This window comes from Mesorhizobium sp. WSM4823 (assembly GCF_055811195.1).
Genome location: NZ_JBVVQL010000020.1, coordinates 17,369 through 69,075 on the forward strand (window position 1 = coordinate 17,369; position 51,707 = coordinate 69,075).

Genomic DNA, 51,707 nt, shown 5'->3' on the forward strand with positions numbered 1-51,707 from the left:
CGGGGGGGGGGGGGGGGGGGGGGGGGGGCGGGGGGGCTTTAATAACAACCCCCCGCCCCCCACCCGACACCACCCCCCCGGGGGCCCCGCGCGCCCCCCCTTTTTGTTTGTCATGCACCACAATCGCCGTGCCAGCCTCGATCGGCAGGCGGGACCTCCTGTATCCCTGTACGCTTTGGCAATAGTAACGGCATGGATTGCAGGGCTGGAACCATCTCTGTTCAGCCTTTCGGCCCCTCGACAGGACTCCGCGCCGTCCTCAAAAGCGATGAGGCGTGAAGCGTCAACGCGCTGTGACAGCGACCTTTTTGGCAGGCAATGCACTTTCCACCAGCGCGGCGACCTCATCGGCCACCGCCAGCACCGGGGCACGGTCGCGGGTGGCGCGCGCGATCACCATCAGCCCTTCCAGCGATGATTCGACAAGCAACGCCAGAGCGTGGGCGCGGCGCTCAGGCACCCCTGCCCTGACGAAGGCCGCTTGCAGCAAGCCTACCCATTGCTGGAAAGCCGACCGGCATAATTCGGCCAACTCCGGCATGTTGGCCGGCGAGTCCAGCACCACGGGCGCGATCGGACAGCCAAGCGTGAACTGGTTGTCCTCCAGCATGCGTGCCACCGCCTGGTAGATATGGTGGACGGCCACCGCCGGGTCCTGCTCGGCGGCGAGCGCCTCATCCATCCATTGCGTGACCTTTTCGACGCTGTCGCGCGTCACCTCGATAACCAATTGGTCCTTACCGCCCGGAAAATGGAAATAGAGCGATCCTCTCGGCGCACCGGAGGCGCTCAAAATATCGTTGAGCGAGGTGCCGTGATAGCCGCGCTGCCTCAGCAGCAGCGCCGTCGCTTCGATCATGCGGGTGCGTGTGTCTTTCGCCATGTCAGCCTCTGTCAAGAGACAGCATTATAGGCCTTGTCAGGAATATGACAACCGGTCTATATAATATGTAGATCAGTCTACATACAACAGGGAGAGCTCCAATGACAGTCCGTGAAGCTTCGGCCGAATGGCAAGGCACGCTGAAAGAAGGTTCAGGCCGCTTGCGGCTTGGCAGCGGCGTCTTCGAAGGCGCCTATTCGTTTCCGTCGCGTTTCGAGAATGGCCCCGGCACCAACCCGGAAGAGCTGATCGCCGCCGCACATGCCGGCTGCTTTTCGATGGCGCTGACCGCTATCCTCGGCCGCGACGGCCACGTCGCCCAAAACATCCGCACCATCGCCAGAGTGCATCTCGGCGCAACCGAGGCGGGGCCGACGATCACGCGCATCGAGCTCGAAACCGAGGCGGCGATCGCGGATCTGGCAGACGACGAATTCGAGCGCCTTGCGCAGTCCGCCAAGGCAGGCTGCCTCGTCTCGCGCGCGCTTGCCGGCGTGCCCCGCATCATGCTCAAGGCCACGCTCGTCAAGGGTAAATGAAACCAGGAGAGTGACGATGACACAGGAGCTTATCATGGACAGGGCTGCGAACGAGCTGTCTGGGCAGACGGCCGAGATCATGCGGCGCTTCAACAACGTGTTCGAGCGCCATGACCCGTCGGCGCTCGCCGAGCTGGTGGCTGAGGATTGCGTGATCGAGAACACCGTACCGGCGCCGGATGGCGCCCGCTACCCAGGCCGCGAAGCCTGCGTCGGGCTGTGGTCGGCGATCGCCACCCAGGCCGGCACGCGCTTTGACGTGGAAGAAACCTTCATTGCCGGCGAGCGGGCGACGATCCGCTGGCGCTATTTCATGGCCGACGGCAACTCTATCCGCGGCGTCAACCTGATGCGCGTCGAGAGCGGGCGGATCGTCGAGGCGATGGGCTACGTCAAGGGATAGGGCTTCGCCCGGAAGCCCGCCAGCAGGACGTAGATTCCGGGCGAGTTGCCATCCGTCTTCCTACGCCGCGGATGGTCCAAACCAGCGCGTCAGCGCTTCGCGAAGGCCCGTCAAAGCCGTGCCGCCAACCCAGGCGACATAACCATCGGGCCGAATCAGCACGGCGCTGGGCGCGCTGACCTCACCGATCACCGGAAGCTGCCACGCTCCATCATAGCGAGCGTCGACAGGGCGGACCCGGTCGGCCCATGGGCTGAGGTCGAAAGCAAGGGGATCGCCAAAATTGAGCAGCACCGGTCGGGCCTCGTGCAGCAGCGCGAAAACCCGCTGCGGACCGGCGTCGGTGGCTAAATCGAGGTCGGGCATGCGACGGCCAAGCAATAGATGCCCCTCGCCAAAGTCGTAGGCGATATCGAGACCGGACATCATGCCGGCAAAGCGCCGGCGTGGCTCCTCCATGGCAAGAAATTCCGTCATCGTGTCGCGCAGCGCATTAGTGCGCTCGTCTCCGCGGCGCAGCGCAACCGATGCCATCGTGGTGCGCAAAACCCGCGCGGCAACCGGATGACGCTCGGCATGGTAAGTGTCGAGCAGGCTGTCGGGGGAAATCCCTTTCACCACCTGGGCCAGCTTCCAGCCCAGATTTACTGCGTCCTGCACGCCGGTCTGGAGACCTTGGCCACCATCCGGCGAGTGGATGTGCGCGGCGTCGCCAGCAAGCAGCACCCGTCCCTTGCGGTAGGACGCCGCTTGCCGGGTCATGTCGGTAAAGCGACCAAGTGATCTCAGATTGTGGACACCATAGTCCGTGCCGTAAACATCGATCAACGCCTGGCTGAGATCGGCGAGCGTGGGTTCGCCCGCGGCACCTGTTTGCCGCTCGGTCACCAATATGCGCACCACCGGACCGTCCATCCTGCTGAGGCCATGAATGCCGATGGCGTCGCGGCGGATGCCCCATTCCGGTTCGCTTGAAATCTCTGCCTCAGCGATCAAATTGCTGGTCGTCGGGTCCCAACCGGGAAAATCAATACCGGCCGTTTTGCGCACGAGACTCCGTCCGCCATCGCAGCCGACGAGATAATCCGCATGCAGAAACGTGCCGTTGGACAATTCGATGTCGATGCCCGCATCTCTCTCCACGAAGCCCAGCGCCTCGAGGCCGCGATAGATCGTGACGCCGAGTTCAGCGACCCATTCAGCCAGTATCTGCTCGATCTGCCTCTGCCACAAAGCGAGCCCGTAATTGTGCCGAGTGGGAAAGTCGCTGATGTCCATGGTGACGTCTGCGAACCGGGCCACCTGGGCAGTTTGCCCCTGCGACAAAAACCGGTCGGCAATGCCACGCTGATCGAAAACCTCAATCGTGCGGGCGTGCAGGCCTCCGGCGCGGGAACCGGCAAGGTCCTGGTTGGCGCGACGCTCGACGATGGCGGTATCGATGCCCGCCAGGGCGAGTTCGCCCGCCAGCATCAACCCTGTCGGACCGCCTCCGACAATCAGTATCTGATGGGAAATCGCCATGCGATCGGCACTACTGCTCGCCAAGCGCTCGGCGTCGCGAGCGCCTATTTCGAATTGCTGCATGATTTTGAGCCCTCTTTCAGTCAGGGCTCCGCAATCTAAGCATAAAAAGCCGAATGCCAATTCTTGATCTTAATTGGTTCGGCCCCATGTATTAAAGCAAGAGGCGCGACAGCCGTCGCCCCCACGAAATTCCTTAGCAAATGCGATGATCAACCGCCCACCCGGCAGCTTGGCTTACCTCTCGGTCAGCGCCAGTTTGGCGCCAAGCATGACGAAGGCGCCGGCGAAGGTTCGGCGCATCCAGATCAGCACCATCGGCCGCGACACAACATGGCTGCGGATCGAGGCGGCGAAGATGCCGTAGCCGACAAAGACGACGAAGGTCAAAAGCATGAAGACGGCGCTGAGCTCCAGCATCTTCGACAGCGCATGCGGTTCGGTGGTGAAGATCGACAGCTTCGGGTTGAGGATGTTGATCAGCATGCCGGAGGTGATCACCTTGCCGGCCGAGCGCGGCGCGAGATCCCTGTCCATGACCGCCAACGAAAGTTCGCTCGCCCTCGATTGGACTTTGGTTTTTGGGAGTTGATTTGCTGCAATACAGTAAGAATGCTACGATATTTAGCCGCTAATATTTTTTGCTGATTTAGCGACCAGCCTGCCAAAACGTAGGGTGCGTTCGTCCGCTGCGAAGTCCATCTCGGACTAGCGGGCGCGAGTTCGCGTTACCGGATATGCGCACATCCAGAAGAGCATCACGAGGTTCGGCGGCATAGGTGCGGCCCCGTTCCTTAAATCCCGCTTGCATGCATGAACAGCCACCGCGAGCACCGGCCAGAGCGCGTGGCGTTGAAGATAACGCAACGCAACCCAAACCCAGGGAGATCGTCATGAATGATATTCAGGAGCGCGGCGAAGCCACAATCGCAATCCCTTCAGCGCGAAGGGTCGACATCAAGCTCGAAGTCGTCGTCATCCCCGTTTCGGACATCGATCGAGCCAAGCGATTTTACGGCGGCTTGGGTTGGAGGCTCGACGCCGACATCACAGGCGACGAATTTCGTGTCATCCAGTTTACGCCTCCGGGCTCCCCGTGTTCGATAGTCTTCGGCTCAGGGGTCACCCCAGGGCCCTATGCCCGGGTCGAGCTCGATGTCCTCGAAAGCGTTGGCGAGCTCGTGGTGTCAGACATCGAGGCAGCGCGCGCCGAACTCGCCGATCGCGGTGTCGACGTGAGCGAGGTGTACCACTATGCCGGCCATGAAGGCCGTGTCAGCGGTCCGGACCCTGAGCGGCGCAGCTACTCCTCGTGGGCCTCCTTCAGCGATCCGTCCGGAAATGTCTGGCTGTTGCAGGAGGTCACTGCGCGAGCGCCCGGCCGCGTCGACGCTGACGACGCCACATTTGTCTCGTCGGCCGAGCTCGCGGCCGCGTTCCGGCGTGCGTCTGCGGCCCATGGCGAGCACGAGAAGCGGACAGGCGGCCAGCGTGATGAGAACTGGCCGGACTGGTATGCCGAGTACATGGTGGCCGAGCAGGCTGGCAAGCCGCTGCCGTTGTAAGGATTGGATCACGACGTCATTTTGAAACGGCAGCATCGACGCAGCCACGCTTACACGCGACCGTGCTCTATCCTCGGGCGCAGAGCGGCCTCCAGCTCGCGCTATTTCATGGCCGACGGCATTCGTTGCGCGGCGTCAACCTGATGCGCGTCGAGAACGGGCGGATCGTCGAGGCGATGGGCTACGTCAAGGGCTAGGGCCGGCACTACCTCTCGGTCAGCGCCAGTTTGGCGCCAAGCATGACGAAGGCGCCGGCGAAGGTTCGGCGCATCCAGATCAACACCATCGGCCGCGACACAACATGGCTGCGGATCGAGGCGGCGAAGATGCCGTAGCCGACAAAGACGACGAAGGTCAAAAGCATGAAGACGGTGCTGAGCTCCAGCATCTTCGACAGCGCGTGCGGTTCGGTGGTGCTGACGAACTGCGGCAGGAAGGCGAAGAAGAAGATCGACAGCTTCGGGTTGAGGATATTGATGAGGATGCCCGAGGTGATCACCTTGCCGGCCGAGCGCGGCGCGACATCCCGCCCGACGTTCAAGCCGCCGCTTTCCTTCAGCGTATTCCAGGCCATATAGAGCAGGTAGGCGACGCCCAGATATTTGATCGTCTCGAAGGCGAGTGCGCTGGTGTGCAGCAGCGCCGCCAGTCCGGTGATGGCCGCCGCCATATGCGGGATGATGCCGAGCGTGCAGCCGAAAGCAGCGATAATGCTGGCGCGCGCGCCACGCGAAAGCCCGGCGCTCAGCGTATAGAGAACGCCGGTGCCGGGCGAAGCCACGACAATCAGCGACGTCAACAAGAATTCGATGCTCACGATTGATCCTCCGCTGTCCTGCCCAGCGGAAAGGGTATCCAGTCAGGGCTCGCCGCACAAGCTGTGGTGGAGGGAGGCGATCGGCAGCTCCACCGGCAATCCATGCGCCCTGCGCGCCATCAGGCAATCGTCGCCACCGGGCATGCAGGCACGGCAGACGTCCGGGCGCACCTCGTAAATGCCGCAGGCGGTCGACTTGCCGACCTCGCCGGAAAGTGCCGAACAGCGCACGCCGTCGCAGCGCATGCCCGCTTCGTCGGCAGCCACATAGTCTTGCGGGATGCAGTCGAGCTGCGCGTCATCTTCGGTCGAAAAGCGCGGCCAACCGGCCGAATAGGAACAGCAGGCGCCGCAGCTCTGGCAGTCGAAGTGAGGGACGTCGCCTTCCTCCAGAGACGAAAAGTCTCCACTCGCCAGGGCAAGCAGCCCTGACGCAACCGGATCCAGATCGGCTTTTCGCGGCAAGGAGGCTATTTCTTCTTCCTGGTCTTGCGCGACGCCACTTCCGCCGGCGACTTGAACAGATCGGTCGCGGCCTCGGCGGTAACGTCGGCTTTCGGCGCAGCGACCGGCTTGGCCAGCTTTGCGGTGGCAGTGGATGCCACCGGCTGGTCCTTGGCGGAGAATTTTATAGCCATATCAATCCTCGTCGGAGAAACGCGATGATGGCGCATTCGGGTTGCGAAGGCGGCCGATCAGCGCCGAGACCGCCGTGATGTTCATTTCCTCGGGCGACCAGTTCTTGGCCTCCTCGATGTGCCGGGGCGCCAGTTCGCGATGCGTGCTGCCGCTATAGGCGGCGTCCTGATGGGTGACCCGCTCATGGGTCTTGGCATTTTCGCGGACATACTCGATCAGGTAGTTCGGGCATTCGGAGCGGCCACGCACGCCGAGGCGGACCTGGGCATCGCCATGGGCGCGCTTGCAGCGCTCGAGCTTTTCGAGCACGCGCCGGACATATTCGACCGGCTTGTCGAGCTCTCCTACGACATCGGCGATGGTCGAATCGGCGGCGATCGCCTTTTGCGGGACGCGCTTGGTAGCCATCAGCGCTTGCCCACGCGCTTCGGCGAGGCGGCGAGCGCGGCGGCGGCAGCCATATCGTCGGCTTCCTTTTCCAGGCGCAGTTCGCGCAGTCGCGCGGTCTTGGCTTCCCGGGCCTGGCTGGCGGCATCCTGTTCGGAAATGATGCGGTTGAGCGACATGGACTGGGTCTGGGTCTTGCTGAAGATGGATTCGGCCTGGTCGCGGGATTTCTTTGAAGTGGCGGTCAAGGTCTTTCTCCCGGTTCGGAGCGTAATGCCGCAAATGGCGAGACCGGTCTTTCGACCAGGACCACGCACAAAGCAATACGGCAGTCGGATTCAAATTGCTGAAGCACCCTTAACACGTTCAAGCGAACGCGCGGTGCTCTTTTCGAACTTTTGAAGCGCCCCAAATGCAAAAGGCCAGGCATTGCCTGACCTTCCGCTGGAGCGCCGCGCATCCACATGAACGCGCTGGCACTTTCTCATTCTGCGCATGATCCTTCCGGAAACTGATGTTTCCGAGACCATGCGCGAAATTTGCATTCACCAGTGCCAGTACATCCGTGGTCACCGGCGAGGCTGAATTCCGTTTTAGGCCGCCTTCAACTGATCGGCAGACATCTTGCCCGACTTGTTGTCGCGGACCATCTCGTAGCCGAGCTTCTGGCCCTCGACGATGTCGCGCATTCCGGCGCGCTCTACGGCCGAGATGTGGACAAAAACGTCGGCCGAGCCGTCGTCAGGCTGAATAAAACCAAAACCTTTGGTGGCGTTGAACCATTTAACTGTGCCTGTGCTCATAACGAACCCTTTCCGTGGCAAATATTCGTTCGCCGTCATGCGAATGCACAACAGCGTTTGTCTCGATTTTGATGGGGGAAGTTCGTCAAAGGCGCGCCTAGGCACGCGGATAACAAAAGTCAGTCAAACAAATATCGACGAATTTCTTATAGATTTCTTTTAGCGCCGTGTCAATTTTTGCTTTCGCCACCGGACGGACCGGTCACCGTAAGCCTGGCTGAGGCAGGAGATTCAATGGCGGATTCGGCGCCTAAACCGGTCGAGCGCAGCTGTTGAAAAACGCGCTATGCCGGGAACCATTTTGGCACCCGTGCATTTTGGGTATCGTCAGCAGTTCACGAGAGCAATCTCAGGAAGGCTGACATAAAGGACGCCTCCCGTGCAATAAAACGCGCGAGGGGCGTTCTTTTATGGTGAGCGGCGATCGCCGCTTGGCCGCCGGCGGGCAGGACCGGGCTCCGGCCCTGTACCCCCCTCGCCACCTCCGCGGACCCGGAACCGAAAACCCAGCCGCCCGTTTCTCAAATTAATCCCAGGAGATGCGGCCCATGGTAAACAAGGATCAGGTTGCGGGCATGGCCAAGCAGGTCAAAGGTTCGGTGAAGAAAGCCGCCGGCAAGGCCACAGGCAACCGGCGCATCCAGGCTGAAGGCTCGGCCGACAAGATCGCCGGCAAATTGCAGAAGGCCTATGGCGACGTGAAGGACAGGGTCAGGAAGGCGCTCTGATCCGTGCGCGGCCGTTTCGACAGCGATGAGGAAGGCGGCTTGCCCTGTTTGCCTTAATTGATGTCGTTAGAAGCTCAGGCTCTTCGAGAAAGCGTTGGTGAAGGCGACCTCGCCACGGTCGCCAACATCTTCGCCAAGCACCACGTCCATGCCGTCGCTGGTCACCCGCGCCAGCGCGAAGCCGCCCATATAGGCGGCCTTCGGCTTAAACAAATCGAGCCCGTCGCTGCGGTAGATCATCGGTGTCTCATGCTGGTGGCCATGGAAAATGCCGATGACATTGTAACCCTTCAGTGCTGCCAGCAGCGCCTGCCGGTCCGCCGCGCTCCACCAATGCGGCGCTCCAGTGCCGTCATCGTCGAAGGTACTTTTGGCGGCATCCCACCGTTCGATCGAAAAAACATCCCAACCGTAGTGCTGGAACAGGATGACCGGGCGGCCGTCCGCCGCGTGGGCCGCCAGATCCTGCTTCAGCCATGGCAGGCCGGATGCCGCGCCGTGGCCGGTGTCGCCGGCAAAACGGTGTGTCTGCACGAGATGCAGGCCGCCCCAGTCCCATGAATAGCAGTCGGTGTCGACATCGTAGTCGGTCACCGGCACCGGCGGCTTGAAGAACACGCCGGAGCGGTGATTGACCTCGACGTAGTCACGCATTTCGCGGCGGTACCAGTCGACGTGCTGCGGCGGACCGTTCTGGTCGAGATCGTGGTTGCCGAGCCCGACATAGACCGGCACATGCACGCGATCGGGGCCGACACCCTCCTGGTAACGCTGGCTGAACTGAAGGAGCTGCGTGCCTTCGCTGGGCTGGGTGACCTGGCCGCCGCCGTCGTCGGTCATATCGCCGCCGACGACGAGGCCGAGCGGCGTGCCGATGCGGCTGCCGGCCGAGCGCAGGCCGGTGGCGATGCCGTTGATTTCGGCCGGCCACTCCTTTTCGCCAAGGCCGTTCAACGCGGCAACACTGCGCAGCAGGGCGGCGTCGGTTTTGCCTTCCTGCTGGCAATTGGGACTCAGCCCGCTGGCCATGCGGCAGGCATGGACATCGGCGACGAACAGGAAGGTGGCGTCGACAGGCTGCCGGGTCTGACCAAGCGCTGGTCGCGCAAGGGCGCCGGCCGCGGCAAGCCCCGCCGCTTGCGCCAGGAAGCTGCGCCGGGAGAGTGATCCTGCCGAGATGGAATTCATGGCGCGAAGTTCAGCACAGCCAGCGCCTCTTCGTCCAGTTGCCCCGAACGGAATGTCGACACGGTGCCGCAGGTCTGGCATTTCTTTCGGTGTCTGAACTCAACTTTCACGGGCAGAGGAGGACGCTATGAAGACTATATCCATCGGCACGACACTCACCATCCTGGCGAGCGCCGCTCATGGTGCGGAGTGCATCGACGCCAAGGCAGCCAAAGCCGGCTTTATTCTCGAAAGGCCCGGCATCCACAGCGAGTTTCGGCCGGCGGCGGGTGGAATGGTGTCGGTTGCCAACAGATACGAGTCTCAATCGCCGCAGACGCAGTTTCTGTTCGGCGGTCTGATCGAGGTGTTTCGCGACAGCGAGACCGGTCAGCTTGCCGTGATCCCGTTTTCCGATCTCAGAAAGCTGTTTCCGCTCAAGGCCGGGGCGAAAAGCAAGACCGTGTTCGTCCGTCTCGCACCCAACAAACAACCGAAGGGCACCGAGACGCTCGAGATCGACGTCAAAGGCAAGGAGACGTTCAGCCTGGGCGATTGCAAATACAACGTGCTCACTGTCAGGCAGACGATCAAGAATGAGGCCGGCAAGACACAGGATGAATTCACCGCGCTCTACGCCCCCGACCTGCAGGCCGTTCTGGCCAGGCGCTATGACGAGGGCACCAGCGGCGAAAGCGTGGTCGGCTACGAGACGATCAAGCCATTGGCGGAGTAGCCCCGTCAGCCTTCCCACCCCCTCCGTCCGGCAGGCCAGAGGGGGTGTTGTCCCCCGACATCAAAGGGTTCCGGAGCGCAGCAGCACCCGGCGACGTCGCTTCGCTCTTGCCGGGACAGCACCCGGCTCCAGCGCCATCAGGCAATCGCGCAGCACAGCAGAATCCTGCGTCGTCTTGGCCATCGACATGGCGCCGGAATAGGTGGCGACCGCTAGTGCTGCCAAGCGCTGCGGGTCGATGCCCTGCTCCCTGCCCGCTTGCTGATCTGCCCTGATCTTATCGGCAATCGCCTCGCGCCATGCCGAAAAGATGCCGGCAAGGGCAGTGCGAAAATCCGGATCGGCGAGCGACAGTTCATGCGCCAGATTGTTGAGCGGGCAGCCGCGCACGAAACCCTGCTGTTCCAGTTCCGCCGCCACGGTGTCGAACACCTTGCGTATCCCCTCGCGCGCCGAGCCTGCCGCCTGCACAGGCGCGATCCATGTTTCTTCCACGGCCGCCGCCACCCGCTCCTCGATCACCGCCAGCGCCAGCGCCTTCTTGGTCGGGAAATGATGGTGCAGCGCGCCGCCGGTGACATCAGCCGCCGCCATCAGGTCGCCGATGCTGGAAGCGTGGTAGCCGCGCGCCTGAAAGGAGGCTTCGGCGACATCGAGCACGCGTTTGCGCAGGCCTTCCGGGTCGTTGGTGCGTTTCCCGGGCAACGCCTTTGGGCGAGTGATCATCTCTGCTGACATGTCCTAGAGATAGCAGATTGACAAAACAGGACAACCAGTCTGTTTATAAAACAGGATGATTACCCTGTTTTGGAGATTGCATGATGAGCCTGCCCCTGAATGCCCCGTCGAAGTCCGGCCTCAACGCCTCGCCGGTCGTCGAGCTCAGGCAATACACGCTGAAACCCGGCCAGCGCGATGCGCTGATCGGCATCTTCGATAATCACCTGATCGAGGGTCAGGAAGCGGCAGGGATGACCATCATCGGCCAGTTCCGCGATCTCGACCGGCCTGACATGTTCGTCTGGCTGCGCGGCTTCGACGGCATGGAAGCGAGGAAAAATGCACTGGCTGCGTTCTATGAGGGGCCCGTGTGGGCTGCCTGGCGCGATGCCGCCAACGCCACCATGATTGACTCCGACGACGTGCTGTTGCTGAAACCCGCATGGCCGGGCGCGGGCTTCGACCTAACGGGCTCGCAACGAGCGGCTTTTCAGGATCACGAAAAGCCGAGCAGAAACAATCGTTTGTCGGGTATCGTTGTCATCAAGATTCATCATCTGCGGCCTGATGCCGAAGCCGACTTCGCCAGCCGCTTCGAAACCGACGCCATTCCTGTCTTGGCGGCACTTGGCGCGCGGCCGCTTGCTGCTTTCGTCACCGAGCATGCCGAAAACAGCTTTCCCCGCCTGCCGGTGCGCTTAGGTGAAAACGTTTTTATCAGTGCCGCGGGCTTCGACAGTACGGACGCTCATGCAAACCTTGAAGCGGCGCTTGCCGATTCTCCGGAGTGGCAGGCATTGCAGCAGAAGGTCCAGACATGTCTGGCGGGATCGACCGAGACCTTGCGCCTATCTCCGACCTCACGATCGTTGCTTGTTGGGTAAGAGGCGCTCTTCAAACCGATTTGCATTCTTATCGCCCGCAATCTTCGCTTGAAGGCTTTTGTGCAACGCGATAGGCCGTTTGCAAAATTGCAAGCCGGAGAGACCAAGTGAGCGCGCCAGAGACCAGAACCGAAACCGACACGTTCGGTCCCATCGAGGTCGCCGCCGACCGCTACTGGGGCGCGCAGGCGCAGCGTTCGCTGGGCAATTTCAAAATCGGCTGGGAAAAGCAGCCGACGTCGATCGTTCGCGCGCTCGGTATCGTCAAGCGCGCGGCGGCCGAAGCCAATATGGAGCTGAAGCGGCTCGACCCGGCTATCGGCAAGGCGATCATCGACGCCTCCCAGGAAGTCATCGACGGCAAGCTCAACGATCATTTCCCGCTGGTCGTCTGGCAGACTGGCTCGGGCACACAGTCCAATATGAACGCCAACGAGGTGATCTCCAATCGGGCGATCGAGCTGCTGGGCGGCGTGCTGGGGTCGAAGAAGCCAGTACACCCCAACGACCACGTCAATATGAGCCAGTCGTCGAACGATACCTATCCAACGGCCATGCACATCGCCTGCGCGGAGCGCATCGTGCACGACCTGCTGCCGGCGCTGAAACATTTGCATGCGGCGCTCGAGGCCAAGACCAAAGCTTTCGCCCACATCATCAAGATCGGCCGCACGCATACGCAAGACGCGACGCCCCTCACCCTTGGCCAGGAATTCTCAGGCTATGCAGCGCAGGTCGCCTCGTCGATCAAGCGCATCGAGATGACGCTGCCCGGCCTGCAGGAACTGGCACAGGGCGGCACCGCCGTCGGCACCGGCCTCAATGCGCCGGTCGGCTTTGCCGAAAAGGTGGCGGCGCGCATCGCTGACATCACCGGCATCGGCTTCATCACCGCGCCGAACAAGTTCGAGGCGCTGGCGGCCCATGATTCCATGGTGTTCTCGCACGGCGCCATCAATGCCTGCGCCGGCGCCCTGTTCAAGATTGCCAACGACATTCGTCTGCTCGGCTCCGGTCCGCGCTCCGGCCTTGGTGAACTGTCGCTGCCGGAAAACGAACCCGGTTCGTCGATCATGCCGGGCAAGGTCAACCCCACCCAATGCGAGGCGTTGACGCAGGTCTGCATCCAGGTGTTCGGCAACAATGCGGCTGTGACCTTCGCCGGCAGTCAGGGCCATTTCGAGCTCAACGTCTACAACCCGCTGATGGCCTATAATTTCCTGCAGTCGGTGCAGCTGCTCGCCGACGCCTCCATCTCCTTCACCGACAATTGCGTCGTCGGCATCGAGGCGCGGGAAGACAACATCAAGGCTGCCCTCGAGCGTTCGCTGATGCTGGTGACGGCATTGGCGCCGACCATCGGCTACGACAACGCCGCCAAGATCGCCAAAACCGCGCACAAGAAGGGTACGACCTTGCGCGAGGAAGCGCTGGCCACCGGGCTGGTTACCGAAGCCGACTACGATCGCTTGGTGCGGCCGGAGGACATGACACATCCCGGGTGACGCCACGTCATCCCGGATGATTTTTGCGTTGATCGCAAAAACGTTACTACTGTGAACGATCTGTAACCAAATCTGCATCTTTGGTGAACAGTCGACCTGCTCTATCTCAACGGCACTACAACCCCTTCCGGAGAGAGTCACCATGTCCACCAACACATCCGTTGCCGGTTCCGGCACCGTTTCCAACGCCTCGGCCACCATCCTGCTTGGCCGCGTCCTGCTTTCAGTCATCTTCGTGCTTTCCGGTTTCGGCAAGCTTACTGCGATCGCCGGCACCGCCGGCTACTTCGGCAGCATGGGCCTGCCGATGCCGACCGTAACGGCTGTTGTCGTCGGCTTGCTCGAGCTGCTCGGCGGCCTTGCTATACTGATCGGTTTCCAAACCCGGGTCGTTGCCTGGGTGCTGGCGGTCTTCACAGTCGCTACCGGGCTGGTCGCCCACACCGGCTGGGCCGATCAGATGCAGATGATCAGTTTCATGAAGAACCTGGCGATTGCCGGCGGCTTCCTCGTGCTGGCTTCCTCGGGAGCCGGCGCCTATTCGGTCGACGCCAAGCGCGGCTGACGCAAGCTAAATAGCTGTTGCAGCAAGGGGCGCGGAATTTTCCGTGCCCCTTTTTCGTTGTAGGTTTATGCCCGTCGATCTGCTGGCCGGAACTTTGCTAGCATCGGCCCTCGGCAAAGGCCAATCGGTCGCCAAGATCGGAGCTGACGATGCCCCGCAATGCGCTGCTTCTGCTTTCCCGTCTTCTGCTCGCCGCCCTGTTCGTTCCGTCCGGCCTCCACGCGCTTAGCGACATTGGCGGCACATCAGGCTATTTTGCCGGCCTTGGCCTGCCGCTGCCGACACTCGTAGCCTGGGCGACGGGCCTATTCGAGCTGATCGCCGGACTGCTCATTCTCGTCGGCCTCAAGACGCCAATCGTGGCACTCCTGCTTGCCGCCTTCTGCATCGCGGCAGGCGTCATCGGCCATTATGGCCAGGGCGGCGACGATCCGACGCTGACCTTCATGCATTCACAGATGCTGATGAAGGACATCGCCCTATCAGGCGGTTTTCTGGCGCTGGCGATGGCAGGTGCCGGCGCTCATTCGATCGACGGGCGGGCGTTTGGGACCGGTGCCGACGCAACTTGACGAACCAGGCTACTAGACTGAGCCAGATTACTTGGCTGGCGCGCTTGACCCGCCCTCGACTGCCAGCACCAGCCGGCGATTGGTGACCCTCGCCAGTTGCGCCAGGCGCCCGGCCGGCCGCTCACCGTAAAGATCGGACAAAGAGGCCGGCAACACCAGCGCCAGCACACCATTGCCACGGCTCTCCCATTTCAGCCGCGGCATGACGCCCGGCATCGCCGCCGTCAGCACGTAGACGACGCGCATCACCGCGGCCAGTGCGCGGGCGCGCTCGAGGTAGCGCGGCGTCGCCAAACCCCGGATTTCCGGAGCGGCTTCGTTGAACAAGCCTTCGTGACGAAACAGATTGACAAGCGCCAGGAAGGCTCGCCCGGGGTGGTCGACGCCGATGAAGGAGGCATGAGCGATGATGTTGAGCGACTGCTTGCCGCGATATTCGGGATGCGCGCGCCAGCCGATGTCGGCAAGCAGACAGGCGGCCTGGCGATAGCGCCTCTCATCGTCGGTTTCGTCGATACCAAAGGCGGCAAAGGCCTTGCCCGTCCACTCGACAAGCTCATGCGCGTGGGCGACCGAGCGCGAGCGCAGCCGGGCGAGTTCCTCCGAGGCCGAGATCAGCGGATCCGCCTTCTGCTCGGCTTCGTCGAGCAGCGAATAGAGAAAGCCCTCGCGCACGCCCAGCGCCGAGACGATGATCTTGGACGGCTGCATCGCCGCCATGATCTCCTGAAGCACGATGGCGCCATAAGGCAGCAGCGAGCGGCGATTCTTCGACACGCCCTCGATACCCTTCACCTTCTCGATCTCACCCTTGGCCACCTGCTTAAGGAAGTTGGCAGCGCTGTCGATGCCGATCTCGTAGTGGTGCATGACTGCCAGCGGATAGTTGGTCATTTCCATGTGCAGCCGGGCGAGGTTTCGCCAGGTGCCGCCGACCGCGTAGAATGGCCTGCCCCGCCCGCCGCTCAGGAGCTTTGCTTTCGCGAGTTCGTCGCGCGCTATCTTTCCCGCCTGAGCCAGAGAGCTCTTCGCCATGTCCTGCAGGCGCAGGCCCCCCAGCGGCAGCGTGATGCCGTCGCCGATCGTCTCGCCGTCGACGTCGACCAGTTCGAGGCTGCCGCCGCCGAGGTCGCCGGCGATGCCGTAGGCCGGATGGAAGCCGGAAATGACGCCAAGCGCGGAATAATGAGCTTCCTGGCGTCCGCTCAGCACCTGGACCTCGGTCTTGAGCACATCTTCGGCGCGGTGGATGAAATCGGGGCCGTTGATCGCCTCGCGGGCGGCGGCGGTCGCCAGCACATACATATGCTCGGCGCCGGCCTGCTCGGACAGCGCGCGGAAACGGCGAAACTCGTCCATCGAGCGGGTCACCGCCTCGGGGTCGAGCTTTCCGGTCGAAACGATGCCGCGGCCCAGGCCAGCCAGCATCTTTTCGTTGAACAGCGTGGTCGGCGAGCGCGACAGCCCCTCATAGACGACAAGACGGATCGAGTTCGACCCGATGTCGATGATGGACAGCGGTCGGCGGTCCTGAAGCCGGCCCTGGGACGCTGAAATCATCAGCCGGACGCTGCGCCGTTTTTCTTGCGGCGCTTGAACTGCGCGATGCGCTTGGGCGCATGCGATTTCAGCGCATCGCCCCGTCCGGAAAGGCTCGGATTGGTCATGAAGTATTCCTGCGCGTTGAACGGTTCCTCGCCCTCCTCAAGCACGGCGCGCCGGGAGGTTCCGTCAGCCAATACGTCGAAACTTTGCTGGTTGTCCATGATGTTGCCCAGCATGATCTGGCCGAGAACCTGTTCATGCACAGTTGGATTGGTGATCGGCACCATGGTCTCGACGCGGCGATCGAGATTGCGCGGCATCAAATCGGCCGACGAGATGTAGACGACAGCCCCGTCTGACGGCAGTCCATGGCCGTTGCCGAAACAGTAGATGCGGCTGTGTTCGAGGAAGCGGCCGACGATCGACTTGACCCTTATGTTTTCCGACAGGCCCGGCACCTGAGGCCTCAGGCAGCAGATGCCGCGCACGACGAGATCGATCTCGACGCCGGCGCGGCTGGCGTCATAGAGCGCGTCGATGATGGTCGGGTCGACCAGCGAATTCATCTTCATCCAGATGCGGGCCGGCCTGCCCTCCAGCGCATGGGCAATCTCGTTCGAAATGTGCTTGAGGATGCGTTTGCGCAGCGTGAAGGGCGAGATGGCCAGCCGCATCTCCTCGGTCGGCTCGGCATAGCCGGTGATGAAGTTGAACAGCTGGGCGACATCGCGGGCAATCGTCGGATCGGTGGTGAAGAACGACAGGTCGGTGTAGATGCGCGCGGTGACCGGGTGGTAGTTGCCGGTGCCAAGATGGACATAGTTGCGCAGCTTGCCGTCCTCGCGCCGCACCACCAGCGACATTTTCGCATGGGTCTTCAGTTCGAGGAAGCCGAAGACGACCTGAACGCCGGCGCGCTCGAGGTCGCGGGCCCAGCGGATGTTGGCTTCCTCGTCGAAACGCGCCTTGAGCTCGACCAGGGCCGTAACCGATTTGCCAGCCTCTGCGGCGTCGACCAAAGCGCGCACGATCGGGCTGTCGTTCGAGGTGCGATAGAGCGTCTGCTTGATCGCCACCACTTCCGGATCGGCCATCGCCTGGCGCAGGAACTGCACCACCACGTCGAAAGATTCGTAGGGGTGATGGACGATAATGTCCTTCTCGCGAATGGCGGCGAAACAGTCACCGCCGTGCTCGCGGATGCGTTCGGGAAAGCGCGGATTATAGGGCCTGAATTTGAGATCGTCGCGGGCGATGGCGACGATCTCTGAAATCTGACTGAGCGCCAGCGGACCGGTAAGCACGCTGATGCGGCTCGAAGAAACGCCAAGTTCGCCGGCGACGAAGTCGCGCAGTTCGGCCGGCATCAGCTTGTCGAATTCGATGCGGATGACCGAGCCACGGCGGCGGCGCTTCAGCGCCGTCTCGAACAGGCGCACGAGATCCTCGGACTCCTCCTCGACCTCGATGTCACTGTCGCGGATGATGCGGAACGTGCCGGAGCCCTTGACTTCATAACCGGGGAAAAGCTTGCCGATATAGAGGCCGACCGCCTCTTCCAGCGGAATGAAGCGGATATGGTGCTTGCGGTCGGGCAAGCGGATGAAGCGCTTCAGCGCCACCGGCAGACGCAACAGCGCACTCATCTCCTCGCCATTTCTGCGATGGCGCAGCTGCAGGGCCATCGAGAAGCCGAGATTGGGAATGAACGGAAACGGATGTGCCGGATCGATCGATAGCGGCGTCAGCACCGGAAACACCTGCTCCTGGAAATGATCCTCGAGCCAGGTCTTCTCATCCTTGGTCAGCGCATCGCGGCTGATGCTCTCGATGCCTTCCTTGTCGAGCAGCAGCATCAGCGCGGAAAGGCTGTTCTGCTGATCTTCCTGCAGACGCTCGACCTCGCGCAGCAACTGTTCCAGCTGCTGTTCGGGGGTGCGGCCGTCCGGGCTCTTCAGCGTGATGCCTTCGCGGACCTGGCCGGCGAGGCCGGCGACGCGGACCATGAAGAACTCGTCGAGATTGGCGGCCGAAATCGACAGGAAGCGGACACGCTCGAGCAGCGGATGATTGGCGTTCAGCGATTCCTCGAGGACGCGGCGGTTGAATTGCAGCCAGGAAAACTCACGGTTGACAAAGCGGTCCGGGTTGCCGCCCTCTGGGCTCGCCACCTCCACAGTGGTGAATTCGCTCTGCACCGGCTTTAGTTCGTTCATGGTTCCTGCTCGTTTCGCACCCGCTGGCCACAGCGTCGCGCGTCATTCCGGGTACGCAAAGGACGCTCTACCACTTTTAAGCTACGCATGATCCCCGACGAAACCGAATTCGATTTTCGCGGCCATGCCTTAACCGGCTTAGCTTATCCTGTGACAGGCTTTTACGACAGTTTGATTTCATCGATCTTGCAAAGAGACGGGTTATGATCCAGATGCAATCCAGGTACAGCGCAGCGCGTCCCTTGGACGCGCAAAGGAAGCGGTAGAATTTTGATCTTGCGCGTGATCCGGGTCATGCGGCAGATGTAGGAGACGACGATGGCAGGCGGTTCCATTCCCCATTTCCAGAACGATGCGGGCTATGCGGCGATCGACATCGGCGTCAAGGAATTCATGTGCACCGGCGCCAACCCGCCTTTCGACCATCCGCATGTGTTTCTCGACATGGGCGACGACAATGAAAAGGTCTGCCCCTATTGCTCGACGCTTTTTCGCTATTCGCCAAAGCTGAAGGCGACGGAAACGCAGCCTGCGGGATGTCTCTATATCGACCAGGCCGCCTGAAGCGCACGCCATCCCTATGGACGACACCCGGTCTCGGCAGGTCGTCATCGCCGGAGCCGGCGTCGCCGGACTGACTGCGGCGCTGGCATTTTCCGAGCGCGGCTATCTGGTGCGGCTGTTCGAACAGGCGCCGCGCCTGGAAGCGGCCGGCGCCGGCATCCAGCTCTCGCCCAACGCGACGCGCATCCTTCGCCAGTTCGGTGTGCTCGAGCGGCTGCGGCCGGCGACGGTGCGGCCGGAGGCGGTCGTGCTCAAGGACGCCGCCACGCTGCGCGAGCTGGCGCGAGTGCCGCTTGGCGAAGCAGCCGAAAGGCGCTGGCAGGCGCCTTATCTCGTCGCTCATCGGGCTGATCTGCAAGACGCGCTGATGGCGCGCCTTGCCGAACAGCCTGATATCAGTCTTGTCACCGGCGCGCGCGTCGGCGGCATTGCCGCGGGACCGCGCCATACCACGGCAACAGTCGAGATTGCCGGCAAGACAGTCGAAGCCGACGGCTTTCTGCTGATCGGCGCCGATGGCGTCTGGTCGGAGGTCCGCGCTTTTGGCGGGGTTGCGGCCAGAAGCCGGTTTTCGGGCGAGCTTGCCTGGCGCGCTACGATCAGCGCAGACAGTGTCGCGGGCGAAGCTTTTACGGCGATCGGCGCCGCCGATTGCGTGACCACCTTCCTGCATCCCGGCTTCCACCTCGTCGCCTATCCGGTCAGCAACGGTGCGGCGTTCAACCTGGCTGCCTTCACCAGGGGCGAGATCATCACCGAGGGCTGGTCGGGTCGCGCCGATCCCGAAATCCTCGCCGGCGCCATGCGTGGCACGGCGGCAGCACTGGCCCGGCTTGTCGAGGATGCCGGCCCGTGGACCGCATGGCCGATCCATACGGTCGACCAGGCACAGCCATGGACGACGCCCGCCGGCATCGCGCTGATCGGCGATGCGGCGCATGCGATGACGCCGTTTGCAGCGCAGGGTGCGGCGATGGCAATCGAGGATGCCGCGACCCTTGCCGGCTTTGTCGCCGCCTCGCCAGCCGATCCCTGGGGCGCGCTTGCTGCCTGGGAAAAGGTGCGGCGTCCACGCATCGCCAAGGTCGCCCGTCGCGGTGCGCTCAACCGTCTCGCCTGGCATGCCTCCGGGCCGGTGGCCGTCGCGCGCAACCTGTTCCTGAAGCTGCGCTCGCCGGAAAAGCTCGCGGCCGATCTTGACTGGCTCTATGGCTGGCAGCCGCCGGAAGTCGGCGGCCAATAGCGCCAAGCATCAATTATAAATCTGCATCGACAGGTCCAGCGAGGCCGGCAGCGGGTTCCACCAGCCTGTCCGCAGGCCGGCGGTGCGCAAGGCAGCCGCGGTCCAGGTGTTGCAGCCGACCAGCGCATTGAAATGGCCGTTGGCTTCGTAGAAGCGGTCGAACCTGGAATAGGCAGCATTCTCGATCGGCATTGGGCCCTTCGGCCCTTGCTGGAAACTCGCGGCGATGAAGTCGAGCAGTGCTGCAAAACGCTCCTCGCCGATGTCGAAGCCAGCGATGTCAGGATGCGGCTCGACAATGTCGCCGGCGACATCGACATGCATGACCGAAGCGTCAAGGGTCAGCGCCTTCATCACCGGCCCCGCCTTGAGTTCCGACCAGGTCGGCGTCTCCAGATAAAAAGCGCGGCCTCCCCAGCCAAATACGATGTAGCGGACTTCAGCCATGTCGGCCGGGATGCCGCCATCGACCAGGAAATTGAAGCGCCGGCGCACATCGTCATCGACTGGAATGGCAATATCGGTGTGGATCGGATTTTTCAGCACCAGGATGCGACGGGTGGCGACGGGATCGGCGGCGGCTGCCGGCAAGAGCGGCCGTGGAATGAAAGTGCCCAGCATCACGGCGAGCACGATTGCCACCACCAGAATGGCGAGGAAACGGCCAAACCTTTTCATCAGGGACGGCTTTTTCATGAGCGACGGTCTTGCAGCCGGGACGCGACCGCCGACTGACAACTCGGACGCAAAAGAGCCCGGCCGGGTTTCGGCCGGGCTCTTCTGATTTGCATGAGAGCGATCAGTGCAGGATCTGCGACAGGAACAGTTTCGTGCGCTCGTGGCGCGGATGGTCGAAGAACTCGGCCGGCGTGTTCTGCTCGACGATCTGGCCCTGGTCCATGAAGATCACTCGGTTGGCGACCTTGCGCGCAAAACCCATCTCGTGGGTGACGCAGAGCATGGTCATGCCCTCTTCGGCAAGGCCGACCATCGTCTCCAGCACTTCCTTGATCATCTCCGGATCGAGCGCCGAGGTCGGCTCATCGAACAGCATGATACGCGGGTTCATGCACAGCGAGCGGGCGATGGCCACGCGCTGCTGCTGGCCGCCGGAAAGCTGGCCGGGATATTTGTTGGCCTGTTCCGGGATTTTGACGCGCGTCAGGAAGTGCATGGCGATTTCCTCGGCCTGCTTCTTCGGAGTCTTGCGTACCCAGATCGGCGCCAGCGTGCAGTTTTCCAGGATGGTCAAATGCGGGAACAGGTTGAAGTGCTGGAACACCATGCCGACCTCGCGGCGCACTTCGTCGATCTTCTTCAGATCGTTGGTCAATTCCTTGCCGTCGACGATAATCTTGCCCTTCTGGTGCTCTTCCAGGCGGTTGATGCAGCGGATCATCGTCGATTTTCCGGAGCCCGACGGGCCGCAGATGACGATGCGCTCGCCGCGCATCACCTTCAGGTTGATGTCCTTCAGCACATGGAATTCGCCGTACCATTTATGCATGGCGATGATGTCGATGGCGACATCGGTGGTGGAAACCTGCATCTTGGCGGCATTGACCTTGATCTCTTCCGCGCTGACCGCATTTTCTGTGGACATGGAGGGTTCCCTTTTTTGTTCTTAGCGTTTGTAGCTGGTGTCGAGCCGACGTTCCGTGAACATCGAATAGCGTGACATGCCGAAACAGAACAGCCAAAAGACGAAGGCGGCGAACACCAGGCCGGACCTGGCCGTCTGCGCCGTCGCCCAATTGGCGTCGGAGAAATTCTGTTTGACGATGCCGAGCAGGTCGAACATCGAGATGATGATGACCAGGCTGGTATCCTTGAACATGCCGATGAAAGTGTTGACGATGCCCGGAATGACCAGCTTCAGCGCCTGCGGCAGCACGATCAGGCCCATCTTCTGCCAGTAGCCGAGGCCGAGCGAATCGGCGCCTTCGTACTGACCTTTGGGGATCGCCTGCAGACCGCCGCGTATCACTTCTGCCATGTAGGCGGCCGCAAACAGCGATACGCCGATCAGTGCCCTGAGGAATTTGTCGAAGCTGACACCGGCCGGCAGGAACAGCGGCAGCATGACGCTTGCAAAGAACAGCACGGTGATCAGCGGGATGCCGCGCACCGTCTCGATGAAGACCACGCACAGCGTCTTGATGATCGGCATCTTCGAGCGCCGGCCGAGCGCCAGCACGATGCCGACCGGCAGCGACACGGCAATGCCGACGAAGGACAGGCTGAGCGTCACCAGCAGTCCGCCCCACAGCGAGGTTTCGACATGCGGCAGGCCGAACATGCCCCCGACCAGCAGGATGAAGGCAACGACCGGCAGCGCGCCAAAGAGAAGAATGGCGTTCAGTCCCTTGCGCGGCACCTTCGGGATGAGCAGCGGCACCAGAAGCGCCACAAACAGGATGGCGACCAGGATCGGCCGCCAGCGCTCCTCCAAGGGATAACGGCCGAGCATGAACTGGCCGAACTTGGCGTTGACGAAAGCCCAGCAGGCGCCGGACCAGCCGTCCGGCTGGATGCCGCCTTGCGCGACCGTGGCGCAGACCGTGCGGTTCGGTCCCGTCCACTGGGCGTTGATGAAGGCCCAGTTGATCACTTGCGGCAGGAGCATCGCCACCAGCACGATGCCGATGATGGTCAGGATGGTGTCGCCGGTCGACGCGATCAGGTTCTTGCGGATCCAGGCGCCCAGACCACGCTCGCTTGGCGGCGCCGGCTGCGCCAGCACCATTTCGGCGCGGACGAAGGAAAGGTCGTGTTCCTGCATGGCCCTACCTCTCCACCAGCGCCATCCTGGCATTGACCACGTTCATGACCGCCGAGGTCAGCAAGCTGAGCGCCAGATAGACGGCCATCATGATCACCACGCCCTCGACCGCCTGGCCGGTCTGGTTCAGCACCGTTCCGGCGATCGCGGTCAGGTCCGGATAGCCGATGGCGATGGCCAGCGAGGAGTTCTTGGTCAGGTTGAGATATTGGCTGGTCAGCGGCGGAATGACGATGCGCATGGCTTGCGGAATGACGACAAGCCGCAGGATCGATCCCGGCCGCAGCCCGAGCGCACCGGCCGCCTCGGTCTGGCCTTTGCTGACACCCCTGATGCCGGCGCGCACGATCTCGGCGATGAAAGCGGCCGTATAGCAGGACAGCGCCAGATAAAGCGACAGGAACTCCGGCCTGACCTGAAAGCCGCCGGTCAGATTGAACGTCGATTGCTTTGGATAATCGAAGCTCAACGGGAAGCCGCTCAGCGCATAGGCCAGCAACGGCAGGCCGATGATCAGCGCCATGGATGTCCAGAACACCGGGAATTGCTGGCCGGTCGCCATCTGCCGTTGTCGTGCCTTGCGGGCGACGAACCACGCCATGGCGATGCCGAGAAGCAAAGCAACCAGGATCAGCCAGGAGCCATCGCCCCACATGGCGCGCGGAAAATAGAAGCCGCGTTGATTGAGAAAGGAGCCGAACGGCAAATGGATGCTCTCGCGCGGCGCCGGCAGCACGGCAAGCACGCCGGAATACCAGAAGAAGATGACCAGCAGCGGCGGGATGTTGCGGAAGACCTCGACATAGACCGTGCAGATCTTCCTGATCAGCCAGTTGTTCGAAAGCCTGCCGATGCCGATGATGAAGCCGATAATGGTCGCGGTGATGATGCCGACGACGGCAACGATCACCGTGTTGATGAAGCCGACCAAAATGGCGCGGCCATAGGTCGAATCCGACGAGTAAGCGATCGCGCTCTCGCTGATGTCGAAGCCGGCGCGGCCACTGAGGAAGCCGAAGCCGGATGCGATGCGCAGGCGCGTCAGATTGGCAACGACGTTGTGGGCGATCCACCAGACCAACGCCGCCAGCACGATGATAACCAGCGCCTGGAAGACGATGCCGCGGACCTTCGGATCGTTAATGAAGGAACCGCGGCTTGGCTCCTCGCGAAGAATTTCCTGCGATGCCATTTCGACCATCCCTGGAAAGAGAAACCGGAAGGCAGGAAGCTGCCTTCCGGATCACATCTCGATCAGCGGATCGGCGGAGCGTATTGCAGGCCGCCCTTGGTCCACAGCGCATTGATGCCGCGGGCGATCTTGAGCGGGCTGCCCGAACCGACATTGCGCTCGAACATTTCGCCGTAATTGCCGACGGCCTTGACGATGTTGACGACCCAGTCGTTGGAGACGCCGAGATCGGTGCCGATCTTGGTATCGGCCTCCTCGCCGAGCACGCGCTTGATTTCGGGATTGTCCGAGTTCTTCATCTCGTCGACATTGGCCTTGGTGATGCCGAGTTCCTCGGCCTGCAGCAGTGCGAAGTAGGTCCACTTGACGATGTGGTACCATTGGTCATCGCCCTGACGCACGGCCGGTCCAAGCGGTTCCTTGGAGATGATCTCGGGCAGCACGACGTGGTCGGCCGGCGCACCCAGCGTCAGCCGGATGCCGTAGAGGCCCGACTGGTCGGTGGTGTAGACGTCACAGCGGCCGGCGTCATAGGCGGCGTTGACCTCTTCCAGCTTTTCGAAGACGACCGGGTTGTACTCCATCTTGTTCGACTTGAAATAGTCGGCAAGGTTGAGCTCGGTCGTGGTGCCGCTCTGCACGCAGACCGCCGCGCCCGAAAGCTGCAGCGCGGAATTCACGCCCGGCAGCTTCTTGGCATTGATCATGAAGCCCTGGCCATCATAGTAGGTGACGCCAATGAAATTCAGGCCAAGTGCCGTGTCGCGGTTGATGGTCCAGGTGGTGTTGCGCGACAGGATGTCGATCTCGCCGGACTGGAGCGCGGTAAACCGCTCCTTGGCGCTGAGTGGCGTGAACTTGACTTTGCTGCCGTCACCGAAGACGGCCGCCGCGACAGCGCGGCAGAAATCCGCATCGATGCCTTGCCAGTCACCCTTATCGTCCGGTGCCGAGAAGCCGGCCAGACCAGTCGAGACGCCGCATTGGATGAAGCCCTTCGCCTTGACGTCGTCGAGCGTGGCCGCCGACGCGGCCGAAGCCGCCAATCCAAGCACGGCGGCGCCGAGAACGCCGATTGCAATGTGTTTCATAACCCACAGACCCTTTTCTGTTTTTTCAGGCGAACCTGACTTTTTTTCCCGTGTGAACGCAGCTTCCGGTTCCGGCCCATTCCCGGAACCCCGCATCGCAACCGACGCGCTGCCTCCCATTCACGAACCGCATCGAAGGCGATTATTCCTGTGAGGTCAAGGAAAATGACCGAAACCGAAAGAGTTCGAAAACCAATTGCCGGAAATGCTCGAATTGCAGACGAACACGCCTGGAAATTAGTCAATGGTGCGAACGAAGCCGGCAGGTCCGGTCGGTGCAAAATCGGGGTTGGCCTTCGAAACCGCCTTCGGGAGGCTGCGTTTTGCCGAGTTGTCATGGGGTCAATTGGCACACCCAAAGTCCGCCGGCTGGCGGATGGCGAACGGTTGCGCCGCCAATGCTGCCGCACTATGGCTAGCGCTTCACCAGAGGCGAAGCGCAATGACAAAAGACCGCAACGAATTGGGCATCAACACGCGGCTTGCCCACTCGGGCAACAATCCGCGCGACTATTTCGGCTTCGTCAATCCGCCGGTCGTGCATGCCTCGACCGTGCTCTATCCCAACGCGGCGACGATGGCCGGCCGCGGCCAGAAATACACCTACGGCACGCGCGGCACGCCGACCACCGACGCCCTTGCAAGCGCCATCGATGGGCTGGAAGGCTCGGCCGGCACGATCATAGTGCCATCCGGGCTGGCGGCGGTGATGGTGCCGCTGCTGGCTTTCCTTTCGGCGGGCGACCATGTTCTGATCGTCGATTCCGTCTATCATCCGACCCGCAATTTCGCCGACACGATGCTGAAGCGCCTGGGCATCGACGTCGAGTATTACGATCCGCATGCCGGTGCCGGTATAGCGGCGCTGATCAAGTCCAACACCAGGGTCGTGTTCACCGAATCGCCGGCCTCCAACACCTTCGAAGTTCAGGACATACCGGCCATCGCCAGCGCGGCACACGCAGCCGGCGCGATCGTCATGATGGACAACACCTGGGCGACGCCGCTCTACTTCCGTCCGCTCGACCACAGCGTCGATATCTCGATCCATGCGGCGACGAAATATCCGGCGGGCCATTCCGACGTGCTGCTTGGCACCGTCTCCGCCAATACAGCCTGCTGGAAACAGCTTTGCGAGACCTTCTACACGATGGGCTGCTGCGCCGGACCGGACGATGTCTACCAGGTGCTGCGCGGCCTGCGCACGATGGGCGTGCGCCTCGACCAGCATCAGCGCAGCGCACTTGGCATCGCCGGCTGGCTGGAGGGCCAACCGGGCGTGGCGCGCGTGCTGCATCCCGCCCTCCCCAGCCATCCCGACCATGATCTCTGGAAGCGCGACTTTTGCGGCTCGAGCGGCATTTTCTCGATCGTGCTCAAGGGCGGCGGCCAAAAACAGCAGCATGCCTTCCTCGACGCGCTTGAGATTTTCGGCCTCGGCTATTCCTGGGGCGGCTATGAGAGCCTTGCGGTGCCGGTCTTCCTCGGCGACCGCGTCGTCGCCAAGGGCCCTTACGAAGGTCCGCTTGTCCGCCTGCAGATCGGGCTTGAGGATATCGATGACCTCAAGGCCGACCTTGCACGCGGCCTCGCTGCGGCGGCGGGTTGAGCGACGGCAGCGAGCCTCCAAAACCGATTCAGAAAACGCGCGCAACCACTTGAAAAGACTAGCCGGATCACGCTGCGTAGCTGCTCCGGCTGGCGGCCCAGACCTCGCCTGATCTGCCCGCGCGCAACAATATTTCCCAAATCCGCTATTTCTCGGATTGGTTTGGCTTTCGAATTTCAGCCGTCTGGCGTCATTGGAAGGCGTTTCAAAGTTCAACACTCCTCGGGGATCAACCCCAGAGTGGGATAAACCCCAGAGCATCCATGGCCTTTCGTCTTTTTTCTCCCATATTGGCCGGCGCGACACTGCGCGAGCGCATGATCGCCTGTTTCGGTGCGACGATCGGCATTGCGCTGACCGGCGCGATCGGTGGCCTCGTGCTCGGCAGCGGCCCGCATGTGCCGCTGCTCGTGGCGCCGATGGGTGCCTCGGCAGTGCTTTTGTTCGCAGTGCCGGCGAGCCCGCTGGCGCAACCCTGGTCGATCATCGGCGGCAACACAATATCGGCGCTAGTCGGCGTGATCGTGGCGCACTTCGTGCATGAGCCCGTTCTTGCCACGGGCATTGCCGTTGCGCTTGCCATCGCCGCCATGTCGTTCACACGCTGCCTGCATCCACCAGGCGGCGCGGCGGCTCTGACGGCGGTGTTCGGCGGCCCGGCCGTCATCAGTGCGGGTTTCCTGTTTCCGTTCGTGCCGGTGGCGCTGAACTCCGTGGTGCTTGTGGCGCTCGGCTACGGCTTCCACAGGTTGTCGAGGCGCAACTATCCTCACGTGCCGGCTCCTGCCCCCAGGAGCACGCATGGAACCATCGACCCGCCGGCACGGGAGCGGGTCGGCTTCCGGCCGGAGGATATCGATGCCGCACTCGGCGCGCTGGAGGAGACCTTCGATATCGACCGCAACGACATCGAACGACTGCTGCGGCAAGTCGAATTGCAGGCGATGGTGCGCACGCACCGGACCTTGCTGTGCGAAGACATCATGTCGCGCGATGTGATTTCGATCGATGAAAACGCTCGCGCAGAGGACGCTCGTCATTTGCTGCTCGAGCATAACATCCGCACGCTGCCGGTCGTCGATAGAGAAGCAAGGCTGGTCGGCGCCGTCGGGCTTCGAGAACTGACGCGAGCGGCGGAGACCGTGAAAAGCGTGACATCGACAGCGGCGACTGCCTCGGCGAGCGCGCCGGCCATGGGCCTCCTGCCGGTGCTTACCGACGGCCGCAGCCACGCCGTCGTCATCGTAGACGACAACCAGCACATTCTCGGCCTGATTACGCAGACCGATCTGCTGGCTGCAACGGCACGCGCGCAAGCTGGCGACAAGGCGTTGGCGGAAGCGGCAGCGTAATCGGTGCCGGCCGCCGCGAAAAATATTCGGGAACCTTTTCTCGGCTAGACCGTCCACTGTTTCGATCGGAGGATTTGCTTCCGGTCAGGAGATTGGCTCGCGATGAGGAAACCGGTCATGTCTGCTGTCTTGACCGTCACGGCATCTGGCGACATCCAGCTTGTCGGGCGCGCGCTGGCGCGCGAGGGCGGAGCCTTCCGCACGATTATCAAGATGCACAACCGGCGACTCTATCGTATCGCCCGCAGCATCGTCCGCAACGACAGTGAGGCTGAAGACATCGTGCAGGAGGCCTATGTCAGGGCCTTTGCCCATCTCGGGGATTTTCGCGGGGAATCCTCGCTCGCCACATGGCTGTCGCGCATCGTCATCAATGAGGCGCTTGGGCGCTTGCGCAAAAGACGGCGAACGGTAGCCATGCCGCAAACTCCACACGCCGAAATCATCAAATTTCCCCTCGATCCCGGCGACGATCCGGAGCGGACGATGGCGCAACGGCAAATCCTCGAGCTCGTCCAACGGGCGACCGATCGGCTTCCCGATGTGTACCGGACAGTGTTCGTGGCACGGGTGATCGAGGGTCTCAGCATCGAGGAGACCGCCGAATTGCTTGATGTGCGGCCCGAAACCGTCAAGAGCCGCCTGCACCGCGCCCGCGCCCTCGTGCGCAAGGCGCTGGACGATCAGATCGGCCCGGTGCTGCTCAATGCGTTCCCCTTCGCCGGCCGCCGGTGTGAACGGCTGACCGCCGCGGTGATGCAGCGACTTGGCTTTACAGACTGATTTCTCCCGAATTCCCGGGAACGTTTGCCCCCGCCCGGCATCCAATCATCGTCAACTGAAATGCCCGGAGCCAACCGCATCCGGCGAAGGAGAACGTCATGTCTATTCGATCGACCACCGCACTGGCAGCGCTTTTCCTGCTCAGCGCAGCGCCGTTGGCGCAAGCTGCCGACAAGCCGACCGACCCGCAGATCGCCCACATCGCCTACACAGCCGGCGTGCTTGACGTCGAAGCGGCCAAACAAGCGCTGGAGAAATCGAAGAACAAAGAGGTTGTAGATTTCGCCAAAGATATGGTGCGAGATCATGAAGCCGTAAACAAACAAGCGCTTGACCTGGTCAAGAAGCTCAAGGTTACGCCGGAGGACAACGCCACCAGCAAGGCGCTGACCGAGGCGGCGGCCGAGGAACGAGCCAAGCTCGCCAAACTCGACGGCGCCGCCTTCGACAAGGCCTATGTCGCCAACGAGGTCGCCTACCATAAGCAGGTCAACGGCGCGCTGAAAACCCTGCTGATACCCGCGGCCGAGAATGCCGAACTGAAGAATCTGCTGGAGACCGGCCTGAAGCTATTCCAGGGCCATGAACAGCATGCCGAACATGTCGCCGGCAGACTGAAATGAGAACAGCACCGACGGCGTCGAAACGGCATCTGTGGATTGCTCTGGCGCTAACCATTGGTGCCGCACCAGCCAAGGCCGAAACGATTGAGGTGACGATTGAGAAGCTTGTATTTTCGCCCGCAAGCATCAAGGCGAAGGTCGGCGACACGATCGAGTGGGTCAACAAGGACGTGTTCGCCCACACGGCGACCGTCAAAGGCGGCTGGGAGGTGATGATCCCGCCGAAGAAGGCGGCGAGCCTGACGCTGAAGACGGCGGGTTCGGTCGACTATTTCTGCCGCTTCCATCCCAACATGAAAGGCCATCTGACGGTAAGGTCGCCGTAGCCATGCCAAGCGGAGACCGCCCTGTGCGCACAGGGCGGTGCGGCAGCGTCAAGCCACCTGGTAGCGAGGGCGGGTTCGCCGGTTTGCGTCGCGGCGAACAGGATGGCTCGGGCGGCGGCGTAGGTTTCCTACAGCGCACGGTCATGGACTGACGGCAGCATGATGGCTTCACCCTGTCGAACCCTGCCAGGGCGGCGTCGATCATTGTCTTTCGCGGGCAGCAACCGCCGCTCGACAATCTATGTTAAAACAATCCTATGAAAGCATGGCTGGAAACGGCAAAGCGCCGGGCGCGCGACATCAGGCTTGATGTCGTCGCCCTGTGGTTCGCCGCGCGTGACCCTCGGGTGCCCTGGTCCGCGAAACTCGTGGCGGGGATGGTGGCCGCCTATGCGCTTTCCCCAATCGACCTGATCCCGGATTTCATCCCGGTGCTTGGCTATCTCGACGACCTGATCATCGTGCCGCTCGGCGTAATCCTGGCGATAAAGCTTATTCCGTCGCCACTGATGGATGAGTTTCGGGCGCGGGCTGCCGCGCTCGAAAGACGCCCGCAAAGCAGGACGGCAATGTTCTTTATCGTGGCGCTCTGGCTGGCTTTGGCGGCTTTGCTGATCTGGGCGTTCTGGCCCACCCGCGCCAAATAGTCCTCCGCAATCGAACGCCTCAACTATCGCCGGAACCGGCTCCAGCGAGATCACAGTCCCTGGCGCTTCACGCATCCGTAGCAATGCGCGACCACGAGCCGGAATAGGTCGGCTTGCGGCGCGCGATCCAGGCGTCGAGCCCTTCGCGCAGATCAGCGGTCGGAGCCATGCGGGCGAACTGTTCGGCCTCGACCAGCAAGCCTTCGGCGATGGACTGGTTGAGGCCGCGCGTTACCGCAGTGAGGATACTGGCGACCGCCAGTTGCGAGTGCCGGGATATCCGCCGAGCCAGGTCGAGAGCGGCCGGCATCAGGTCGTCATGTGGAACCACTTGGTTGACGAGGCCGAGCTGGAGCGCGCGTTGCGGCGAGAACACCTCCCCTGTCAGCAGCAATTCAAGCGCGCGCTTGCGCCCTGCCAGTCTCGGCAGGCGCTGCGTTCCACCGAAGGTCGGCGGCATGGCGAGATTGATTTCGGGTTTGGCGAACGAGGCGCGCTCGCTGGCGATGGCGAGCGGCGCGGCCTCGGTGATCTCGCAACCTCCGCCGAAGGCAAGACCGTTGACTGCGGCGATGACGGGCTTGCGGAACGCTTCCAGCCGTGCCGTCAATCGCTGCCCGCGCATGACGAAATCGCGCAGAGCGACATCGGCGCCAAGTGCCACGCTTGCCGAGAATTCGTGGATGTCGCCGCCTGCCGAGAACGCCCGCTCGCCTGCGCCGGTGAGGATGACTGCGCGGATAGAGCCATCGACCTCGATGACGTCGAGGATGGCCAGCAGGCGATCGATCATGGCGTAGTTCAGTGCGTTGAGTTTTTCAGGGCGATTGAGGGTCAGGACGGCAACTCCGTCGCGAACCTCGCTCAGGACAAGTCCGGTCATTTGGCTTCCTTTCCGATATGGCTGGGCAAGAAAGGATCAGGCTTTCGATTGCTTGTATATTCACTAGTCGGTATACCTCGCCCTATGCCGCAAGCGCCCAGCCCTACCCGCAAACGCATTGTCGATGCCGCGACGAAGCTCTTTTATGCCGAGGGGATTGGCCGTGTCAGCGTCGATGCGGTCGCTGAAAAGGCAGGCATCACCAAGCGCACGCTTTACTATCATTTCAAGAGCAAGGACGACCTGATCGCCGCTTATCTCGATGGCCGCGACCAGCCGAACCTGAAGCAGATGGCCGGCTGGTTCGACACCGCCGAAGGCGGCCCCGATCGCAAGGTCGAAGCGATCTTCACCAATCTGGCACGGGTGGCGCGCCACCCCAGATGGAAAGGATGCGGTTTCCTGCGAACGGCCGCGGAACTCGCCGCCATGCCCGGACACCCGGCGATCAAGGTCGGGGCGCGACACAAGGCGAATTTCGAAAAATGGCTGGCCGGCGAAATGTCAGGCCGCGGCATTTTGGAACCGCAGACGCTAGCGCGCGAAATCGTCCTTCTCATGGACGGCGCCTTCTCGATCATGTTGATCCACCGCAACCCTGATTATATCGAAGCAGCCGGCCGGGCTGCGGCGATGCTCGTTCGGGCGAGATCCAAAAACAGCGTCTGACGACGCGTTCATAATGCTGCCGGAACTATCCGCGCCGGCTAAAGCCCGAAAGCCAGCCACGCAGTCCCGGCAAGCAGCGTGACCAGCGTCAGCGGCAGGCCTACCTTGAAGAAGGCGGCGAACGATAGTGGTGTGCCGGAGACCCGCGCGTGCTCGGCGACAATCAGATTGGCGACCGAACCGAGCAGCGTGAAATTGCCGGCCAGCGTCGAACTCATCGCGACGACCAGCCAGGCGCGCTCGGGGTTTTCCAGACCGGGTATGAACGGCCGCAACGCCAGCACGGCCGGAACGTTGCTCATGATGTTGGACAACACCGCGGTGAGGCCGGACAGCCGCCAGACGTCGTCCAGCCCGAGGTCCTTTGCCGAGGCGATGATGTCGGGGCTGAGCAGCGCCTTCTCGGCGCCGGCGACGACGATGAACAGGCCGGCGAACATGAACAGCAGCGGCCCGTCGATCTCGCGATAGATGCGCGCCGGCTTGATGGCGCGGGTGACCAGGAGAATGGCGCCGCCGATGAGCGCCGCCTTGGCGACCGGCACGCCGGCGAAGAAGGCGATCGCCAGTCCGATGCAGACGGCTGCCGCCTTCAGCACCTGTCCCGGTAGCATGCGGCCGCGATAGACTTCGGGGCTGAGTTCGGCCTTGCGAGCGAATTCTGCGCGATAGACGATTCGCACGATGACGAGGACGGCGACGAGGCCGAACAGGGCGACCGGCGCCAGAGCCGCCGAAAAGGCCGGATAGGAAATTCCCGACAGCGCGCCGATGACCATGTTCTGCGGATTGCCGGTGATGGTGGCGACGCTGCCGCAATTCGACGCCGTGGCGGTGGCGATCAGGTAGGGAACTGGGTTGCGGTTGATGACACGGGTGACATGGACGACAATCGGCGCCATGACCAGGCAGATAGCGTCGTTGACCAGGAACGCCGACAGAACGCCGGTCAGCAGCGTCACCATCACCAGCAGCATAAACGGCGCATGCGCGTGCTCGATGGCGATGGCGCCGAGTGCGCGAAAAGCGCCCGACACTTTTAGATGGGCCACGACGATCATCATGCCGAGCAGCAGCGTGATGGTGTCGAAATTGATGGCACGGTAGGCCTCGTCCAAGCTGAGCGCGCCGATGGCGATCATCGCCGCACCGCCGAGCAGCGCAATGCCTGCCCGGTCGAGGCGCAGACCGGGGAACCTGCCGATGGCCACGCCCGCATAGGTCAGGATCAGGATCAGCAGTGCCGCCGCGCCCATCGTTGTCATTCGTGGAAAGCCCCGTTCAGATCCGCCCGACCGCCATTGGCGGATATGTCCACCAACGCCCCCCTCACCGCGAACATTGGATGAAGCACAGGAAGTGCCCGCGACATCGGCGAATCCAACCTGCGAAGCGTGCAGAGATCGGTGATACCTGAAAAGGGACATGGATTCACGCGCCATGTCTCCGGCGTGCCCGGCGTGCTTTTGGAAGCGTCTTCAGAGCCGCTCGCGGCCCGCGGCCGGAACTAGTGAAGGCCTAGCCGACGTATTTGCGCGTGCCGATCTCGCCCATCGGGGCGAACGCCGGCTTCCCCGCCTCGCGCGCTCGCCCCCGGCAGTCGAGCTTATTGCCGCATCTACCGCGCTCCCGGTGGAGTCGTGAGCAAGTACTCGTGCTTCCTGAAGATAGCAATCTTGTCGGGATAGGTGATCCGGATATCGCGTCCGCATCCGTCGCACTTGTAATGGGAAACGACCTGAAACCAACTGCCGTTCTTGACGACGGTGAAATTGCACTGCGGGCATTGGAAGGTCAGACCGACAGAGAATAGGCTGGGTGAGAGGGACATTGCAGCGCCTCGCATTCTGAAGAGCTTAAGGGCGGCTTGGTTAGTCCAGCGTCTCGACGACGAAGGATGCGGCAATCAAATCGTCGGCATCGATTCTGCCCTTGCCGTCCTCCATGACGGCTGCGACCTTTCGAAAAGTCTTCAGTTCATTCTCGGTAATCCGCGCGTCGCGCATCCTTTTATCGAGGTTGGTCATGCGCCTTCGAAGCGCCTGCGATGCTCCAATCTCACGGTTCAACATGGTGATCATATTCCTCCCTTGCTGGCTTCCCTTGCCGGCTTCCCGCCGCACGTTTCGGCACGGCGGGATCTCCTCCTAGCCGCCAGAGCGATTCAGTTTTTTAGAACCTCAGAACCGCTCTAAGTATTTGTTTTTGCGCAATTCCGGACGGAGAACCGCTACGCATTTTTCCTCGAATTGCTATGGTCATTCAATGACTTTGATGATCTTGCGTGTGCCTGGATCAACGACAACAGTCCGGTTATCGACCACCACGTAGCTGTATCTGGTGTCGGGAACTTCATGAAGCTCGACCGTCTCGGGCAGCGTTGAGCCTATATTGAGCTCCACCCCTGGCACCTTCACCGATGCGAGCGGCTGCTTCTTCACATATTCCTTGATGACGGTCTCCTGCTCAGGCTCGATGACTACGTCCTGAGCGGCAGCGGCGCCGATGCCTGCCAGCAGCAGAAATCCCGCCGCTGCAGTGGAAAGACGCATTCTCATAAGTGCCTCCTTTGTGTGAGCTCTGTTGCGCCAAACGGCGTCTTCGCGTCAGGCTCACCAAACCTGAGGCAGCAGCAAACGTTCCTTGAGTGGGCTTCGGTCCTATACGAGACAGGACCTAAGTCTCAGCTGTTCGCGCAATAGGCTGGATATCGCGCCATCCGGAACCGCGGTTGCTCGCAATCGTTGCAAGCTGCGAGTTTACGGGAGGAGCCCATGGAAAAGAGTGTTCACCAAGCCCGCTGGTTACTTGCTCCGGTCCTCGCGGTCTCCATCACGTTTCTGGCGATTGGAATGATCGTTAGCTAAGGACCAACTGAGCCGTACTGAGATCTGCGCAGCTACGTCCCTTCCTGCGCTGATAAGGGACCACCCGCTATTCCTCGATTTGGCGGGTGGTCCGAACCGCATTTCGGCTGACCAAGCCGGCCAGCTTACAGAAGGCCAAGAGTGTCTTGCGGCACAAACCGTCACCTATGTGTCCAAAATGGACCTTGGAAAGATTGGCGATCCCGACAGGATTCGAACCTGTGACCATCGGCTTAGAAGGCCGGTGCTCTATCCAGCTGAGCTACGGGACCGCTGGGCCGACGCCAAAAGGCCGGCTGAATCATGCGCCGGGATCGCTGCCCGGCATTGCCCGTCAATGTGTCCAGGGCGTCCTGCGGTCATAGCGGAAATTCTCCGCATAGGAAATCTGGCGGCGCTTGGATTCCTTCGGCTCCTCGACACGGTACGCCAGCCCCTCTTTTTCGGCATAGGCCACCGCCTCTTCCCTGGTGTCGAACGTAAGCCTGATCTGGCTGCGCATGTCACCCGACGTGGTGTAGCCCATCAGCGGATCGATTTTCTTGCGCATCTCGGGATCGAATTCCAACACCCAGTGGCCGGTCTTGGCCTTGCCGGACTGCATCGCGGTTTTGGCTGGGCTGAAAATGCGCGCGGACATGGCCACCTCGTTGCTAAGTGCAGCGGCACCGCCGCTATAGCCCCGTCATTACTTCGCAATGCAGCCGGCGGCAAGGCCGATGCTTGCCGCAGCACCCTTCGGCAGGCCTGGCCACCGACAATGATCGTGCCAGGTCTTGGCAAAACTCCGTTCCCCGCCATCAGCTTGAACAGTTTGCGGCGAAGCCGTTGCGCGACTTGGTTGGCATTTTCCGCTCCGCTCTCGGCCCGGGCCTGCCGTTTGTTCCGTTTTCGTCTTTTAAGGGGTTGCGCAGCCAAGCCTGGAACCCTATAGCCCGCAAGGACTCGGAGTGTAGCGCAGCCTGGTAGCGCATCTGGTTTGGGAAAAGTGGCGCTTGGCGCATTTTCCTCCGGGTTTTCAGATAGTTCGAACCTACCTATACTGACGCCGTGGTAATCCCCGTGGTACTTTTGGTGTGGTGGCTCGCATGACCCGTTTCCGAGGTGACGCCCGCCTCATTGTCACCGCGGCCCTGATCGTCACGCCGTTCGTGATCGTGTTCGGGCTGATCTATCGGGCGCTTCAGTGGATGGGCTGGATCTAGCGCCGATCAGCTTTAACGGCATGGCGGGTGTAGGCGCGCTCGACCCGGCGCATGCGGCTTGAACTTAGGGCCGGCACCCAAGGTCAATTGCAATACTGGCGAGACCGCGCTTCAGGCTATCGTAGCGCAAAAAGGGCCTCTCTTGCAGGGAACTGTCCTCCAGGCGATGCAGACTAGCCAGCAGCCCGCGTCGTTGCACACCCGCCTTTTAGCTATGCATTTCGTGCACCTCGAGTTCCAACATCCCCACCAAGATAAGTCATCGCCGCCGCCTAGACCAACTCGGGCTGCACCTGGATAAGCGCTTTGCCACTCTAAATCGTCCTCGCCTTCCAAACCGCCCCTATATGGCCCTAGCCAGGTAGGACGGTCGTCTGTCGCGACGCTATCAAATTGCGGCGGTATGCCCCCACCCATCCTTGATAAGCCAGAACCGTCAAATTGGGTCTGATCTCTCAACACCTGAGGGCCGAAACCGGCAGTCTCTCTAGGTTGTGAGAGGAGAGCCGCGAAAACTTTGGCCTGACCGTCTTTGGGTTCCTTCAATGTGATCTGGAGCAGCGGGTGGCTGTGGTCTTTGCATGGCGCGCTTCCAACTCGTTCGGCCGATTCAATCATGTCCACAGGCAAGTCGACCCAATTTTCGCAACCGGACCGTGTGAAGGCGATGTAACCCGCCGTCTTCGATGCTTTCGACATTCCCGTGATTACAAGATCAGAACGGTCCAGTTGGCCTGAATTGAGCGCCTTTTCGAGTTCAATGCCGGAATAGGTTGCGCTAGCCATGCTACCCTCCAATTGTTTCGAAAGCCCCAGAGTACTATACGCGCAAGAAGCCGCATCGTCGCGGCAAACTTTCCCGTTGGTTTATAAACCCGCGCCGGCAACGCCGCCATCATTCCCCGCATTTAGAGACTGTTGTGCAGCCGCTCACCCTCGAAATCTTTCCGTGTGCCAATGGATCTTGCCGCCGATCTTCATCGGTTTATGGATCATCAGGCGCTTTGGCAGGTGCTCGGGATGGACCTCGAGGAGCGTGATTGTGATTTGCGGCTTGCACCGGCTGCAATCGAATTTGAGCGACTGGGGATCGACGCCGCCGCCATAGACCATCATCAGGTCGGCTGAACGGCAGTAGCGGACATTGCCGCAGCTGCATTCCGCTTTGACGAGCATATTGTGCCGGGTCGCCTTGCCCAGCGTGTCGATCGGATCGTGCGCCATGCCACTAGAAAAGGAACATATTCCTGATCCGTCAAGAGGCTCTTGACTCTAATGTTCTCATTTCGTTCACTGTGGGCATCAGAAGGAGCTGAACCATGAGCGACAAGCAGGAACCTATGGTCCCAGTCGAATTCGCGGGCGTGTTTTTCTCCGTCCATGAAATGCCGAACGGTCGATTGCGTATCGATTTTGAAGGCCAGGCAATTCCATCACTGCCGGGTGTCTCCTATGGCTTGGCCATGAAGGCTGGTGCCAGCAAGGAACAGGTGGAAAAGTTACGGGACTTGCTCGAGGAGCTTTGCCCCGAATATTACACTGGGTTCCTGGATCGCGTCGACGATGAGCAGTTTCAGGACTGGATGATGGAAGGCTACGACATCGCCGGGTATTTGAACCCCGGGCGCCGGTTGGGCCCGGGTGATGAAATCGGCCGCGATCCTTTTGCCTACGATAGCAAGTAGACACGTTCCTTATGCGCAGTCGCGGCCCCTCGCCCGCTAGGATCGATCGGGAATGGCCTTACCAAGTCGCTCTGCCCGACGACCTATGCACGGGGCACAGCTTCACGTTGATCCGCGAGGTTTGCGAAGAGCGCAGGCTGACCCCAATGAAAAGGCTAGTGCAGGCGAAATGGCCGAACGGCCGATATGAGGACTGGCGGCTCTACTGTTTCGCCGATCAGGCTTCAGCTCAAGCGTTCCTTGACCATTTCCCGGGCGTGATGTTCGATCCAAAGCGCGACCGAGAAAACGGAAAAGCACGCGGCGTCTGGCGCCGGACGGGCGAATACAAGAGAACTCTCGATCTCGGGCCGCTGAGCGTCCCCGAGATCCTGCGCAACTGAGGCAGCGGCATGTGCGGACGCTACACCAGATATCTGCCGTGGTCGGAAATTCACCGGCTCTACCGACTGACGGCGCCAGCCGAAATCGGCCGCAATGACGCGCCTCGCTACAACATCGCGCCGACCGAGGAAGTGCCATTCGTCACGGCGGGCGAGAATGATGGGCACAAGCTCCGCCAAGGTCGATGGTGGCTGGTTCCCTGGCATGCCAAGGAACTCCCCAAGGCCACCATGTTCAACGCCCGCTCCGAGACCATCGACACCTCTGGAGCCTTCAAGGATGCGTTCAAGTCGAAGCGCTGCCTGATCCCTGCCGACGGCTTTTATGAGTGGACGATCAGCCCGGCTGACAAGGGGCGTGACCCCTGGCATATCTTCCTGCCCGATCATCAGCCGTTCAGCTTCGCCGGCATCTGGGCCTACAACAAGAACCTCGACGTGACGAGCTGTTCGATTGTCACCATGCCGGCCGGTGACACGATGCGCCAGATTCATGATCGGCAGCCGGTGATCCTCGATCCGGACGTCTATGATGCCTGGCTGGACCCGGAAACGCCGCCGAACGACGCCAAACAGTTGTTGCACGAAAACCTCGATGAGGACCTGGAGCTCTACCGTGTCGGCCGCGACGTGAACGCCTCCGTCAAGAACAAGCTGCCAAACGACAGCGCGCACATGATCGAACGGATAGCGCTGCTATGAGCGACGAAATCCGCCTTCCCGGCACAATGGAGCCGGTCACCCGCCCAGGTATTCAGCATCACCGGTGCGAGCATCCCGGCTGTGGCAAGAATGCTGGATGGGGCTTTGCCAGGCCAAGGCAGACTCCGCACTGGTTCTGTTTCGAGCACCGCGAAGACGGCGAGCTATATCTTTGAGGAAGATCCGCATGATCAGACCGCCAAGACGACAGGGCGAATACCCCGACCGCGGGATTGATTGCCAGGAGGCCATGGAGCCAGGATTTCAGGCGATCGTCGATTGCATGCTTGATGCCGGATGGACGCGTGGGGAGATCATGCGGTCTTTGAAGCTGCTGATCGCAGCCGACAACATGACCCAAAAGGAAAACGCGAAGGTTGAGGCGCAGCTCGCGATCGCGCGTGCGATGATGTCCGCTGGCCGACCTCGTTAAGGAGCACTGATCGACGAGCGGACCTGAAGGATATCTGGACTCTCGCCTAAGATCCAAGCATTCTCTCTTTCGGGAGAAGGGGCGTGAGCAAAATCCGCCGATATCAGGCTGACCGGTGGCGAGGGCGCGCTGGCCGTAGAATGCCGTCACGGCGGCTGCCGCGACCGCTATTGGGGCTGATCTTCCTCGGCGTCGCCACGCTTGCCGCCGCAGTCACCCAGTTCGTAATGCAGAGCACCGCAAGCCTCCAGTCCACGGTAACAAACTGGACAGAGCCGCTGCCTGGTTCGATGGAAGGCCGCGCCTCCGTGATTGATGGCGACACGGTAGAGATTGCAGGCCGAAGGATTCGTTTCAATGGCATCGATGCGCCAGAGAGCCGGCAGTACTGCGATGACGCGAAGGGCTTCGATTATCCATGCGGGCGCCGCGCGGCCCAAGCCTTGGACGAGTTCCTGGCAGCTTCGCGACCACTGCACTGCAGTTTTGTCGACCGTGATCGGTACGGGCGTCTCGTCGGGAACTGCAATCGCGCCGACGGCCGAAGCGTTCAGAAATGGCTCGTTGAACAAGGCCTCGCTCTAGACTGGCCTCGCTATTCGAACGAAGCATTCGCCGCCGAGCAAGTCTCGGCCAAGGCCGCGCATCGCGGCGTATGGCAAGGCAGATTCGATCCCCCGTGGGACTGGCGGGCTGCGAACGTCGACAAGGTTGAGACGGTCAGCGAGCAATCGACCGGCTTCGGTCTGCTCGGCTCCGGTTGCAACGTCAAAGGCAACATCAGCGTGAACTCGGGTGAGCAAATCTACCATCTGCCGGGCCAAGAGTATTACGACGAGACAGTGATCACGCCGAGCAAAGGCGAGCGCTGGTTCTGCAGCGAGGCCGAGGCGCGCTCGGCCGGCTGGCGTAAGGCCAGGCGGTAAAGGGTCGACGGGCAGCTGCGCGAATGGCTGGAAACCAACCCTATCTGCCGGTCGGCCACTTTCAGCCCCTTCGTTCGAAAGTTGGCTTCCAGTCGCGATTGCGCGCCCGCTGCTGGCCTTCGTAGTCAGGAATGAATGTGAAGAACACCGGCCGCCGGTCATGGCCGACAGCCTTGCGACTTGAGCAGACAAAGAGCCCGACCAGGTCGTCATGCATCGAGCCGTGGTCACGGCCGAGCCTGTCAATCAGCGCCTGGATGTCAAGCTTCGTCGATTTGCAGCACATCGGGTGTCCGCAATTGACATAGATGGTTTCGCGGGTGGCCAAGGTCTCGGCGAGGGTCTTTTGGGGCATGGCGATCTCTATTGAAGGGCTCGCCGCAATGGGGAGGAATATAATCCTGAGACCGGCGCCGGCAAGGGGTTTGCAAGCCTCGTGCCATTAGCGTATCCTAATTTATTGTACTGAGATTGTGAGGCAACAAGGGGAGACGGCTATGGGGAAGCATCTGTGGTTAGGCCTGGCGTTAGCATTCTCGGGAATACTTTTGAACACCATGGCCGCTGAGGCAAAGGCTTTCAAAAACTTCCAAGGCAAGGAATGCAAGAAAGACTACAAACGGCTTTGCCCAATGACACCGATCGGCAAATGCGATCTTCAAAGCATGATTGATCAGCTATCCCCCGCATGCAAAGCGTTCGTTGAGAAGCACTAGTAGGGAGTCAATTCTCCTCCCAGAAATCCTGCAGTGATGCGTGCCGAAGGTCTTCCTCGCCCCGGAGGTGCTTCACGCGGGCTTTGATACCCGGCTTGACCCACTGTGTTGCCGGCCGCTTTGGCATGTCCTTGGGCGGTGGCCCGGCATGTTCCTGGACGCGCTTCCACAACCGCTCCCGCATCTCGCGATTGACACTGACGAAAGCACTGCCGACATACTTCCGGGTGTCTGGCTCGGCCATCAGAGCAAACGCGGGCTTACCCCGCTCGCGTTCGACGCCGAGTAGTTCAAACTCGCTTTCGGTGAAGGATTTTGTCTTCAGCCAATTGGCAGTCGGGCCGCTGCGGTATTTGCTATCTCGACGCTTCGATACCATCCCTTCCAGACCGGCCGCGTCGATTAGATGATAGATCGCATTAGCCTCGCCTGGCATCGTCTCGCTGAACTGGATGCGGCTGTCAGACCCTATAAGGCCGGCCAGGATTTCCCGCCTGTCCTCCAGCACCATGTCGCGCAAGTCATGGCCGTTGAGATGCAGCAGATCGAACGCGACGAAATAGAGGTCGTGCTGGCGCCTGGTGATTGCCTTGCGCAGGGCGGCAAAGTCCGAAAGGCCGGCCTCATTCAAGACGACGACTTCGCCGTCGATGATGGCATTCTCGACGTCCAGCGTTCGCGCCGCCGCAGCTAGGTCGCGGTATTTGGAGGTCCAGTCGAGTCCGCGGCGGGTGAAAATCCGCACACCATCGGCGTCGATGATGATCTGGGAGCGGTAGCCGTCGAATTTGGCTTCATGCATCCAGTCATCGCCTTGGGGCGGCTTGGCGACCAAGGTAGGCATCATCGGAGGAATGAACTCGAGCCGGCCGACGCCGGTACTTACAATTTTACGCACCCACTCGATTCTAGGTGCCGGCTTTATATTAGCCAGAGTGAACAGATCGTGATTCCGCAGCCTTGCGGAAACAAAAACAGCTTGTCGGCGTTGCCATCGATCCAAAGCTCATCAGGAGGACGACATGGCCGACGATAAGAGCAAGCGAGACTTTCGCGATCGCAATCGCGTGTCTGCCGACGAACATTATGAGGTGGAGTATTTCGCCCGCGAGAATGGCGTGACGATCGAGCAGGTCCGCGAGCTCATCAAGGCCAACGGCAACGATCGGTCAGCGCTGATAGAAGCCGCGAGGGCATTGCGGGAGAGGAAATGAGATATCCGACCAACAATTTAGGCACCGGCTTCAAGGGCAGAGATCACGACCATCCGGTTAAGCCCGATGCGCAGCATTTCGAGCATTGCCCCATATGCGGGCAGGATTTCGACATGCGCGATCTCGGCCAGGTACTCCATCACGCGAAGTCAGAGCATCAACCGCTTCAGCCTGTGAATTGAAAGCCCGCGCCCCACGGGGGGAAGGACGCGGGCTTGATCGGCAATCCGATCGGACAGCATTTGTCTACGGGAATGCTGCAAGAGCTCAAACTATCCTGCCAAGCCTTTGTTCCAAACGAAAAAAGCCCGCCGCACCTTTCGGCACGGCGGGCGACACTCCTCACTCGTTTACCAGGCACAAGGGTGTGGGCGGGGGTGATGTGCCTGGCGCAAAATCCTATGCGCGCCGGCGGCGCTGCGTCTACCAACCGGCAGTTGGAATGTTTCAGCTATCTGCCGTCAATCAGGATCCTTACCGGCCGCAACCCGACGATACCGGAAGTGATTGCGGATGTAGTCGTTGAAGAAGCGGCCTTTGGCGAAGGCTGCTTTGAACGCGGCGAAGGTCTCAGGCGGCACTTCCTCAAATTCGTATCGTTTGCCGCTGGCGACGAACCACACCGAGAGCACTTGGCGCTCCGGATCGTATTCCGTTTTCCGTATTGAGGTGGATGGCATGACACGGCTCGATTAAAGCCGGTCAACGGTCCGAGCAGCCGTCGCGTTCCTTGTGATTTTCGTTGATCAGGCTAAGGCGGCGGCCGGCCGGTCAGCCATGTATAGACGCCGATCAGCCAGCCGGCGACCGACACCACGCCGATGCCGATCCTGATAAGCCAGTGGCCAAGCGTGCCGGCACCCTGCGCCCGTTGCCGAAGCGCGACCACATCGTCCGATACGGCCTTGACGGTGTCGACCTTGTTCTTGACCGACAGCATGTCGAATTCGAGGCTGGCCGTCCGCAGCACCATCTCGTCTAAGCGACGATGGACATTCGCACGGCTCTTCGAACTCGCGACCTCCGATTCGCTGACATCCTGCTTTAGATCGTCCACTTTTTCGTCTATTGCCTTGACGGTGCCGGTGAGCTCGCCAAGCAGGCGGTAGATTTCGTTCAGACTTGCCGGCAATGCTTCGACCCCTTTATTTCAATTCGGCGCGGCGCCCGGCGCTGGCCTTGCTGTGTCGATCGCATTCGTCGGGCTTATAAAGGCCGACGGCGCAACCCGGCGCCATCGTCCGGTCGATCCTGTTCTGATCCGACAGCGTCTTGCCCTGTGCGCCGGCGAGGCTGCTACCGATCGCCGCCCTAAGGGCTGGAACATCGCTGACGCCGGAAGTCCCACACCCCGCCAGCGGTATCGCAGTCGTCAAAATTACGGCTCGCCTCAATTCCTTTGCCAATCGCATCCTGGTTGTCCTTTTCGATTCTGTCGCGAAGCTCTTCCGCGCCCCAATGCTTGACGAGTTGATAGCCGCCCAGTGCGGCGCCCGAGGCGATTACGGCGATTGCGGCCCAGGCAACGATGCCGGAAACGAGCTGGCCGAGCCCAAGGCGGGCGGCAATGAAGGTGATCAGCGCGCTCATACCAGCCACCCTAGAATGACGCCTGTAACGACCCCGGCCGCGAAGATGCCGCCGACCCTCAGAAGGATTGCTCCGCCGACCCGGCTCCAGAAGTCGACATTGTTGCCGCCGCCGCCCATGGTCAGCCCTCCACCGCGCCGCGAATGTCCTGCACTGCGGCGATGATCTGGCGGCGCAGCAGGATGACGACAACGAGAATCACGATGGCCAGCCCGCCGATCGCCACAACGGCCTGCCAGTCGGCGCCGAGCAACCCGGCAAGCCCAGCGCCGCCGCTTCCGAAGATACCGGTCAGCCAGCCCCAAAGATTCGTTTTCTTCTTCACCTCATGCTCGACGGCGAGAGGAACAATCGGCTTGTCGACGGAAACGGGAACCTCGACCTTCACCGGCTGTTCCACGATGATCTTGTCGGAAGCGGGAATAGTGCCGGCCAGCGCGTCGCGCAGCTCCTTCTCGACGTTGATGCGTCGCCCGCTCTTCCAGTCGATCGAGCCGTTCGGCCGCACGATCGCATATTCCGTCATCGTGCCGTTGTTCGACCATTTGCCGTCGAAGAACAGGTCGCGCTCCCTCTCCCGGCGCGGGATGATCGAAGCCGGCTTCCGGTAGCTCATGAAGGCCTTCCTTGCCTCGGCGACCTTTCCGGCCTTGAACAGCTTCACCCATGAGGCCTTGCCGATCTGGCCAGTGTTCCAGTGGAACGACAGGGCAGCAGCGAACTGCGCCTTGGTCAGCACCGTGCCGGCAAAGGCCTTGCGAACGGCATCAGCGTAGTTGTCGAGCGCCCAGACATAAACCCGCAGACAGTGCTCCAGCGACTGTTTCTTGCCGATGTAGCGCTCGACCGCATGCCCGGTCGCCGAGGTCAAGCCGACGCTCCAGGTCCACACCCCTACGCTGTCCTTGTAGGCCTGGCGCACGATGGCTTCATGGCCGGCGATCTCCATCGCGACGTCATAGTCGACGACGGTCGCCGCGCCGGCTGGCACGATAGTGTTCATGGCTGTTCCTTTCCGCCCTCGCGGGCAGGTTTGTTTGTTTCAGGGTGAAAATTCGCGTGATCTAGCGGCGGTCAATAAAACCGGCTATGAAGCGCGCGTGGTTTGTAGGGGATCACTAGTGCCGATCTATAAAGACTTGTGGGCGTGGTCATTCGCCCTGGCGGTTTGCGGGTATCCGATTGTCGGTATCCTGTCAGCCACCACACAAAACGACGGTTTGTCCGTGCTATTCCGTGTGTTGGTTCTACTGCTTACCGCGGTGTGTTTTCTGTTTCTGGACCACCGGAAAGGCCTTCGGTTCGGCAGTATTTGGCTGCTTTCCCTCGCCACACTGTACGCGGTAAAGCTCTGGCTCGATGTTCAATACGATGTTCTTGGCGCGCAGGATGCCATGGTGTTCGCGCTGGTAACCTCGATGGGCCCGGCCATTTTTCTGGCTGCATCGAACCCAAGGTGGTTTGAGGCAAACACCTCATTGGCCGTTTTTATCGTCTGTTCGGTTGCCGTCGCCGCGCTTCTGTGGCTGGAATATAGCGGCGCCGTTGTCCTGTCGCGAGACCCATCAAACCGCGTGAAACTGGACACACTCAACCCGATTTCGATAGGCCACACAGCGGTCACCGCGTTAATCGCCGGGTATGCCCTATTCCAACATGTCGAGCGCAAATCCGCGAAACTTGCCATTGCCACAGTGTCCGCCGCAGCGATCTTCACCATTTATCTAGCAGGAGCTCGCGGCCCCCTGATAGCCTTGGGCGCTTGCACCGTTGTCCTTCAACTGCTCCGGCCCAAATTCGTCAGCGCGGTGTGGGCGATTATCATCTGTATCGGCGTGGTTCTGGCGCTGGCTCTTGTCGACATAACGCCATTCATCGACAAGTTTCTCCTCGCCACGGTTGGCGAGGACCGATCATCCTCGGAACGGCTCAGTTCCATCGCCCTATCGTGGGATTTGTTCACCCAATACCCATGGCTCGGCTTTGGGACGCAGCTCCCCGTCTGGCGCTACCCCCACAACCTGTTCATGGAAGTCCTTCAGGCCATGGGCCTGGTCGGGATGGCGATCTTCTGCATGGTGCTGGTGCGGCTGTATTCCGCCAGCAGCTTCATGGCGGACTTGCGCTTCCCACTGCTCCCGCTTCTTACGACGCAGTTCTTTGTCGGGGCTCAGTTTTCCGGATCGCTTTACGGCTCAAGCTCGCTTTGGATTGTGATGTCCGTGCTGATCTTCCGCGCCAATGCCATGAAGAAGATCACCTATCCTTCCGGGATTTTGCGGAGAAGGCCCTACGGATATAAGGGTAGGCGAGGAATACAGCCAGAATTACCCAGCACGCGATGACCCACAGAGCGAGTGAGTTGGCGAGAAAATCATTGAGAAAGCCTGGCTTGTAGATCGAACTTCTCCTCTAGTGTTTATTTCTGGAGTTCGCGCAGGAAACGTAGGGTAGCCTGCCACCATTCCGCCTTGTCATCCCATATGGCTGAACGGTGCGTCGGACCACTGTCGCGAATGGTGCCCCACAGGACAATCCCGTCAGCCAGGCGCCGGCATGTGTCGAGTTCGGCATACCAGTAATCGCCCGGCAGAAATGCAAACGTCTTTGGGAACTGCGGCCACAAAAAGCAATAGACCGGTTTACCAGCCGATATCCGTCGCGCTTCCCGAAGGTTGGCTTCAGCATAAACCACCCATGCGTCTTTATCCCCATAGAACGTATAGAGGGAGGGGTATAGGTCATCGACATACGGGATGAGGCCGGCAGCTAGTTTCGAGTTCGCTTGCTGCCAAGCCGCGAAACCGCTGTCACCATTATACCCGTTTGCCCTCCAGTAATCACGCACCGGCAAGACGCTGTAGAGGCCAATTCGAACGCTCGGATCAGCATTCTTGAAGGAGGCTAGCGTCTGCTGGTATTTGCTTATTGAAGCAGCTTGGCCATCCCCCTCCACGGGCCAGTGTTCAATATCGATGACGAGATGGTCGTTGGTTCTCGGCTGCTGTATCGCCTCTTTTACCTGAGCCGAATTCGGGACGCCAAGTCCTAGGATATGGCCATCCACAACCGTCATTCGTTCCATGCCGAACTGCCGGAAGTCCTTCGGGCCACCATCGAAATTCAAATGCTCGAAGATCTTGAACTCAGCCCCTAGACTTGGGGATGCGAAGCCAAGGAACACAGCGATCAAATATGCTTTGTAGGGCATGGCGCCGCAATCTACAGCGGCAAGCAAACTGGTCAACCCTGTATATGGCGATAGCGTCAGCGTCTTCCAGTCCGCGCCGCCAGCGCTATCGGCCACCTTGTACCACTTGGCCACCGATCCTCCTGACGGTACAGTGTTTCGACGGTGTCGCCGTACGGTAGTGTTCACAGCCGTGGCTTTCCGCCCAGTGATTGTGATGGCAGTGGGTTGTGGTATTGTCCGCGCTCGAAACTGGGGCGAGCGGCATGAACAGTGTTGTCGAATTGATCGAAGGTCGCTTTTATCGACATCCGGAAGGCGGGACATTCAAGGCCGGCAAGATGAACCTGGCGAAGACCACCGACCCCGTCGAGCGCGCCGTCGAGTGGGTGTCCGGCGGCGGCGCATCCGCGCATGCTTGCTATCTTTGCTACGCGCCGATGTTTTCCCTCAAGCCCGACGACCAAGTGTTCGCGCCGTTATCGGATGAACAGGCTATGGAAATCGAGGCTCGCGTGATGCTTGGTGAGTATCAGGCCGGCAAGCGCACCACTCCGGTCGTGCGCAGGTCGCTGCTTACTGTCCTTACGGAGATGCCCACCGAATGGCGGACAAACGTCGCAAAGACCTGATCATCCTTGGTGGGCCGTGGGCTCGACACAGCGCGGCTTTTCGAGCGAATGCTGCGCGGACGGCCGGCGAAATCCACACAACCGACCACGGCCTAGTGAAGTTGATTGACGGCCTTTGGGAAGTCTTGAGGAGTGGCGACCTAAACGAGGCCGACGTCGTCCGGAACGCGCTGCGTCCGCCGAACTAGCCGACGGCCGTGGCTCACCAAGTCCAACCAAGCAGAGGGAAGAGAAGTGCAAAAGGGAGGAACATGAGGACCATCATGAAGAAGAACGGCCAAAACCCGGGGCCGGAAAAATAGTCCTCGAGCCTCGACCTCAGTTCTTTCACGATGAACAAATTGCTCCTGCCATATAGACGAGATTGCGAGTCGCGACCCTGGGCGCGAACCTCAAAAGCCCCGATCGAACCTGATATTTCAACCAACCCTTTGCCCTGCCGGCCAATTGCTCGTAAGCGAGGTCATGCGGAAAAACCATCAGCCGTTCGACTTTTAACCCCGATGTCTTCAGCAGGTTTTCGAAGGATAGCGGCGTGTAGAAATTGATGTGGCCGTACTTGCCGGAGATCCGTATCGCCCTGCTCATAAAGCGGTGTTCTCCAGCGGCACCTCGACATAGAGCTTTTTGCAGACCCTGGCCGCTTCCGCCAAAAACATGCGCTCGTGCTCGACGTGCTCGACGACATGAATGGCGAGGCCGAGATCGTAAGATTTGTCGGCGTGAGGAATGTGGTAACCGTCGAACATCTCGACGCTCTTGAGGTTGGGGATCTTCCGCTTCTCAATCTCTGCCTTGCCGGAACTGGAGATTTCTACAGCGCCAAGGATCTTTCCGATCTTGCGCTTGTGCAGTTTGTCCAGCACCGCACCTTCACCGGCGCCGATGTCCAGGATCGTATCGAAAGACTCGCCGCCCGCGATATTCAGGATATGGCCGACCGTCTGGTTCGATGTGATTTCTCGTTTGAGCGACACTTTGCCGTCGGCATAGTAGTCGTCATACATGGCGATGATGCCGTCTGCGCTCATAGAACTCCCCGGTCGTGATCGTGGCGAACGTGCCATGATGCGCCTATCGCGTCTAGTCCCAATGGCTTGCCTCGATCAGCCTCAATCAGTTACAAACAACCCGCACCGGGGGATTCCGCAACAATGTCGCTGACAAAGGCAAAGGGTGTCCTTTCTGTTTGGAAGGGCCGGCTGCTCCCCAGAAAAACCGTTCCCTGGCAAGATCATTGGACCGCGCGGACCTACATGATCGCCGCTAATCTGCGTTGGCTTGGTCCAGGCAGTCTGATCCTGGTCGGGGATTCCAACCTTGAGATGATCCCTCCACATGCACTTGAAGGCCTCAATGCGGTCAACGCTGGCTTTGGAGGCGCCACGGCGGAGAACGTGCTGGCGTCGATCAAATCTCCCATGGTTGCGGAGGCGTTGAAAGAAAACCCGTCGTCGAAAGCGATCATACAGGTCGGAACGAATGACAGCCGCGTCGGAGCAGAGCCGAATGCTGTTGCGGGAAAGACGATGCTGATCAATTCGTTCTTCGACAGCATAGGGACTAAGTCGGTCATCTTCGCGATCCCGCCGATCGAAGAGAAGAAAACCGCATTCAGATCGGCGTCCGTCGCCGCTGCCATCAACGACGCGACACGCCAGGCGTGCCTTAGGAGTGGGGTTCCTTTTGTCGACCCCTACATCGCAATTCGCGGCTCGAATGACGTGACTGAGGACGGCATCCACTTGACCCGAGGCGCGATCACAGCGCTCGTCGACGCCATTCGAGCGGCTTAGGTTATTATGATCAGAAAAGTCCCGACAATCTCTGGACTGCACTATCTTCGGGCGATCGCCACCGTGCTGGTCGTCGTGACTCACAACGTAAGTGCCGCTTCTCTGGACAAATATTTCGGGCCAGGAATGCTGACGTCGTTTTTTACGAGCGGCGGCGGAGAAGTCGATTTCTTTTTCATGATGAGCGGCTTCATCATGGTCGTGACGGCCACAGATTCCGCGACGGGCGCCCCGAGATATACACCGCTCGAATTTCTGTTCAGGCGGGCAGTACGCCTGCTGCCAATGCTCTATCTTGCCGTGGTCTTTTATAATGTAGCGCTCATAGTGTCCGGCGCGCCGCCTGATTTTTGGGGGTCGCTTCGTGCGCTCACAATATGGCCTGTCGGAGAGGTAGTTCCGTCAGTTGCTTGGACGATCCGCTATGAGGTCGTTTTCTACGCTGTTTTTGCCTTGTGTTTCCTCGTCCGCCCGCAGTTCTGGTGGTTTATTCTGCTTTGGGCGGCATTGCCGTTGGCGCGATACGCTATGACGGGCTCATCGGAAGAAACCGACACTTTGGCTTCGTTCATTTTCAGCCCGTTCAATATCGAGTTTGGAATTGGGGTCCTGCTCGCGTTGGCGATGCGCAAATGGAAGCCAAGCTATGCGTTCTCCGGTCAGATACTTTTCCTGATCCTGCTATCTTTGGGCCTGCGCGCGTTTGTTGTGTATTTTGGCCTGGAGATCAGGACGCTGACAATGGTGCTCTCAATCGCACCATTGCTGCTCATCACTATGTTGGTTGCTGTTGGCACTAGAACCACGCGCGAAAGCCGGATTGGTATCGCGCTAGGCGATGCGTCATACTCGATCTTCCTATTTCATCAACCATGCATGCCCGCCACGCTTATGATTTTAGCCAAAACAATGCCGTGGCTGCCATCCAGTGTAGCCGCGATAATCAGTTCCCTGGTTGGGATCGCAGTCGGTTACCTGGCGCACATTCTCATCGAGAAGAGAATTCAACGGTACTTTGAGGCGGGCAAAACGAAGCCGAAATTGCAGCCCAGCCCGGCTCAATAGTGTGCCCTGAGCGGCGTCCTTGCTGCGCCATGCGATCATTGCCATTGACGTTTAGGTGTTGGCGAACATGCCTTCCCAGTCGGAGTCCACTACTATTCTAAATGGCGCCGTCGCAGAGAGCGGCGACAATCGCGTTGAACTCCGCAATGAAGCCCTCATCGTTCGGGTGCTGACCCAGCCCCTCCGCCACGAAGTCGTAGGCGTCAGTCTGAATGACGCGTCTGGCTCCGAGCTCCTTGTATGCCTGCCTGATGCCACCCACCTGGTTCTGGTAGTTGTACGTGGCGTCCGCCTGCCATCGCCACGGCATGATGGGCAGAATGTTCACGAGAGGTACACCTGCGGCAATCCACCTGTTCACGTAGTCGAGGGTAGCCTGCCGCATCTGCGCATAGGTCAGTCCTCCGATGGCGTCGTTCGTACCCAGGGCAGGAATGACGAAGTGATTCGTGCCACCTGTGATGGCCGTCGCGATGCGAACCATCGACTGCATCCGAGAAGCGGTGAAGCTCGCCATGGCGTAGGAACCATGCGCAGCCCTCATCACGTAGAGACGCGGATTAGAGCCGACGGCCTTTATCCCGAAACGCATCAGGGAGGTGATCTCCACAGCTACCGACCCGGTGTTGGTGATCGTGTACGCTCCGCTGGCGGCCTGACCTGTGACTCCCGGGGCGGCCAGCACGTCGCTTCCCGTCGCTGCAGTGTTGACCGTGGCGTATGGTGTGCCATTGAAGGCAAACTGAAGCTGTCCCGACGCAACCCCCTGATACGTCACGTCGATCTTCTCGTAGGCTGCCGCAGCAAGATTCAGCACCTGAGCGGGCTGTAGCATCAGAGAGAAGCCCACCGGTCCGTTGGCTCCGTAGGTGGGCGTTGAGGGATTGGTGAAGGAGATGCCGTGAAAGGCATTTCCTCCCGATGTGTCGGCATTGTCGAAGCTGACAAGAACTGCCTCGTCCGTCGCGATGCCGAGGTTGGCGAAACGCGTGATCAGCCCGACGTGGTTGCTTCTCGGATTGGAAGCGAAGGCACCGTTGCTGATGCTGTCGCCATTGATAATCAGGCAAGAGCCCGTGGCGATCTGCGACATGAGTGCGGCGCGAAGCTTGCGGAAGCGCGACCCGAAGGACGGCCACTCGGGGAGTGACACGAGCACGCCGTTGACCAGAACCTTCCCAGGTCCCCAGAACCCTTTCCCCATCTGGGGTATGGCAGTCACTGCGAACGTGCCGGGCGGAACATATGGATTCGGGTGCGCAGCTGCGTGTTTCGGTAATTCCCGGACACCCTTTTCGCTAAATCCCGGACAGTGATTTCAGTAATTCGCGGACAGCGATT

At 60.9% G+C, this 51,707-nt stretch carries 64 protein-coding genes, 1 tRNA gene and 1 pseudogene; 32 read left to right on the top strand and 34 right to left on the bottom strand.

Annotated elements, in window-relative coordinates; translation table 11 throughout:
* Positions 1-283: 283 nt before the first annotated feature.
* Positions 284-883 carry a TetR/AcrR family transcriptional regulator gene (locus AC0L26_RS29360; protein WP_473635712.1) on the bottom strand — a complete coding sequence of 200 codons (600 nt, stop codon included), beginning with the start codon at positions 881-883 and terminating at the stop codon, positions 284-286.
* Between the two features lie 101 nt (positions 884-984).
* On the opposite strand from AC0L26_RS29360, the gene AC0L26_RS29365 reads away from it, so the two are divergent.
* Together AC0L26_RS29365 and AC0L26_RS29370 are read left to right on the top strand one after the other, a co-directional pair.
* Positions 985-1,422, top strand: coding sequence for an OsmC family protein (locus AC0L26_RS29365; RefSeq protein WP_473635713.1), 438 nt, complete (start codon positions 985-987; stop codon positions 1,420-1,422).
* A 16-nt stretch (positions 1,423-1,438) separates the two neighbouring features.
* Positions 1,439-1,825 carry a nuclear transport factor 2 family protein gene (locus tag AC0L26_RS29370; RefSeq protein ID WP_473635714.1) on the top strand — a complete coding sequence of 129 codons (387 nt, stop codon included), beginning with the start codon at positions 1,439-1,441 and terminating at the stop codon, positions 1,823-1,825.
* A gap of 60 nt (positions 1,826-1,885) precedes the next feature.
* Here the strand turns inward: AC0L26_RS29370 and AC0L26_RS29375 are convergent, their stop codons facing one another.
* Both AC0L26_RS29375 and AC0L26_RS29380 read right to left on the bottom strand, forming a co-directional pair.
* Positions 1,886-3,349, bottom strand: a complete 1,464-nt coding sequence (locus AC0L26_RS29375) for an FAD-dependent monooxygenase (protein WP_473635765.1) — start codon at positions 3,347-3,349, stop codon at positions 1,886-1,888.
* Between the two features lie 237 nt (positions 3,350-3,586).
* A pseudogene (locus AC0L26_RS29380) lies at positions 3,587-3,886 on the bottom strand (LysE family translocator); the annotation flags it as partial.
* A 356-nt stretch (positions 3,887-4,242) separates the two neighbouring features.
* Between AC0L26_RS29380 and AC0L26_RS29385 the strand changes: the two are divergent.
* A complete protein-coding gene (locus AC0L26_RS29385; protein WP_473635715.1) occupies positions 4,243-4,914 on the top strand; it encodes a VOC family protein in 672 nt (223 codons plus the stop codon).
* 62 nt (positions 4,915-4,976) lie between these two features.
* Entirely contained in the window at positions 4,977-5,111 is a 135-nt protein-coding gene (locus AC0L26_RS29390; protein ID WP_352932528.1) for a hypothetical protein, read from the top strand.
* Positions 5,112-5,119: 8 nt separating this feature from the next.
* Here AC0L26_RS29390 and AC0L26_RS29395 read toward each other — a convergent pair whose 3' ends face one another.
* The 6 genes from AC0L26_RS29395 to AC0L26_RS29420 form a co-directional block, all read right to left on the bottom strand.
* Positions 5,120-5,731 (bottom strand): LysE family translocator, encoded by a 612-nt coding sequence (locus tag AC0L26_RS29395; protein WP_473635716.1) that lies wholly within the window; start codon positions 5,729-5,731, stop codon positions 5,120-5,122.
* 42 nt (positions 5,732-5,773) lie between these two features.
* Positions 5,774-6,196, bottom strand: a complete 423-nt coding sequence (locus AC0L26_RS29400; RefSeq protein WP_473635717.1) for a YkgJ family cysteine cluster protein — start codon at positions 6,194-6,196, stop codon at positions 5,774-5,776.
* A 5-nt stretch (positions 6,197-6,201) separates the two neighbouring features.
* A complete protein-coding gene (locus AC0L26_RS29405; protein WP_473635718.1) occupies positions 6,202-6,369 on the bottom strand; it encodes a hypothetical protein in 168 nt (55 codons plus the stop codon).
* Between the two features lies 1 nt (position 6,370).
* Positions 6,371-6,778, bottom strand: a complete 408-nt coding sequence (locus AC0L26_RS29410; protein WP_352932513.1) for a hypothetical protein — start codon at positions 6,776-6,778, stop codon at positions 6,371-6,373.
* Positions 6,778-7,005 carry a hypothetical protein gene (locus AC0L26_RS29415; protein ID WP_473635719.1) on the bottom strand — a complete coding sequence of 76 codons (228 nt, stop codon included), beginning with the start codon at positions 7,003-7,005 and terminating at the stop codon, positions 6,778-6,780. Before AC0L26_RS29415 ends, AC0L26_RS29410 begins: the two co-directional genes overlap by 1 nt.
* 345 nt (positions 7,006-7,350) lie before the next feature.
* Positions 7,351-7,560, bottom strand: a complete 210-nt coding sequence (locus AC0L26_RS29420) for a cold-shock protein (protein ID WP_010915421.1) — start codon at positions 7,558-7,560, stop codon at positions 7,351-7,353.
* Between the two features lie 539 nt (positions 7,561-8,099).
* Between AC0L26_RS29420 and AC0L26_RS29425 the strand changes: the two genes are divergently transcribed.
* Positions 8,100-8,288, top strand: coding sequence for a CsbD family protein (locus AC0L26_RS29425; protein ID WP_352932508.1), 189 nt, complete (start codon positions 8,100-8,102; stop codon positions 8,286-8,288).
* Positions 8,289-8,354: 66 nt separating this feature from the next.
* Here AC0L26_RS29425 and AC0L26_RS29430 read toward each other — a convergent pair whose 3' ends face one another.
* A complete protein-coding gene (locus AC0L26_RS29430; protein ID WP_473635720.1) occupies positions 8,355-9,476 on the bottom strand; it encodes a metallophosphoesterase in 1,122 nt (373 codons plus the stop codon).
* Positions 9,477-9,603: 127 nt separating this feature from the next.
* Between AC0L26_RS29430 and AC0L26_RS29435 the strand changes: the two genes are divergently transcribed.
* Complete coding sequence (locus AC0L26_RS29435; protein WP_473635721.1) at positions 9,604-10,191, top strand: hypothetical protein; 588 nt, start codon at positions 9,604-9,606, stop codon at positions 10,189-10,191.
* A 60-nt stretch (positions 10,192-10,251) separates the two neighbouring features.
* On the opposite strand, the gene AC0L26_RS29440 is transcribed toward AC0L26_RS29435, so the two are convergent.
* On the bottom strand, positions 10,252-10,917 hold the full coding sequence (locus AC0L26_RS29440) for a TetR/AcrR family transcriptional regulator (protein WP_473635722.1): 666 nt from the start codon (positions 10,915-10,917) through the stop codon (positions 10,252-10,254).
* 95 nt (positions 10,918-11,012) lie between these two features.
* Between AC0L26_RS29440 and AC0L26_RS29445 the strand changes: the two genes are divergently transcribed.
* The 4 genes from AC0L26_RS29445 (at position 11,013) to AC0L26_RS29460 (ending at position 14,437) form a co-directional block, all read left to right on the top strand.
* Positions 11,013-11,795, top strand: coding sequence for an NIPSNAP family protein (locus AC0L26_RS29445; protein ID WP_473635723.1), 783 nt, complete (start codon positions 11,013-11,015; stop codon positions 11,793-11,795).
* 107 nt (positions 11,796-11,902) lie between these two features.
* Positions 11,903-13,300 (top strand): class II fumarate hydratase, encoded by a 1,398-nt coding sequence (gene fumC / locus AC0L26_RS29450; RefSeq protein ID WP_473635724.1) that lies wholly within the window; start codon positions 11,903-11,905, stop codon positions 13,298-13,300.
* Between the two features lie 142 nt (positions 13,301-13,442).
* Complete coding sequence (locus tag AC0L26_RS29455; protein ID WP_352932495.1) at positions 13,443-13,865, top strand: DoxX family protein; 423 nt, start codon at positions 13,443-13,445, stop codon at positions 13,863-13,865.
* A 149-nt stretch (positions 13,866-14,014) separates the two neighbouring features.
* On the top strand, positions 14,015-14,437 hold the full coding sequence (locus AC0L26_RS29460; RefSeq protein ID WP_473635725.1) for a DoxX family protein: 423 nt from the start codon (positions 14,015-14,017) through the stop codon (positions 14,435-14,437).
* Positions 14,438-14,464: 27 nt separating this feature from the next.
* Here the strand turns inward: AC0L26_RS29460 and ppx are convergent, their stop codons facing one another.
* Together ppx and AC0L26_RS29470 are read right to left on the bottom strand one after the other, a co-directional pair.
* Positions 14,465-15,997 carry an exopolyphosphatase gene (gene ppx / locus AC0L26_RS29465; protein WP_473635726.1) on the bottom strand — a complete coding sequence of 511 codons (1,533 nt, stop codon included), beginning with the start codon at positions 15,995-15,997 and terminating at the stop codon, positions 14,465-14,467.
* Positions 15,997-18,198, bottom strand: coding sequence for an RNA degradosome polyphosphate kinase (locus AC0L26_RS29470; RefSeq protein WP_473635727.1), 2,202 nt, complete (start codon positions 18,196-18,198; stop codon positions 15,997-15,999). The genes ppx and AC0L26_RS29470 overlap by 1 nt, the downstream gene beginning before the upstream one ends.
* 318 nt (positions 18,199-18,516) lie before the next feature.
* On the opposite strand from AC0L26_RS29470, the gene AC0L26_RS29475 reads away from it, so the two are divergent.
* Together AC0L26_RS29475 and AC0L26_RS29480 are read left to right on the top strand one after the other, a co-directional pair.
* Positions 18,517-18,762, top strand: a complete 246-nt coding sequence (locus tag AC0L26_RS29475; protein ID WP_254026757.1) for a zinc-finger domain-containing protein — start codon at positions 18,517-18,519, stop codon at positions 18,760-18,762.
* Positions 18,763-18,778: 16 nt separating this feature from the next.
* Positions 18,779-20,005 carry an FAD-dependent monooxygenase gene (locus AC0L26_RS29480; RefSeq protein WP_473635728.1) on the top strand — a complete coding sequence of 409 codons (1,227 nt, stop codon included), beginning with the start codon at positions 18,779-18,781 and terminating at the stop codon, positions 20,003-20,005.
* 9 nt (positions 20,006-20,014) lie between these two features.
* Here the strand turns inward: AC0L26_RS29480 and AC0L26_RS29485 are convergent, their stop codons facing one another.
* The 5 genes from AC0L26_RS29485 to AC0L26_RS29505 form a co-directional block, all read right to left on the bottom strand.
* Positions 20,015-20,683: a TIGR02117 family protein gene (locus tag AC0L26_RS29485; protein ID WP_473635766.1), complete on the bottom strand. Its 669-nt coding sequence runs from the start codon at positions 20,681-20,683 to the stop codon at positions 20,015-20,017.
* A gap of 121 nt (positions 20,684-20,804) precedes the next feature.
* Positions 20,805-21,608, bottom strand: coding sequence for an amino acid ABC transporter ATP-binding protein (locus AC0L26_RS29490; RefSeq protein WP_352932481.1), 804 nt, complete (start codon positions 21,606-21,608; stop codon positions 20,805-20,807).
* Between the two features lie 21 nt (positions 21,609-21,629).
* Entirely contained in the window at positions 21,630-22,787 is a 1,158-nt protein-coding gene (locus AC0L26_RS29495; RefSeq protein ID WP_473635729.1) for an amino acid ABC transporter permease, read from the bottom strand.
* A 4-nt stretch (positions 22,788-22,791) separates the two neighbouring features.
* Positions 22,792-23,979 (bottom strand): amino acid ABC transporter permease, encoded by a 1,188-nt coding sequence (locus AC0L26_RS29500; RefSeq protein ID WP_473635730.1) that lies wholly within the window; start codon positions 23,977-23,979, stop codon positions 22,792-22,794.
* Positions 23,980-24,041: 62 nt separating this feature from the next.
* Positions 24,042-25,070 carry an amino acid ABC transporter substrate-binding protein gene (locus AC0L26_RS29505; protein WP_473635731.1) on the bottom strand — a complete coding sequence of 343 codons (1,029 nt, stop codon included), beginning with the start codon at positions 25,068-25,070 and terminating at the stop codon, positions 24,042-24,044.
* Between the two features lie 442 nt (positions 25,071-25,512).
* On the opposite strand from AC0L26_RS29505, the gene AC0L26_RS29510 reads away from it, so the two are divergent.
* The 6 genes from AC0L26_RS29510 (at position 25,513) to AC0L26_RS29535 (ending at position 30,410) form a co-directional block, all read left to right on the top strand.
* The gene (locus AC0L26_RS29510) at positions 25,513-26,679 is read left to right on the top strand and encodes a cystathionine beta-lyase (protein WP_473635732.1); all 1,167 of its coding nucleotides are present in this window, start codon (positions 25,513-25,515) and stop codon (positions 26,677-26,679) included.
* Between the two features lie 263 nt (positions 26,680-26,942).
* Positions 26,943-28,031 carry an HPP family protein gene (locus tag AC0L26_RS29515; RefSeq protein WP_473635733.1) on the top strand — a complete coding sequence of 363 codons (1,089 nt, stop codon included), beginning with the start codon at positions 26,943-26,945 and terminating at the stop codon, positions 28,029-28,031.
* Between the two features lie 117 nt (positions 28,032-28,148).
* Positions 28,149-28,814, top strand: coding sequence for an RNA polymerase sigma factor (locus AC0L26_RS29520; RefSeq protein ID WP_473635734.1), 666 nt, complete (start codon positions 28,149-28,151; stop codon positions 28,812-28,814).
* 98 nt (positions 28,815-28,912) lie between these two features.
* Positions 28,913-29,437, top strand: coding sequence for a DUF4142 domain-containing protein (locus AC0L26_RS29525; protein WP_473635735.1), 525 nt, complete (start codon positions 28,913-28,915; stop codon positions 29,435-29,437).
* On the top strand, positions 29,434-29,763 hold the full coding sequence (locus tag AC0L26_RS29530; protein ID WP_473635736.1) for a cupredoxin domain-containing protein: 330 nt from the start codon (positions 29,434-29,436) through the stop codon (positions 29,761-29,763). The genes AC0L26_RS29525 and AC0L26_RS29530 overlap by 4 nt, the downstream gene beginning before the upstream one ends.
* Positions 29,764-30,020: 257 nt before the next feature.
* The gene (locus AC0L26_RS29535; protein WP_473635737.1) at positions 30,021-30,410 is read left to right on the top strand and encodes a YkvA family protein; all 390 of its coding nucleotides are present in this window, start codon (positions 30,021-30,023) and stop codon (positions 30,408-30,410) included.
* A 67-nt stretch (positions 30,411-30,477) separates the two neighbouring features.
* On the opposite strand, the gene AC0L26_RS29540 is transcribed toward AC0L26_RS29535, so the two are convergent.
* On the bottom strand, positions 30,478-31,293 hold the full coding sequence (locus tag AC0L26_RS29540) for a crotonase/enoyl-CoA hydratase family protein (protein WP_473635738.1): 816 nt from the start codon (positions 31,291-31,293) through the stop codon (positions 30,478-30,480).
* A gap of 84 nt (positions 31,294-31,377) precedes the next feature.
* Here AC0L26_RS29540 and AC0L26_RS29545 point away from each other — a divergent pair, with 84 nt between their 5' ends.
* Positions 31,378-31,962: a TetR/AcrR family transcriptional regulator gene (locus tag AC0L26_RS29545; protein WP_473635739.1), complete on the top strand. Its 585-nt coding sequence runs from the start codon at positions 31,378-31,380 to the stop codon at positions 31,960-31,962.
* A gap of 38 nt (positions 31,963-32,000) precedes the next feature.
* Here AC0L26_RS29545 and AC0L26_RS29550 read toward each other — a convergent pair whose 3' ends face one another.
* From AC0L26_RS29550 to AC0L26_RS29570, 5 genes are all read right to left on the bottom strand, one after another.
* A complete protein-coding gene (locus tag AC0L26_RS29550) occupies positions 32,001-33,227 on the bottom strand; it encodes an anion transporter (RefSeq protein ID WP_473635740.1) in 1,227 nt (408 codons plus the stop codon).
* Positions 33,228-33,833: 606 nt separating this feature from the next.
* Positions 33,834-33,989 carry a hypothetical protein gene (locus tag AC0L26_RS29555; protein WP_352932455.1) on the bottom strand — a complete coding sequence of 52 codons (156 nt, stop codon included), beginning with the start codon at positions 33,987-33,989 and terminating at the stop codon, positions 33,834-33,836.
* Positions 33,990-34,220: 231 nt separating this feature from the next.
* Positions 34,221-34,520, bottom strand: coding sequence for a DUF1236 domain-containing protein (locus AC0L26_RS29560; RefSeq protein WP_473635741.1), 300 nt, complete (start codon positions 34,518-34,520; stop codon positions 34,221-34,223).
* A gap of 504 nt (positions 34,521-35,024) precedes the next feature.
* Positions 35,025-35,101, bottom strand: a tRNA-Arg gene (locus AC0L26_RS29565).
* A 62-nt stretch (positions 35,102-35,163) separates the two neighbouring features.
* The gene (locus AC0L26_RS29570; protein WP_027152615.1) at positions 35,164-35,469 is read right to left on the bottom strand and encodes an ETC complex I subunit; all 306 of its coding nucleotides are present in this window, start codon (positions 35,467-35,469) and stop codon (positions 35,164-35,166) included.
* Between the two features lie 1,522 nt (positions 35,470-36,991).
* Here AC0L26_RS29570 and AC0L26_RS29575 point away from each other — a divergent pair.
* The 6 genes from AC0L26_RS29575 (at position 36,992) to AC0L26_RS29600 (ending at position 40,163) form a co-directional block, all read left to right on the top strand.
* Positions 36,992-37,162 (top strand): hypothetical protein, encoded by a 171-nt coding sequence (locus AC0L26_RS29575; protein WP_473635742.1) that lies wholly within the window; start codon positions 36,992-36,994, stop codon positions 37,160-37,162.
* 191 nt (positions 37,163-37,353) lie between these two features.
* A complete protein-coding gene (locus tag AC0L26_RS29580) occupies positions 37,354-37,719 on the top strand; it encodes a hypothetical protein (protein WP_473635743.1) in 366 nt (121 codons plus the stop codon).
* Between the two features lie 107 nt (positions 37,720-37,826).
* Positions 37,827-38,102 carry a hypothetical protein gene (locus AC0L26_RS29585; protein ID WP_473635744.1) on the top strand — a complete coding sequence of 92 codons (276 nt, stop codon included), beginning with the start codon at positions 37,827-37,829 and terminating at the stop codon, positions 38,100-38,102.
* 9 nt (positions 38,103-38,111) lie between these two features.
* Positions 38,112-38,804 (top strand): SOS response-associated peptidase, encoded by a 693-nt coding sequence (locus AC0L26_RS29590; RefSeq protein WP_473635745.1) that lies wholly within the window; start codon positions 38,112-38,114, stop codon positions 38,802-38,804.
* 187 nt (positions 38,805-38,991) lie between these two features.
* Positions 38,992-39,237 (top strand): hypothetical protein, encoded by a 246-nt coding sequence (locus AC0L26_RS29595; protein ID WP_473635746.1) that lies wholly within the window; start codon positions 38,992-38,994, stop codon positions 39,235-39,237.
* 170 nt (positions 39,238-39,407) lie between these two features.
* On the top strand, positions 39,408-40,163 hold the full coding sequence (locus tag AC0L26_RS29600; protein WP_473635747.1) for a thermonuclease family protein: 756 nt from the start codon (positions 39,408-39,410) through the stop codon (positions 40,161-40,163).
* 61 nt (positions 40,164-40,224) lie between these two features.
* Here AC0L26_RS29600 and AC0L26_RS29605 read toward each other — a convergent pair whose 3' ends face one another.
* Positions 40,225-40,518 carry a hypothetical protein gene (locus AC0L26_RS29605; protein WP_473635748.1) on the bottom strand — a complete coding sequence of 98 codons (294 nt, stop codon included), beginning with the start codon at positions 40,516-40,518 and terminating at the stop codon, positions 40,225-40,227.
* A 142-nt stretch (positions 40,519-40,660) separates the two neighbouring features.
* Here AC0L26_RS29605 and AC0L26_RS29610 point away from each other — a divergent pair, with 142 nt between their 5' ends.
* Positions 40,661-40,879, top strand: a complete 219-nt coding sequence (locus AC0L26_RS29610; RefSeq protein ID WP_473635749.1) for a hypothetical protein — start codon at positions 40,661-40,663, stop codon at positions 40,877-40,879.
* Between the two features lie 7 nt (positions 40,880-40,886).
* On the opposite strand, the gene AC0L26_RS29615 is transcribed toward AC0L26_RS29610, so the two are convergent.
* The gene (locus AC0L26_RS29615) at positions 40,887-41,726 is read right to left on the bottom strand and encodes an ATP-dependent DNA ligase (protein ID WP_473635767.1); all 840 of its coding nucleotides are present in this window, start codon (positions 41,724-41,726) and stop codon (positions 40,887-40,889) included.
* Between the two features lie 175 nt (positions 41,727-41,901).
* On the opposite strand from AC0L26_RS29615, the gene AC0L26_RS29620 reads away from it, so the two are divergent.
* Together AC0L26_RS29620 and AC0L26_RS29625 are read left to right on the top strand one after the other, a co-directional pair.
* Positions 41,902-42,093 carry a DUF3606 domain-containing protein gene (locus AC0L26_RS29620; protein ID WP_473635750.1) on the top strand — a complete coding sequence of 64 codons (192 nt, stop codon included), beginning with the start codon at positions 41,902-41,904 and terminating at the stop codon, positions 42,091-42,093.
* Positions 42,090-42,275, top strand: a complete 186-nt coding sequence (locus AC0L26_RS29625) for a hypothetical protein (protein ID WP_473635751.1) — start codon at positions 42,090-42,092, stop codon at positions 42,273-42,275. The genes AC0L26_RS29620 and AC0L26_RS29625 overlap by 4 nt, the downstream gene beginning before the upstream one ends.
* Before the next feature lie 279 nt (positions 42,276-42,554).
* Here the strand turns inward: AC0L26_RS29625 and AC0L26_RS29630 are convergent, their stop codons facing one another.
* From AC0L26_RS29630 to AC0L26_RS29645, 4 genes are all read right to left on the bottom strand, one after another.
* Positions 42,555-42,773 carry a KTSC domain-containing protein gene (locus tag AC0L26_RS29630; protein WP_473635752.1) on the bottom strand — a complete coding sequence of 73 codons (219 nt, stop codon included), beginning with the start codon at positions 42,771-42,773 and terminating at the stop codon, positions 42,555-42,557.
* A 71-nt stretch (positions 42,774-42,844) separates the two neighbouring features.
* Positions 42,845-43,225 (bottom strand): DUF1515 family protein, encoded by a 381-nt coding sequence (locus AC0L26_RS29635; protein WP_473635753.1) that lies wholly within the window; start codon positions 43,223-43,225, stop codon positions 42,845-42,847.
* A 179-nt stretch (positions 43,226-43,404) separates the two neighbouring features.
* Positions 43,405-43,683 (bottom strand): hypothetical protein, encoded by a 279-nt coding sequence (locus AC0L26_RS29640; protein ID WP_473635754.1) that lies wholly within the window; start codon positions 43,681-43,683, stop codon positions 43,405-43,407.
* Between the two features lie 121 nt (positions 43,684-43,804).
* Positions 43,805-44,686 carry a lysozyme gene (locus AC0L26_RS29645; protein WP_473635755.1) on the bottom strand — a complete coding sequence of 294 codons (882 nt, stop codon included), beginning with the start codon at positions 44,684-44,686 and terminating at the stop codon, positions 43,805-43,807.
* On the opposite strand from AC0L26_RS29645, the gene AC0L26_RS29650 reads away from it, so the two are divergent.
* Positions 44,685-46,028 carry an O-antigen ligase family protein gene (locus AC0L26_RS29650; RefSeq protein ID WP_473635756.1) on the top strand — a complete coding sequence of 448 codons (1,344 nt, stop codon included), beginning with the start codon at positions 44,685-44,687 and terminating at the stop codon, positions 46,026-46,028. The two genes, AC0L26_RS29645 and AC0L26_RS29650, sit on opposite strands and share 2 nt — an antisense overlap.
* Positions 46,029-46,102: 74 nt before the next feature.
* On the opposite strand, the gene AC0L26_RS29655 is transcribed toward AC0L26_RS29650, so the two are convergent.
* Positions 46,103-47,008, bottom strand: coding sequence for a hypothetical protein (locus tag AC0L26_RS29655; protein ID WP_473635757.1), 906 nt, complete (start codon positions 47,006-47,008; stop codon positions 46,103-46,105).
* Positions 47,009-47,139: 131 nt separating this feature from the next.
* Between AC0L26_RS29655 and AC0L26_RS29660 the strand changes: the two genes are divergently transcribed.
* Positions 47,140-47,505: a hypothetical protein gene (locus tag AC0L26_RS29660; RefSeq protein WP_473635758.1), complete on the top strand. Its 366-nt coding sequence runs from the start codon at positions 47,140-47,142 to the stop codon at positions 47,503-47,505.
* 327 nt (positions 47,506-47,832) lie between these two features.
* Here AC0L26_RS29660 and AC0L26_RS29665 read toward each other — a convergent pair whose 3' ends face one another.
* Complete coding sequence (locus tag AC0L26_RS29665) at positions 47,833-48,093, bottom strand: hypothetical protein (RefSeq protein ID WP_473635759.1); 261 nt, start codon at positions 48,091-48,093, stop codon at positions 47,833-47,835.
* Positions 48,090-48,536 (bottom strand): class I SAM-dependent methyltransferase, encoded by a 447-nt coding sequence (locus AC0L26_RS29670; RefSeq protein WP_473635760.1) that lies wholly within the window; start codon positions 48,534-48,536, stop codon positions 48,090-48,092. Before AC0L26_RS29670 ends, AC0L26_RS29665 begins: the two co-directional genes overlap by 4 nt.
* Before the next feature lie 123 nt (positions 48,537-48,659).
* Between AC0L26_RS29670 and AC0L26_RS29675 the strand changes: the two genes are divergently transcribed.
* Both AC0L26_RS29675 and AC0L26_RS29680 read left to right on the top strand, forming a co-directional pair.
* Positions 48,660-49,301 carry a GDSL-type esterase/lipase family protein gene (locus AC0L26_RS29675; RefSeq protein WP_473635761.1) on the top strand — a complete coding sequence of 214 codons (642 nt, stop codon included), beginning with the start codon at positions 48,660-48,662 and terminating at the stop codon, positions 49,299-49,301.
* 6 nt (positions 49,302-49,307) lie between these two features.
* Positions 49,308-50,366: an acyltransferase family protein gene (locus AC0L26_RS29680; protein ID WP_473635762.1), complete on the top strand. Its 1,059-nt coding sequence runs from the start codon at positions 49,308-49,310 to the stop codon at positions 50,364-50,366.
* Between the two features lie 97 nt (positions 50,367-50,463).
* On the opposite strand, the gene AC0L26_RS29685 is transcribed toward AC0L26_RS29680, so the two are convergent.
* Complete coding sequence (locus tag AC0L26_RS29685; RefSeq protein ID WP_473635763.1) at positions 50,464-51,588, bottom strand: hypothetical protein; 1,125 nt, start codon at positions 51,586-51,588, stop codon at positions 50,464-50,466.
* Positions 51,589-51,707 lie beyond the last annotated feature (119 nt).

Bases quoted from the DNA above. Each gene is read 5' to 3' on its own strand.
- AC0L26_RS29360 (WP_473635712.1), bottom strand. From the start codon at position 883: ATGGCGAAAGACACACGCACCCGCATGATCGAAGCGACGGCGCTGCTG.
- AC0L26_RS29365 (WP_473635713.1), top strand. From the start codon at position 985: ATGACAGTCCGTGAAGCTTCGGCCGAATGGCAAGGCACGCTGAAAGAA.
- AC0L26_RS29370 (WP_473635714.1), top strand. From the start codon at position 1,439: ATGACACAGGAGCTTATCATGGACAGGGCTGCGAACGAGCTGTCTGGG.
- AC0L26_RS29375 (WP_473635765.1), bottom strand. From the start codon at position 3,349: ATGGCGATTTCCCATCAGATACTGATTGTCGGAGGCGGTCCGACAGGG.
- AC0L26_RS29385 (WP_473635715.1), top strand. From the start codon at position 4,243: ATGAATGATATTCAGGAGCGCGGCGAAGCCACAATCGCAATCCCTTCA.
- AC0L26_RS29405 (WP_473635718.1), bottom strand. From the start codon at position 6,369: ATGGCTATAAAATTCTCCGCCAAGGACCAGCCGGTGGCATCCACTGCC.
- AC0L26_RS29410 (WP_352932513.1), bottom strand. From the start codon at position 6,778: ATGGCTACCAAGCGCGTCCCGCAAAAGGCGATCGCCGCCGATTCGACC.
- AC0L26_RS29420 (WP_010915421.1), bottom strand. From the start codon at position 7,560: ATGAGCACAGGCACAGTTAAATGGTTCAACGCCACCAAAGGTTTTGGT.
- AC0L26_RS29425 (WP_352932508.1), top strand. From the start codon at position 8,100: ATGCGGCCCATGGTAAACAAGGATCAGGTTGCGGGCATGGCCAAGCAG.
- AC0L26_RS29430 (WP_473635720.1), bottom strand. From the start codon at position 9,476: ATGAATTCCATCTCGGCAGGATCACTCTCCCGGCGCAGCTTCCTGGCG.
- AC0L26_RS29435 (WP_473635721.1), top strand. From the start codon at position 9,604: ATGAAGACTATATCCATCGGCACGACACTCACCATCCTGGCGAGCGCC.
- AC0L26_RS29440 (WP_473635722.1), bottom strand. From the start codon at position 10,917: ATGATCACTCGCCCAAAGGCGTTGCCCGGGAAACGCACCAACGACCCG.
- AC0L26_RS29445 (WP_473635723.1), top strand. From the start codon at position 11,013: ATGAGCCTGCCCCTGAATGCCCCGTCGAAGTCCGGCCTCAACGCCTCG.
- AC0L26_RS29455 (WP_352932495.1), top strand. From the start codon at position 13,443: ATGTCCACCAACACATCCGTTGCCGGTTCCGGCACCGTTTCCAACGCC.
- AC0L26_RS29460 (WP_473635725.1), top strand. From the start codon at position 14,015: ATGCCCCGCAATGCGCTGCTTCTGCTTTCCCGTCTTCTGCTCGCCGCC.
- ppx (WP_473635726.1), bottom strand. From the start codon at position 15,997: ATGATTTCAGCGTCCCAGGGCCGGCTTCAGGACCGCCGACCGCTGTCC.
- AC0L26_RS29470 (WP_473635727.1), bottom strand. From the start codon at position 18,198: ATGAACGAACTAAAGCCGGTGCAGAGCGAATTCACCACTGTGGAGGTG.
- AC0L26_RS29475 (WP_254026757.1), top strand. From the start codon at position 18,517: ATGGCAGGCGGTTCCATTCCCCATTTCCAGAACGATGCGGGCTATGCG.
- AC0L26_RS29480 (WP_473635728.1), top strand. From the start codon at position 18,779: ATGGACGACACCCGGTCTCGGCAGGTCGTCATCGCCGGAGCCGGCGTC.
- AC0L26_RS29485 (WP_473635766.1), bottom strand. From the start codon at position 20,683: ATGAAAAGGTTTGGCCGTTTCCTCGCCATTCTGGTGGTGGCAATCGTG.
- AC0L26_RS29490 (WP_352932481.1), bottom strand. From the start codon at position 21,608: ATGTCCACAGAAAATGCGGTCAGCGCGGAAGAGATCAAGGTCAATGCC.
- AC0L26_RS29495 (WP_473635729.1), bottom strand. From the start codon at position 22,787: ATGCAGGAACACGACCTTTCCTTCGTCCGCGCCGAAATGGTGCTGGCG.
- AC0L26_RS29500 (WP_473635730.1), bottom strand. From the start codon at position 23,979: ATGGCATCGCAGGAAATTCTTCGCGAGGAGCCAAGCCGCGGTTCCTTC.
- AC0L26_RS29505 (WP_473635731.1), bottom strand. From the start codon at position 25,070: ATGAAACACATTGCAATCGGCGTTCTCGGCGCCGCCGTGCTTGGATTG.
- AC0L26_RS29510 (WP_473635732.1), top strand. From the start codon at position 25,513: ATGACAAAAGACCGCAACGAATTGGGCATCAACACGCGGCTTGCCCAC.
- AC0L26_RS29515 (WP_473635733.1), top strand. From the start codon at position 26,943: ATGGCCTTTCGTCTTTTTTCTCCCATATTGGCCGGCGCGACACTGCGC.
- AC0L26_RS29520 (WP_473635734.1), top strand. From the start codon at position 28,149: ATGTCTGCTGTCTTGACCGTCACGGCATCTGGCGACATCCAGCTTGTC.
- AC0L26_RS29525 (WP_473635735.1), top strand. From the start codon at position 28,913: ATGTCTATTCGATCGACCACCGCACTGGCAGCGCTTTTCCTGCTCAGC.
- AC0L26_RS29530 (WP_473635736.1), top strand. From the start codon at position 29,434: ATGAGAACAGCACCGACGGCGTCGAAACGGCATCTGTGGATTGCTCTG.
- AC0L26_RS29535 (WP_473635737.1), top strand. From the start codon at position 30,021: ATGAAAGCATGGCTGGAAACGGCAAAGCGCCGGGCGCGCGACATCAGG.
- AC0L26_RS29540 (WP_473635738.1), bottom strand. From the start codon at position 31,293: ATGACCGGACTTGTCCTGAGCGAGGTTCGCGACGGAGTTGCCGTCCTG.
- AC0L26_RS29545 (WP_473635739.1), top strand. From the start codon at position 31,378: ATGCCGCAAGCGCCCAGCCCTACCCGCAAACGCATTGTCGATGCCGCG.
- AC0L26_RS29550 (WP_473635740.1), bottom strand. From the start codon at position 33,227: ATGACAACGATGGGCGCGGCGGCACTGCTGATCCTGATCCTGACCTAT.
- AC0L26_RS29555 (WP_352932455.1), bottom strand. From the start codon at position 33,989: ATGACCAACCTCGATAAAAGGATGCGCGACGCGCGGATTACCGAGAAT.
- AC0L26_RS29560 (WP_473635741.1), bottom strand. From the start codon at position 34,520: ATGAGAATGCGTCTTTCCACTGCAGCGGCGGGATTTCTGCTGCTGGCA.
- AC0L26_RS29570 (WP_027152615.1), bottom strand. From the start codon at position 35,469: ATGTCCGCGCGCATTTTCAGCCCAGCCAAAACCGCGATGCAGTCCGGC.
- AC0L26_RS29575 (WP_473635742.1), top strand. From the start codon at position 36,992: ATGGATCTTGCCGCCGATCTTCATCGGTTTATGGATCATCAGGCGCTT.
- AC0L26_RS29580 (WP_473635743.1), top strand. From the start codon at position 37,354: ATGAGCGACAAGCAGGAACCTATGGTCCCAGTCGAATTCGCGGGCGTG.
- AC0L26_RS29590 (WP_473635745.1), top strand. From the start codon at position 38,112: ATGTGCGGACGCTACACCAGATATCTGCCGTGGTCGGAAATTCACCGG.
- AC0L26_RS29595 (WP_473635746.1), top strand. From the start codon at position 38,992: ATGATCAGACCGCCAAGACGACAGGGCGAATACCCCGACCGCGGGATT.
- AC0L26_RS29605 (WP_473635748.1), bottom strand. From the start codon at position 40,518: ATGCCCCAAAAGACCCTCGCCGAGACCTTGGCCACCCGCGAAACCATC.
- AC0L26_RS29610 (WP_473635749.1), top strand. From the start codon at position 40,661: ATGGGGAAGCATCTGTGGTTAGGCCTGGCGTTAGCATTCTCGGGAATA.
- AC0L26_RS29615 (WP_473635767.1), bottom strand. From the start codon at position 41,726: ATGATGCCTACCTTGGTCGCCAAGCCGCCCCAAGGCGATGACTGGATG.
- AC0L26_RS29620 (WP_473635750.1), top strand. From the start codon at position 41,902: ATGGCCGACGATAAGAGCAAGCGAGACTTTCGCGATCGCAATCGCGTG.
- AC0L26_RS29625 (WP_473635751.1), top strand. From the start codon at position 42,090: ATGAGATATCCGACCAACAATTTAGGCACCGGCTTCAAGGGCAGAGAT.
- AC0L26_RS29630 (WP_473635752.1), bottom strand. From the start codon at position 42,773: ATGCCATCCACCTCAATACGGAAAACGGAATACGATCCGGAGCGCCAA.
- AC0L26_RS29640 (WP_473635754.1), bottom strand. From the start codon at position 43,683: ATGAGCGCGCTGATCACCTTCATTGCCGCCCGCCTTGGGCTCGGCCAG.
- AC0L26_RS29650 (WP_473635756.1), top strand. From the start codon at position 44,685: ATGGCTGTTCCTTTCCGCCCTCGCGGGCAGGTTTGTTTGTTTCAGGGT.
- AC0L26_RS29645 (WP_473635755.1), bottom strand. From the start codon at position 44,686: ATGAACACTATCGTGCCAGCCGGCGCGGCGACCGTCGTCGACTATGAC.
- AC0L26_RS29660 (WP_473635758.1), top strand. From the start codon at position 47,140: ATGAACAGTGTTGTCGAATTGATCGAAGGTCGCTTTTATCGACATCCG.
- AC0L26_RS29665 (WP_473635759.1), bottom strand. From the start codon at position 48,093: ATGAGCAGGGCGATACGGATCTCCGGCAAGTACGGCCACATCAATTTC.
- AC0L26_RS29670 (WP_473635760.1), bottom strand. From the start codon at position 48,536: ATGAGCGCAGACGGCATCATCGCCATGTATGACGACTACTATGCCGAC.
- AC0L26_RS29675 (WP_473635761.1), top strand. From the start codon at position 48,660: ATGTCGCTGACAAAGGCAAAGGGTGTCCTTTCTGTTTGGAAGGGCCGG.
- AC0L26_RS29680 (WP_473635762.1), top strand. From the start codon at position 49,308: ATGATCAGAAAAGTCCCGACAATCTCTGGACTGCACTATCTTCGGGCG.